Genomic DNA, 54678 nt, shown 5'->3' on the forward strand with positions numbered 1-54678 from the left:
CCCATGTGCGGGTGGGCCTGGAGGATTCCCTGTGGATCGGACCCGGCCAGCTGGCCGCATCCAACGCGGAGCAGGTCACCCGCATCCGCACCATCCTGGAGGCGCTGAACTTTGACATTGCCACCCCTGACGAAGCCCGCGAAATGCTGCAGCTCAAGGGGCAGAACAATGTTGGCTTCTAGGACCGCCGCCGAACCGGGAGGCTTCCGGCATGGATAAGACCTACAGCTCAGCCGGTGCCGCCGTCGCCGACATCCCGGACGGCGCCTCACTGGCCGTGGGAGGTTTCGGGCTCTGCGGAATACCCGCGGTACTGATCACCGCCCTGAAAGAGCAGGGGACCGGGGATCTGGAACTTGTCTCCAACAACTGCGGCGTGGATGACTGGGGGCTCGGGCTGCTGCTTGCGGACCGCAGGGTCCGCCGCGTCGTCGCCTCCTATGTCGGCGAGAACCGGGAATTCGCCCGCCAGTACCTCGCCGGCGAACTGGAAGTGGAACTGACGCCGCAGGGCACCCTCGCCGAGCGCCTCCGTGCCGGTGGTTCGGGCATTCCCGCGTTTTACACCGCCACCGGGGTCGGCACGCAGATCGCCGACGGCGGGCTGCCGTGGAAGTACGACGCCGACGGCACCGTGGCAGTAGCCTCGCCGCCCAAACCCACGGCGGAGTTCACCGTAGACGGCAAGGCGGGACAATACGTCCTGGAAGAGGCGCTGGTCACCGACTACGCCCTGGTCCGGGCCGCAAAGGCGGACCGCCATGGAAACCTGGTTTTCCACAGTGCGGCCCGGAACTTCAACCCGCTCTGCGCCATGGCAGGCAAGATCACCATTGCCGAGGTGGAAGAACTCGTAGAACCCGGGGAACTGGATCCGGACGACATTCATTTGCCCGGCGTCTACGTTCACCGCGTGGTGGTCCTTTCCCCGGAGCAGCGGGATGCCAAGCGGATTGAAAAGCGCACTACGAGCACCGAAACGGAGCAGCAGTAATGGCAGCAGATAAGGGCTGGACCCGTAACGAAATGGCCGCCAGGGCGGCTCGGGAACTCGAGGACGGCAGCTACGTCAACCTCGGAATCGGCCTGCCGACCCTGGTACCCAATTACGTGCCCGACGACGTCGAGATCACTCTGCAGTCCGAGAACGGACTCCTTGGCCTGGGTCCCTATCCCCGGGATGCGGACGTTGATCCGGACCTGATCAACGCCGGCAAGGAAACCGTGACCCTGCGGCGGGGAGCCTCCACTTTCGACTCGGCACTGAGCTTCGGGATGATCCGCAGCGGGAAAATCGACGCCGCCATCCTCGGCGCCATGCAGGTTTCCGCCGGAGGAGACCTGGCCAACTGGGCCATTCCCGGCAAAATGATCAAGGGAATGGGCGGTGCCATGGACCTGGTCCACGGGGCCCGGAAAATCATTGTCCTGATGGAGCACAGCGCCAAGGACGGAAGCCCGAAGATCCTCCGGGAATGCACCCTGCCCTATACCGGGCGCGGGGTGGTTAACCGGATCATTACCGATCTGGCGGTTTTGGACGTTGTTCCCGGCGAGGGCCTGGTGCTGCGCGAACTTGCCCCCGGCATCACCGTGGAGGATGTCCGCGCCGCCACTGACGCCGAGTTCGCCGTCGACGTCCACCTGACCCGAACGGGCGAGTTGACCCCGTGAACATTCCGGTAGCCAGAGCAGTCCTTACCGGAAGTGGGTTGCCACCTTGGCCGCGGTCACGGATTCAACCAGCCGTTCTGCGAGCTCGCGGAGTTTGATGTTCTGGTTGCTGGACGCCCGCCGGAGGATGCCAAAGGCCTCCTCCTGGCTGCAGCGGTTCTGTCCGGCAACGATACCGACGGCAACATCGATGGCGGTGCGGGATTCCATGGCCTTGCGCAGATCATCGCTGACGTCCTTGTGGTTCGCGATCTGAACGGCAACCTGCAGTGTCACGGACGCTTCCGTTGCATAGTCCTCAACGGCACGCACGAAATCATCGGTGAAGATGTCGGTGCTCTTGCCGTAGAGGTTCAGGGCCGCGCCGCCGTCGTCGCCAATGAGCAGAGGCACGGCGAGCATGGAATAGCAGCCAAGGCCATGGATGGCCTCGAAATACTCGATCCAGCGGGAGCCGGTGCGGGTGTCCGCCACCAGTGTCAGCTCTCCGCTCTCCGCCGCGTAGAGGCACGGGCCGTCGCCGTACCCGTACTGCAGTTCATCGAGCTTATTGGCCTCAGTGCTGCTGCTGGCCACGGTCTGGGCGCGTTTGTCCCGCTTCAGGGTGATGCTGGAGAGCAGTTGGTCCGGGTCGCTGAAAAGTTCAGCGGCCTGCGCGGCGAAGGCTTCAAGAAAGAGCTCCATGCCCGGGTTGTCCAGAATGAGTTGCTGCAGCTGTGCCGCAACTGAGGTGCCACGAGTAAGGGCTGTCATTGCAACAGCTTACCCAAAAGGGCATCCGTGCCCGGGGGGGGCCTGCCGCGCGCACCGAAAACGTTCCCGTCCCCCGAGGCGGTCCCGGAGGGTCCTTCCCCGTCACCCGCAGAGGCCAAACTGTGATCTGGACAACAGCCAGATAGTTGGACATCCTACTAGTGACAGGTGGGGCGGTTGTTTCGAAGAATCGTCCTCCGGCGGGTGGCCGGGCGCCGGCTGATAAACCGACGCCGCCCTCCTGGAACGGCTTTACTGATCAGCGAGAGGAACACCGCACCATGCACACACGACCCCCGAGGTCTGACAGTTCCACCGCCGCCGGGCCCGTGCAGGGGACGCCGTCCAACACCGTCAGCGGCCTGCTGCGACGCACTATCTCCCGCAACGGACCGGCGACCGCGCTCCTGTTTGAGGACCGGCGCTGGACCTACGCGGAACTCGGCGCCGCTGTTCACCGGGTCGCGCGCCGTCTGGCAGCCGCCGGGCTTCCCTCGGGCGCCCGTGTTGCCGCCTACGGTGCGAATTCCGATGCCTATCTGATCCTCTTTTTGGCCTGCGCCGAGGCGGGGCTGGTCCATGTGCCGGTCAACTTCGCCCTGAAGGGGGACGAGCTCAGCTATCTCCTGGAGGACTCCGGGGCGAGCCTGGTGGTAGCCGACGACGCGCTGCTGCCGCTCGTTGAGGGGATTCGGGCTGCCGGCCGGGCCCCGGCGATTGAGCAGGTGTGGCCGATCTTCCCCGGCACCGGCGGCAGCGGTCTTTCGGTGTTGGAGACAGCGCTGGATCCGGAGGCCGACACTGCGCCGGTTGAGGTGGCCGTGGCGGGGGATGACCTGGTGCAGCTGCTCTACACGTCCGGCACCACCTCGGCGCCCAAGGGGGCGATGATGACGCATGCGGCCCTGGTGGCCGAGTATGTCTCCTCGATCATTGCCCTGGATCTCACGGCGGAGGACCGCCCGCTCATCGCAATGCCGCTCTACCACTCCGCCGCAATGCACGTGTTCGCCCTTCCGTACCTTTCGCTGGGGGCGGCCGTCCGGTTGATCGCGCGCCCCGACGTCGGGCAGATCCTGCGCCTGGTGGAAGAGGAGCACATCGGCTCGCTGTTCCTCGCCCCGACCGTGTGGGTGCCGCTGAGCAACCACCCGGAGCTGGAGACCCGCGATTTGTCCTCCCTGACCAAGGCGCAGTACGGAGCCTCGATCATGCCCGTCACCGTGCTGCAGCGGCTGCGCTCCCGCTACCCGAAAATCGGTTTCTACAACTGTTTTGGGCAGTCCGAACTCGGCCCGCTGTGCACGGTGCTGCGTCCCGAAGAGCACGATGCCCGCCCTGCCTCGTGCGGCCGGCCGGTGTACTTCGTGGAGGCGCGCGTGGTCACTGCGGACGGGCGGGTAGCCGAGCCCGGGGAGCCGGGCGAGATTCAGTACCGCTCGCCGCAGCTGCTGGCCGGATACTGGAACAAGCCCGAAGCCACGGACGAGGCCTTCACCGACGGCTGGTTCCGCTCCGGAGACCAGGTCACACGCGACACGCAGGGCTACATCCAGGTGGTGGACCGGATCAAGGACGTCATCAACACCGGCGGGGTGCTCGTCGCCCCGCGCGAAGTCGAGGACTGCATTTACGAGTTGCCGGAGGTGGCCGAGGTTGCCGTCGTCGGGCTGCCGGACGACCGGTGGGTGGAGGCCATCACCGCCGTGGTGGTCCTCAAGGAAGGCGCCTCGCTGACGGCGGAGACCGTGCGGGCGCACGTCCGGAAACGGATCGCTGACTACAAGGTTCCCAAGCGCGTGGACTTCGTTGCCGAACTGCCCCGCAACCAATCCGGCAAACTGCTCAAACGGGAGCTGCGTGCCGAACGCGCGGACCGGACTGAGGGGATTCAGGCATGAGTGCGCAGCCCTCCACCGGCTACGAGCTGGCCGAAGCCCTCGGCACTGACTACCTCGGCGCGCTGGCGGACGTCCCGGCTGCAGACCGTGCCCATTGGGACCGGGCGCGTCAATACGCCGCCGAGCTGCTGCCCCGCATCAACGAGCACTGGGACCGGGCGGAGTATCCGCTGGATCTGGTCCGCCGCATGGGCGAGCTCGATCTCCTCACCGACGGTCTTCAGATCCCCGGCCACGAAACCATGTCCCCGCTGGCTGCGGGACTGGTCACCATGGAAATCTCCCGCGCCGACGGGTCGATGGGCGCGGCCGCAGCAGTTCAGGGCGGCCTGGTCCTGCGCAGCCTTGCCCTGTTCGGCAGCCTGGAGCAGCAGGACCGGTATTTGGGGCCGCTGGCCTCCGGAGAGCTTCTGGGCGGATTCGCCCTGACCGAGCCGGACCACGGCTCGGATGCGGTTTCGCTGGAGACCACGGCCCGGCCGGACGGAGACGGCTGGATCCTCACCGGACACAAGAAGTGGATCGGCAACGGTGCGTCCGGCGGCATCACCATTGTGTGGGCGCGGGACGAGGCCGACGGGCAGGTCAAGGGATTCCTCGTAGAGCAGTCCGCCCCGGGCTACTCGGCCCGGGTTATCGGCGGCAAGGGCGCCCTGCGGGCGATCCACCAGGCGGAGATCGCCCTGGACGGCGTGAGAGTGGGGCCGGAAGCCATCCTCCCCTGGGCCGGCTCCTTCAAGGACGTGTCGCGGGCACTGGTCCAGACGCGGGTGAGCGTCGGGTGGTCTGCCCTGGGGCATGCGACGGCGATGTTCGAGGCCGCCCTGTCCTACGCCAAGCAGCGGATCCAGTTCGGCAAACCCCTTGCCGCCCATCAGATGGTGCAGGAACGGCTGGCACAGATGCTGGCCGAGCTGACCAACATGCAGCTGCAGTGCCGGGCCGTGACCGAGCTTCAGGCAGCGGACCGGATGCGTCCCGCGCAGGCCTCAATGCTGAAGTACCACAACACCCGTGCCGCCCGGCGGATCGCTTCCGGGGCCCGGGACATGCTGGGCGGAAACGGCATCCTGCTGGAAAACCACGTGATCCGGCACCTGACCGATGTGGAGGCGCTGCATACCTACGAGGGAACGGAATCCGTCCAGGCGCTGATCCTCGGCCGCGACCTCACCGGCATCAGCGCCTTTGCCTGACCCGCCGGAAGTCCCCGCGGCTTTCCGTCAGCCTGCCGTCCTGAGGGACAGGAGCATGGTCTTCACGGCCTGGTATTCCGGCGTCGCCATGTAGGCCGCGTAGGCTTCCTGGCTGCCCGCGAGACCGGGGTCCACGCCGGGCAGGCTCTCCGTGCCGTCGATCCACCGGGAGAAGGCCGCTCCCGTGGCCGCATCCGTATCGATGCCGCGCAGCCATCCGTGGTCGCTGCCTACCCGGAGGTTGTTGATGCTCATGACCGCTCCGGTCACCCCGGTATTGGGGTTGTAGATGAGCTGGTAGTTGAACGCGTTGACGGAGTCCGCGAAGACCAGCGGCAGCTGCTCCGCCGGCAGTTCGAGGTAGTCCAGTTCGGTGGGCTGCGAAGGGGAGAACATGGCTGCGTCATGCACACCGGGATACCCGGTGGTGAGGGTCGCCATGGTCCGGCCCGTGCCGTCAACAACACTCACCACCTCTGCAGGGCTGCCCGCCGCGGGAGCAGGCCCGTCAACCACGGTCCAGTCCGCAGGATGCTCAAACGAGAGTATGCCGTCCGCTGTTGTGTACGTCGTTGTTGTTGCGGTCGGTTCCGGCGTGGCGGTGGGTGACGGCTCTTCCGTGGGCTGCGTCGGAGAGGCAGTGGCGGCCGGGCTGGACGACGGCGACGAGGCGGACTGGCTCGACGAAGCCGACGGAGCGGACGCTGACTCAGCGGAGCCGCACCCGCTAAGCACCAGAGCTCCGGCCAGAATGGCAACGGACTGCGCGGACCTGTACCTATGCATGAATTTCCCCCATTTTTTGCGGCCTGAGCGGTGGACCGCGGACCGATACCGAGGTTGGGCATTGGTGCCTGCCCAACAGATGAAGGATGTCACAATTCTCCGGTTTTCACGGGCTTGCCGTCCGGCCGGGCCGGGCCTGACACCCTCCGGATAACAAACCCCACTGCGATACTTGACCCTGACACAGTGGCAGACGGGAGAACTGAAGCATGTTATCCATTGGAGCGTTCGCGCAGATCGGCCAGGTGACCCACCGCATGCTGCGGCATTGGGACACTGCCGGGCTGCTTGTTCCCGCCCACGTGGATGAGTTCAGCGGTTACCGCTCCTACGATCCCGCCCAGCTGGAACGGCTGCACCGGATTGTGGCCCTCCGCCAGCTGGGGTTCGGCCTGGAGGACATTGACTCCATCCTCGACGCCGGTTTGGACGCCGGCAGGATCGCGGACATGCTCCGCATCCGTCGGGCCGAGGTGGAACGCGAGCAGCGGACGGCAACCGCACGGCTTATCGACGTCGAGCGCAGGCTCCACCTCATTGAAAAGGAACATGCCATGTCAGCGATCGAAATCATCTCCAAATCCCTGCCGGCCATCCGCCTGGCCGCCCGCTCCGCCGTCGTTGCCGAACAGCCGGAAGTTGCCGGCGTCGTTGGTCCGCTTTTTGACGCCGTGGGGGAGGTCCTGGCAGCCGCGGGCGCTTCCCTGGAAACTCCTATTGCTCAGTACGAGATGGGCGAGGACGGCATGCGCATAGTTGCCGGGTACGCCATCAGTGCGACGGCGCCGGGCGGGGTGGACGCGGTGGACCTGCCCGCGGTGCCGGCCGCAATCTGCGGGGTGCACCTGGGGGCCATGGACCGGATCGGTGACAGCTGGCAGGCACTGCACGCCGAAATCATCGCCCGCGGTTTTGCGCCGTCCGGCCCGTGCCGTGAGGTGTACGTGCGCGCCGTGTCCGATGACCAGGCGGACTGGGTGACCGAGCTGCAGCAGCCGGTGGAACGGGCGTAAGGGACCGCGGACCGGTGCCTCGTCGCCGATCCGTGGAATTCCGGTCCGGCTTAAAGGGTGGATAAGCACCGGTTTTCGAACAAAAAGGGTGCAGTGCGTTGGCAGCGCTGCACCCTTTCTAATACCTGCAGAAGAATCAGAACTACTGGGAGCAGTATGGGCAAATACCCTATTGCGCTCCCTTGCTCCCGCGTAATGTCGGTCCGTCTAGCAGTAAGTCACCCGGGAATCTGTCACCACAGCCGGGCCGGCGGATCAGCGGACGGGCCAAGCCTCCCGCCATCGGCGTTGAGTCCATTCCCCGCCAGGCCTGCATTCGGGCATGCCTGCTTGGCGGGTATGCCTTCCGGAAATGCACCCTCGTCGGTAGGAGCGCCCCGCCATGAAACGAACCCGTCACTTACTAGGTTTCCTCGCTGTATTCGTGCTCGCTTTAGCGGGAATAGCTGCTCCCGCGCAGGCCGTTTATGCTCCGGCGCAAACCTCGCCCACGTTGGGGGCAGCGGTAAGGTCACTATCTGCCACCACCCGCAGGGCCAGCCGCCCGAGGTCTACAACTACCAGAACGTGAGTACTTCCTCGGTTTTCGGCGGCAATGGCCATGACAGCCACCAGGGGGACATTGTTCCGCCGTTTGACGACTACCCCGGAAGCGCCACCTGGCGGGAGGACCCGGCCCGGGCTGCACAGTTCCTGGCCAACGGATGCTCGGACACGCCTCCCACCACCTCACCCGCCCCCACCCCGTGCCCCACCACTGATACGCCGACACCGTCGCCGACCACGGACACGCCGACGCCGTCGCCCACGACGGACACGCCGACGCCGTCGCCCACGACGGACACGCCGACGCCGTCGCCCACAACGGACACCCCGACTACCGGTGCGCCGACACCGTCGCCCACCACGGGCTCGCCGACCACCGGCACTCCGACCACGGGTCCCACTACCGGCACCGCCACAGCAGGCGGCGGAGGGGGCGGTGGCGCAGGGGGCGGCGGAGGCGCCGCAAACTGCACTTGCCCCGATATCGCAGCAGCCGTATCAGCGGCCGCCGCGGCCGGTCAGCCAGTTGCTACGATCGGCCCGGACGGATCGGTGGTTGATCCGGTCAGTGGGAACACGGTCCGCCCCTGCCCCCAGACGCTGGCGGACACCGGCATCGAGTCCAGCGGGCTCCCCGCCGGGATGACAATCCTCGGCATCGGAACCTTGGTGGCCGGTGTGGCGGTCCTTGCGCTGACCCTGCTGCCGCGCGGCCGGCACGGCTAGGTTCTTCCGCTGTCCGGAGCCCGGACTCCGCACAGACCCTCCCGCCGGCGGCCTGCTGCTTGTAATCTCGAAAGGCCGACGGCGGTGCAGGGGAACACCCGCCACCACTCGGGGCAACCGCGAAGTCCCGTATGCCCCATGCCCAGGGAGATCACATGGAAGTGGAACCGCGCCATCCGAGCATCAAGGGCCCGGCCGACATGTTCACCGGCGATGTCTGGTTCGAGGTCATTGCCGCTCCGAAGCCGGTCCCTTCACGGATGCGGGTGAACGCCGTGCATTTCGCCCCCGGCGCCCGCACCGCGTGGCACTCCCACGCCGTGGGGCAGACCCTGCACATTACCGAAGGGTATGGGATGGTCCAGTCCCAGGGAGGCCTCATTGTCCATGTGCGGCCCGGCGACACTGTGTACACCCCGCCGGGGGAGTGGCACTGGCACGGGGCCGCCCCGAACAGCCTTATGACGCACCTGGCCATGTGGGAGGCGCCGCCGGTGGGCCAGGAGTCCGAGTGGGGGGACCTGGTCACCGACGCGGAGTACGGTGCCCTGTGATCCGGCGTGACACGCCTGCCCTGCAGCAAACCGCCACCGAAAGGACAACCCGATGGAAAGTGTGACCCTGAACAACGGCGTCGAAATGCCGGTCCTCGGCTTCGGCGTGTACCAGGTTCCGCCGGAGGAGACCGAAGAGGCCGTGACCAACGCCCTGGCAGCGGGATACCGCTCGCTGGATACCGCGGCGGCGTATCGGAACGAGGATGCCGTAGGGCAGGCCGTGCAGAAGAGCGGCATTGCCCGCAGCGAGCTGTTCATCACCACCAAACTCTGGATCCAGGACAACGGGGAGGCAACCACCACCCGGGCCTTCGAGACCTCGCTGCAGAACCTGGGCACGGAGTACGTGGATCTGTACCTCATCCACCAGCCCTTCGGGGACGTTTACGGCGAGTGGCGGGTCATGGAGCAGCTCCTCAGTGACGGCGCCGCGCGGTCCATCGGGGTCTCGAACTTCACCCCGGACCGGCTCGTGGATCTGATCCTGCACCATGACGTGGTTCCGGCGGTGAACCAGATCGAGACGAACCCGTTCTACCAGCGGGCGGTCGAGAACCAGCTGATGACCGAGCGCGGCGTCCGGCACGAATCGTGGGCGCCGTTCGCCGAAGGGAAGAATAACCTCTTCTCCGATCCGACGCTGTCTGCCATTGGCGGCGTGCACGGCAAATCAGTGGCCCAGGTGGTGCTGCGATGGCTGATCCAGCGCGGAATTGTGGTGATCCCAAAATCGGTCCGCCCGGACCGCATGGCGGAGAACTTCGATGTGTTCGATTTTGAACTTAGCCCGCAGGAAATGGCTTCCATTGCGGACCTCGACACGGGAACCTCGCAGTTCTTTGACCACCGCGACCCGGAGGCCGCGGCCCGGCTGAGCGGCATGAGGCTGGACTAAAGGAACCCGAAGTTCGGTTACTCTTCCTCCGGCGGTTTGTGCAGGTCCCTGACAAGGTACAGCCAGGGAAAGGCCCGGCAGCCCACCTGCCACCCGTCCGTCTCGTAGTGGGAGGAGGGGCGTGGCCACAGCACCCGGCGGTGTTCCCACTGGGTATCGGTGCGCAGCATCCGGTGCCGCAGGATATCCGCGCCCACGGTGCGCCAGCCGAGCCGGCCGGCCAGCTCCAGTTCCGCCATTTCGTTGAAGGCGGTGACCGGGCCGAGCCACCGCTCCCGGAGACCCGGCTCCTCGGGGTCCGGCCGGCTGCCGAAGCGTTGTTGTACCGCCTGCCGGGTCATGCCCAACTCCCGACCCAGGGCCGCCCAGCTGATCCCGGCGCTGCGGGCCGCCGTGACCGTTCTCCGCTGCAGCTCCTGGCTGGCCTGCTCCGCCGCGGAGGCCCTGCGGACCAGGGCGAGGTGGTCCGCCTCGGTGAGTTTGCCGGCGTCGTCATAGTCCCCGAGAATCAGGGCGCCGATCCGTTCCTGCAGGTCCACCTGCGCAGGACCGGTCACGGTCGCTCACCGCCGCGCGGCAGCCAGCCGGTGGTGCCGTTGCCGTCCCGGCTGGGCAGCCAGTCGGCGGGCTCGCCGCCCTTGCTTCCCTGCCGGGCATACCGGACGGCTACGAACACGCTTCCGACCAGCAGCGTGAACCCGGCGCCCTGGCACGTTCCCTTGAAGAATCCGTGCAAATCCAGCACAAGCCACAGGGCGATCAGGCCCGCACCCACAGCGAACATGATGGCTGAGAGAACGACGAAGGTGGTGCGGAGAGTTTTCATGTGTCAATAGAATCTTGACATCGTCTCCGTGTCAACAGTTTGTTGACATTGTTTGAAAGGCGGGACAGAGGAACATCCCGGGGCTAAGGTGAGGCCGACGGATCGCTGGCTGGCAGGCAGAAGGAGTCGACATGGAGCGCTCGGTGTTGTCCCTGTGGTCATCGGGGTCGGTTCTGTCCATTGGCTCGAAGAACTCCGTGCTGTCCGTCGGGAGTGTGGGGTCGGCCTGCTCCGTCGGGTCGATCGGGTCCTTCGGTTCCGTGCTGTCCATCGGCTCCGCCCTCTGCATCGGGGCAGTGATGTCCTGGCGGTCCGTCGGCGCGATCATGTCTTCGCGGTCCAATGCGGCAGTCATGGCCGCCGGCAGGTCCTAACTAGCTGCCGCGCCACCGGTTCCGCGGTGCCCCGCGGTGCTGTGGTCCCGCAGCGTCAGCCGGCGGGCATCAATCAGGCACACCGTAAACCGCGGGTTCGGGCGTAAGGACGGCTTCGGAAACGGGCGCCGGCTGCGGGTAGTCCGCGGCGAGCGGCAGGGCAACGAGCAGAGCTGCTGAGAACAGGACGGAGGCACCCAGCGCCCCGGTCCGCTGCCGTCCCGAGGTCGGCTGTTCGGCGGGCGACCGGCCGCCGTCGTCCGCAGATGCGCGAAGGAACACGGCCAACAGTGCAGGCAGCCAGCCCCAGCTCACGCCCCAGTACGCGCCGGTCAGGAGGGCGGGGGCAAGCATGTCGAAGGTCCACTGCACCTGGGCGAAAGGCAGCATGGCGAGGATGCCGCCCACGGCCAGTACCGCGGATCCGGCCACCGCTGCCAGGACCATGCTCATCCAGCTGGCCAGGAATAGTGTGCCGCGCGGCTGCCTGCCCGTCTTGGCGCCCGGCAGGAGGGCCAGGGCCAATGCCGCCACCGGCAGGGCCGAGAGTCCGGCCACCAGGACCAGGCCCGGACCATCCAGCATCGAACGGATGCGGACCGGCATGGTGTCGGGAGAGACCACCGCGGCCAGGCCCATCGGGATCCCGCTGTTGCCGGAGGCCAGCAGCGCCGCATACCCCCAGCCTGAAATCAGCCAGAGCAAAGCCACGGAGGCGGGTAGAAGAAGCGGTTTCAAGATTCTGTTCCCCATCGGCCGAGCCTACCGCATGCCTTTCGGGCGCCCCTGGGCCGGTGCTACGGGGCCGGGGCCGGACCCAGCCGGGAACGCAATTCCGCGCACAGTTCGGCCAGCGCCTGCGGGGCGCTGCGGAACAGGCGCGGGAAGCCCAGGTATCCGTGCGGCATTCCAACGTACGTGGTGATGCGGACCGGCACGCCGGCAGCGCGGAGGGCCCGGGCGTAGTTGAGTCCGTCATCGCGGAGCGGATCGTGTTCCGCCACCTGGATCAGGGCCGGGGGCAGCCCGCTGTGGTCCAGGGCCAGCAGCGGCGAGGCGTAGGGGTGGGCGTAATCCTCTTTGTGGGGAAGATAAAGGCTGCGGTAACGCTCCATATCGCGCTTGGTAAGCAACGGTGCATTGGCCTCTTCCTCCATCGAGGCACTGCTCAAGGTCAGGTCCGTGGAGGGATACAACAACGCCTGGAAGGCGATGGCGGGCCCGGAGCGGTCCCGGGACATCAGCGTCAGCACGGCGGCGAGGTTGCCGCCGGCACTGTCACCGACCACCGCCAGCCGGGCCCCGTCGGCGTTCCACTCGGCGGCGCGTCCGGCCACGTCCGCCAGTGCCGCATAACAGTCCTCGGCCGCGGCGGGCCACGGGTGCGTCGGCGCCAGCCGGTAGGCGAGGGACACGACGACGGCGTTCGCGTCCCGGGCAATGGTGCTGGCGATCCCGTCATAGACGTTCAGGGTTCCGAAGGTCCAGCCGCCACCGTGGATGAACACCACCAGGGGCAGGGGTCCCTCAGCCTCCTGCGGACGATAGATCCGGGCGGGAATACGTCCGTCTGCTCCGTCGGCAGTGCCTTCCCGGACGTCGACGTCGGGAGCCAGGCCGCTCATCCACCAGTCGGTCAGCGGATTATGGCTGATGGTGATTTTCTGCTCGGCGAGAATCCGCTTCCTGCTTTTATTGGCCACCGAGAAGTTCTTCAGTACTTTGCCGAGCAGACGTACCCGCAGATCGAGCTTTGCCATGTGATGCCCTTTTTCGTCGAGATTCCAGCCTAAAGGGCCGCATACGGCTGGGCCGGGGAGTTTTCCGAAAGAGGAGACCTTCGGGTACAAAAAGCTCTTTGGCCGGGTACGTTGACGGGTCCGCGGTACGCACCTATTCCGCCGCCGTCGCAAAGGCGTTGCCCGGCCCCCGCGCAGCGGGCAGAATCGAAACGACGCCGGGCGGGCCGGCGGCGGACGGAGCGACGATGGACGCGGGCACAGCAGCAGGCACCCCGGCGGCGGTGGGTTTTGAAGCTCCGGGCGCACACACCGCGGACCGCCACGATGTGATCCGGGTGCAGGGCGCCCGGGTGAACAACCTGCAGGACATCAGCCTCGAGATCCCCAAACGCCGGCTGACGGTATTCACCGGGGTATCCGGCTCCGGGAAAAGCTCGCTGGTGTTCGGCACCATCGCCGCCGAGTCCCAGCGCCTGATCAACGAAACCTACAGTGCGTTTGTGCAGGGCTTTATGCCCTCCCTGGCCCGGCCCGACGTGGACCTGCTGGAGGGGCTGACCACCGCGATCATCGTGGACCAGGAGCGGATGGGCTCCAACCCGCGCTCCACCGTGGGCACCGCCACCGATGCCAACGCCATGCTGCGGATCCTGTTCAGCCGGCTGGGACAGCCGCAGATCGGCCCGCCCAATGCCTACTCGTTCAATGTGCCCTCCGTGCGGGGCTCCGGCGCCATCACGGTGGAGCGCGGCGAGGGAAAAACCCGGGCGGAGAAGGCCGTTTACAACAGGCTGGGCGGCATGTGCCCGCGCTGCGAAGGCACCGGGGCCGTCACGGACTTTGACCTCACGGCCCTGTACGACGACGCGAAGTCCCTGTCCGAAGGCGCCATCACCATTCCCGGCTACAGCATGGACGGTTGGTTCGGCCGGATTTTCGCCGGCTCCGGGTTCTTTAAGATGGACAAGCCGATCGCCAAGTTCACAAAGCGCGAGCTGCATGACCTGCTCTACCGGGAACCCACCAAGATCAAGGTGGAGGGCATCAACCTCACCTATGAAGGCCTGATCCCCAAAATCTCCAAGTCCATGCTGTCCAAGGATCCCGAATCCATGCAGCCGCACATCCGCGCCTTCGTGGACCGGGCCATCACCTTCAGCACCTGCCCGGACTGCGACGGCACCCGGCTGGCCCCGGAAGCACGGTCCTCGAAGATCAACGGGAAAAACATTGCCGACGTCTGCGCGCTGCAGATCAGCGACCTGGCCGCCTGGGTTCGCGGCCTGCAGGATCCGTCCGTGGCGCCGCTGCTGGCCGGACTGCAGCACCTGCTCGACGCCTTCGCGGAGATCGGGCTGGGATACCTCTCCCTGGACCGGCCCTCGGGCACCCTCTCCGGCGGCGAATCGCAGCGGACCAAGATGATCCGGCACCTCGGTTCCTCCCTGACCGACGTCACCTACGTCTTCGACGAACCCACCATCGGCCTGCACCCGCATGACATTGCCCGGATGAACCGGCTGCTGCTGCAGCTGCGCGACAAGGGCAACACCGTGCTGGTGGTGGAGCACAAACCCGAGACCATCGCGATCGCGGACCATGTGGTGGACCTGGGTCCGGGCGCCGGCAGCGGGGGCGGCACCGTGACCTTCGAGGGGCCGCTGGACGGGCTGCGGGACAGCGGCACCCTGACCGGCCGGCACTTGGGGGACCGGGCGCGGCTCAAGGAGTCGGTGCGCACGCCGTCGTCGTTCTTTGAGGTCCGCGGTGCGGACACCAACAACCTGCGCGACGTCGACGTCGACATTCCGTTGGGGGTGCTGGCGGTCCTCACGGGGGTGGCCGGGTCGGGGAAGAGTTCGCTGATCTCCGGGTCCGTGTCGGGGCGGGAGGATGTCCTGACGGTGGACCAGGGCGCCATTCGCGGGTCCCGGCGGAGCAACCCAGCCACCTACACGGGTCTGCTGGAGCCCATCCGGAAGGCCTTCGCCAAGGCCAACGGGGTGAAGCCGGCCCTGTTTTCCTCCAACTCCGAGGGAGCCTGCCCGTCCTGCAACGGCGCCGGGGTGATCTACACCGAGCTGGGCGTGATGGCCACGGTGGAATCCGTGTGTGAGGACTGCGAAGGCCGCCGCTTCCAGGCCTCGGTGCTGGAATACCGGCTGGGCGGCAGGAACATTGCCGAGGTGCTCGCACTGTCCGTTGCCGAGGCCGAAGTCTTTTTTGGCGGCGAGGGGGAGGCCCGCACCCCGGCGGCGCATAAGATCCTCACCCAGCTGGCCGACGTCGGGCTGGGGTACCTGCACCTGGGGCAGCCGCTGACCACCCTGTCCGGCGGTGAACGGCAGCGGCTGAAACTGGCCACGCACATGGGCGGCAAGGGTGGGATCTACGTGCTGGACGAACCGACCACCGGCCTGCACCTGGCCGACGTCGAACAGCTGCTGGCGCTGTTGGACCGGCTGGTGGATTCCGGGAAATCGGTGATTGTGATCGAGCACCACCAAGCAGTGATGGCGCATGCGGACTGGATCATCGATCTGGGCCCGGGGGCCGGGCGCGACGGGGGCACGGTGGTGTTCGAGGGGACGCCGGCGGATCTGGTGGCGGACGGGTCCACGCTGACGGGTGAGCACCTGGCGGCGTACGTGGGCGGGTAGGTTGCTGCTGCTAGGCGGGGATTTTGCTGCCGGTTTGCGAAAGCCCTGCCACTTTAAGGAAATTCTGCCCTTTTAAACTGGTCGGTTTCTCCTGAACTGGTCGATTTTTCCTAAACTGGGCGGTTTCCCGTTCGGGCGCTCAGATGCCTGGGCTGCGCGGGGCGAACATAATCACGGCCACCCCGATCAGGCAGATCAGCGATCCGGCAAGATCCCAGCGGTCGGGCCGGAAACCGTCGAAGACCATGCCCCACGCCAGGGATCCGGCCACAAACACCCCGCCGTAGGCCGCCAGGATCCGCCCGAAGCTGGCATCCGGCTGCAGCGTGGCCACAAAACCGTAGGCGCCGAGGGCCATCACGCCCAGGCCGGCCCACCACCAGGCCCGGTCCTCGCGGACGGCCTGCCAGATCAGCCAGGCGCCGCCGATCTCGGCCGCCGCGGCCAGCACAAACAGCAGCACGGTCTTAGCAATGGTCATGGCCTTTATCCTGCCGTAAACGCTCCGCCGACGCCGATGCCGGGCCGACCGGCGCCGGGACCCCGACGCCGACGCCGACGCCGGACGCCGGACCACCGAGGTCGGGCCGCCGACGCCGGGCCGACCGGCGCGACGACTCCGACACCGGACCCCGGGTTCCCACCCAAGGGCGGCCACTGGCCCGGTCGGTGTGCAGGCAGTTCCCGGCAAATTGTCAGACCCCGGAGGCATGATCTGCTGCATGGGGGACAGAGTGCGAATTTACGGAGACATTGGGCGGGTCGGCACCCGAAGCGGGGCAGCGGGGGCGAAAGGCCGCGAAGGCCTTCCCCCGCAGTTGGGGCCGGGGCAGGTGTACGCCATGAAATCGGGCTGGGTGTTCCACACCGGGCCCTGCCAGATTGTCCGGCGGACCTGGGACTTCAACCCGGAGGGATTGCTGGTTATCGACGCCGAGGGTGCCGACGGGCGACGGCAGTGCGGCTCCTGCGCGGCCGCACCCAAGGACTGACCGCAGTCCCCGCCGCAACGGTCCTCCGCATCCGAAACCGCGGCAAGGGGAAGTGCCCCGGCCGGGTTCACAGAGACCGCACCGGCGTTCCGGTCAGGAAGGCAGCGATGTCCTCCACCACCTGCGGGAAAAACGTCCGGTAGTTCCGCTCCGTGACGTAGCCCAGGTGCGGCGTCGCCAGCACGTTGGGCAGGTCCCGGAACGCGGAAGCTGCGGGCAGCGGCTCTTCCTCGAACACGTCCAGTCCTGCCCCGGCAAGGCGTCCGCTCTGCAGGGCGTCGAGGAGGGCCGGTTGGTCAACGATCCCGGCGCGGGAGGTGTTGACCAGGTGAGCGGTGGGCTTCATCAGTGCGAGGTCGCCGGCGCCGATGAGACCCCGGGTGCGCTCGCTGAGCACCGAATGGACGGTGACGACGTCGGCCGCGGCCAGCAGCTCCTCTTTCGAGCCCGCGAGCCGGGCCCCGGCGTCGGCCGCCCGTTCCTGCGTAAGGTTGCTGCTCCAGGCGAGTACGTCCATGCCGAAGGCCGCACCCACCCGCGCCACCTGCGAGCCGATCTTCCCCAGCCCCAGTACCCCGAGGACGGCACCGTGCAGGTCCGTGCCGATGCTGGACTGCCACGGTCCCCGGTCCCGCAGCGCGTTCGCCTCCGGCACCAGGTGCCGTGCCAGCCCCAGGATCAGCGCCCAGGTCAGCTCCGCCGGCGGCTGCGGATTGCTTCCGGTTCCGCAGACGGCCACCCCGAGCTCCCTTGCCGCGGCCAGATCGATCGAGGCGTTGCGCATACCGGTGGTGACCAGCAGCTTCAGCCGCGGCAGCCGTGCCAGCAGGGTTGCGGAAAAAGGTGTGCGCTCGCGCATCAGCACAACGGCGTCGAATCCGGCCAGCCGTGCGGCAAGGGCATCCTCGCTGTCCAGATGATCCGGGAACACGGTCAGCTCCACCGCGTCCCCCAGCTGTGTCCAGTCGGCAAACCTGGTGGCTGCCTGCTGATAGTCGTCGAGCACTGCACATTTCAGGGTCATTGGCGGTGTCCTTCTCTCATCTGCTCCAGCCCGGGGATCGGCCGCAGCAGATTGTAAATGTTGTGACCCCCATCATGTCTCCCGTAGAGTAATGACACCGCGCGCGCTCGGCTGGCGAACTTCTGTTCACACTGCGAACACCCTAATTCCGGGCAGCGGCACCAATGGCAGCACAACGAAGTGAGGACACCTGTGCAGTTCCACCATCACGGCTACGTATCCGGAGACCCGCGCATTCAGCCGGCAGCAGGGGTCGGCGTCGACCGCCCGGCCGAACTGCCCGAGAAGGTGGACGTGTTGATTGTCGGCACCGGCCCGGCCGGCATGCTTACCGCCGCGCAGCTGTCCCAGTTCCCGGACATCACCACCCGGATTGTGGAGCGCCGGGACAGCCGGCTGGCCATCGGCCAGGCGGACGGCATCCAGGCCCGCAGCGTGGAGACGTTCCAGGCCTTCGGGTTTGCGGAGGAAATCACGGCGGAGGCCTACCGCATCAGCGAGATGTGTTTCTGGCGCCCGGACCCCGAGGATCCCTCACGCATTGTCCGTTCCGGCCGCGCCCTGGATGATCCGCACGGGATCAGCGAATTCCCGCACCTGATTGTCAACCAGGCCCGCGTGCTGGACTACTTCGCCCGGGTCATGGCCAACGCACCCACCCGCATGGCGCCGGACTACGGCTTCGAGTTCCGCGGCCTGGAGGTCGACGACGCCGCCGAGTACCCGGTCACCGTCACGCTCCTGCACACCGCGGGCCCGAAGGAGGGGACCGAACGCACGGTGAAGGCCAAGTACGTGGTGGGCGCCGACGGCGCGCGCAGCCAGGTCCGGCAGTCCATCGGCTCCACCCTCAAGGGCGACAAGGCCAACCACGCCTGGGGCGTCATGGACATCCTCGCCAACACCGACTTCCCGGACATCCGCACCAAATGCGCCATCCAGTCCTCCAACGGCGGCAGCATCCTGCTCATCCCGCGCGAAGGCGGGCACCTGTTCCGCATGTATGTGGATCTGGGCGTGGTCCCGGAGGATGACAACGGCGCGGTCCGCAAGACCACCATCGACCAGATCATCGCCACGGCCAACGGCATCCTGGCCCCCTACACGCTGGACGTGCGCAACGTGGCCTGGCACAGCGTGTACGAGGTGGGCCACCGCCTCACTGACCGGTTCGACGACGTGCTGCCGGAGGACCTGGGCACCCGCACCCCGCGCGTCTTCATCACCGGCGATGCCTGCCACACGCACAGCGCCAAGGCCGGCCAGGGCATGAATGTGTCCATGCAGGACGGTTTCAACATCGGCTGGAAGCTCGGCCATGTGCTGGACGGCCGCAGCCCCGAGGCCCTGCTCTCCACCTATTCGGCCGAACGCCAGGTGGTGGCCAAGAACCTCATCGATTTCGATAAGGAATGGTCCACCCTCATGGCGAAGAAGCCGGAGGAGTTCGAGAACCCCTCCGATCTGGAGGACTTCTACGTCCGCACCGCCGAATTCCCGGCGGGCTTCATGACGCAGTACACGCCTTCGATGCTCATTGCAGAACAGACGCACCAGGACCTGGCCTCCGGTTTCCCGATCGGCAAACGCTTCAAATCCGCTACCGTCCAGCGGGTCTGCGACACCAACCGGGTGCACCTGGGCCATCAGGCAACGGCGGACGGCCGCTGGCGGATCTATGTGTTCGCGGACGCCCCCGCTGCCGGTGCTCCCTCGGCCGTCACGGTGCTGGCCGAATGGCTGGACAATGCCCCCGACTCGCCGCTGGCCGCCATGCCGGCCGGCTCGGACCGCGACGCCTGGTTTGATGTGAAGGTCATTTACCAGCAGGAACACGCCGATCTTGATCTGAACCGGGTTCCCGCGGTGTTCAAGCCTCAGGTCGGCCCGTTCCAGCTCAATGACCTGTCCAAGGTCTACGGCCTGGACCCGGCGTCGGACATCTTTGCTGAACGCGGCATTTCCCGCGACGGTGCGGTAGTGGTGGTCCGCCCGGACCAGTACGTGGCCAACGTGCTGCCGCTGACCGCCACGGCCGAGCTGGCGGACTTCTTTGCCCCGCTGCTGCCGGCCCGGCAGGCCCAGCACTAAGCCTCCGCGGCAGGGTACAGAACAGCAACGACGACGGCGGCACCTTGGGTGCCGCCGTCGTCGTCCTGCGTTAACCGGCGCCCGGGCCGGAACTGGCAGACTTGCCGGTATGGATACCGCCGAAAATGACTATGACGCTGCCGCGCAGCTCTGGGATGCGTACGCCGCAGCCTTCCCCGAACGGGCCGCGGCTGCCGGGGAGTACAGCGTGGAAGCGTTCGGCGATTCCCCGCAGCAGGCCGACGAACTGCTGGCCCTGGTGCTGGACGGCACCAAGCGAGCCACCAGCTCGCATGTTGCGGAGTACGTGGACGAGGGCGAGCCGCTGCCCCGGATCGGCGTCCACTGGATTGTGTGCGACGGCGCCGGAGTGCCGAAGGCGGTCCTGCGAACCACCGAACTGCGGATAGGGACCTTCGCCGACGTGGACGAGGCCTTTGCCTTCGACGAGGGTGAGGGTGACCGGACCCTGGCCTACTGGCAGCGCGAACACCGGAAGTTCTGGGAGCGGACGGCTGCGGTGCGCGGCGGCACCTGGTCCGAAGCCGACGAGCTGGTGTTTGAACGCTTCGAAGTGGTCTGGCCTGCCCGGGACAGGTCCGGGGTTCCCTGGGCGTAGACCCGGCGCTGCCCGTTACCAGGGCAGGGGGCCGTCCTCGTCGCTGAAGGTGCCAGTGGGTCCGCCGACTGGAATGGTGGCCATCCGGACGGCAGCCCGTGCTCCCTGCTCGGGGGTACGGGTACCGCGGAAGCCGTTCAAATCCGTGGCGACAAAACCGGGACAGACCGCATTGACCAGGATCCCTTCCGGCGCCAGGCCCTTGGCGTACTGCAGTGTCAGGGAAGTCAGGGCGGTCTTGGACGGGGCGTAGCCCGCGGCGATCGGATTGGTATTGGCCGGATCGGACACCGCGGCCAGGGATCCGGCCACGCTGGAGACGTTGACGATCCGCGGTGCCTCAGAGAGGCGCAGCAGCGGCAGGAAGGCCGCGGTCACGGAAATGACGCCGAAAAAGTTGGTCTCGAAGACGGCGCGGACCTCGTCCACGTCGGCCGAGCCCGGCTGCTGGGCGGCGAAACTGACTCCCGGCGTGGCCACAATTCCGGCGTTGTTGACCAAGGCGTCCAGTCGGCCGAAACGGGTTTTGACCTCATCCGCAGCGGCCGCCACCGAGGCCGGATCGGTGACGTCCAGGACCACGGCGACGGCGTGACCGCCTTCGGCGCGCAGTTCGGCCGCGGCCCGCTCACCGGCGTCGGCGTTCCGGGCGGCCACCACCACGGTGTGGCCGAGGGTGGCCAGCTGACCGGCGATCTGGCGTCCGATGCCCTTGTTGGCACCGGTCACGAGGGCAATCATGCTGTCATTCAAGGGAACTCCTAGGAAGAAACGGTCTTTCCGGATTCGGAACCACTTCCACTCTGCCCGGCGGATTTTGAACGCGGAATAACGCCAAGTCCGCTTTTCTTGTCCTAAAGTACAGGAATGGGAAATGACCGGTTGTCCGAAGTCCTCGACTTCATCAGCGTCCAGAGCATGATCTCCGGCGGTACCGCGGTGCGCGGGCCCTGGGAATCCCGGGCCCGGTTGGATGAAGACCTGAAGTTCTTTGCCGTGGTGCAGGGAAGCATGCGGTTGACCACCGACGGACTTGAGGTGCCGATGGCGCTGGCGGCCGGCGACGTCGTGCTTCTGAACGGGCGCACGGAGCTCCTGCTGGAGGGCGGCAGCGGTGACGGCCTGCCGACCCGCCTGGATCCTCCGGCCAGCGGCACCTTTGTGCGCGCCGGAGACGGCGACGCCGGCACCGAGGACGTCGTGATGGGCGGCCGGGTCACGGTCAACGCCGCCGGGCGGGAACTCCTGCTGCAGGCCCTGCCGCCGGTGGCGCACATCCGCGCCGGGACCGAAGCCGCTCCCCAGCTGCACTCCCTGATCGAGCAGTTGTTCAGGGAGCTGTCCGGGCAGCGCATGGGTTGGGAGTTCGCCGTGCGGCAATACGCGCAGTTGCTGCTGGTGGAGGTACTCCGGGCCTTTGTGGCGGATGAAGACCTGCCCCGGGGCTGGCTGAAATTGCTCGCCGATGACCGTCTGCGCCCGGCGCTGGCGCTGATCCACGCGCAGCCGTCCCGGCCCTGGAGCCTGCAGGACCTGGCGCGCGCCTGCGCGATGTCCCGCACAGCATTCACGGAACGCTTCCGGGAGGTGGCTGGAACACCCCCGCGCGCCTACCTGAACAACTGGCGGATGCTGGTGGCGCAGCGGGAACTGCGGTCCGGGGATACCCGGATCCGTTCACTCGCCGTCGACTTGGGCTACTCCTCCGAGAGTGCCTTCAGCACGGCGTTCAAGCGGAGCATTGGGGAGTCGCCGTTGCATTACCGGACGCGCATGCGGGCGGCGGAGCAGGCGATTTAGGTCGCGCTGCTGACGCAATGACGACGGCAGCAGTCCTCCGTCCCACGGCCCGGCGTTGTCACGCATATGCGCGGGCCGGACGCACACGCCGGTGCATGCGCGCGTAGATCCTGGCCCGGTCCCCGGACAGGGCCAGGATGAGCAGGATGTCGAAGGAATAGCCGAAAAGGCTGGTGCCCAGCGGAACGGCGGGTTCGGCGAAGAATGAGACAACCTGCAGGGCAATGGCGATGACGCTCAGGGACATGGCCGCGACACGGGCAGGGTTGCTGCCGCGCAGGATCAGCACGGCGAGGACCGCTTCCACGCCCGCGAAGACGGCCAGGGAAACGCTGGCCGGCGCGTAGACGCTGCCCAGATCCGCGAGCCCGCGGTTCTGTCCGCCCAACAGCTGTGTCACCCATGGTGCGTTGGCAACCCCGGCCAGGAACGGGGCCGCGACCGTCAGCGCCGCCGCGCCGCGCAGGAACACCAGCACCGCCCCAAATACCACTGGCGCCGGCCGGTGCAGGGGGAGGCGGGAGAGCGTGGAAATGCCGGTCCGGTTAATGGCCGCCAGCTCTTCCTGCTTCCCGGCGGACTCGGACAGGCGGGTCAGGTCAACCACCGGCAGGTCCCCGTCGGTGACTATCGAATCCCCGCCGCCGTTGCGTGAGTGGTAACCCGTGGAGAAGTTCTTGATTACCTCTACGGAGACATCTTGGGAGGACTCCCGCAGCGACGAGACGAGGTAGTCCCGTTCGGCGTCGATGTCCTTGCCCACCCGGTGGGTCACCTGCAGGGTGAACAGGGACAGGCCCACCGCGCGGTCGAAGGACGCGGCGGCCAGCCAGTCGGCGGAAATGCCGCCGGGCAGCATCCAGCCCTCCGGGCACCGCCAGAAGCGGACGTGGTGGCGCTGCCGCGGGTTCCCGTCCACCTCCTGCTCGTAGGCAAAGTCCTGCTGCCGGCCGAACAGCAGCAGGGGGCTGACCGGGGCATGGGCGTAGCTGCGGTGCAGCAGGGTGGAGGACACAATGCGCCAGCTGCTTGCCACGCTGACCGGATCCGCCAGCTTCCAGCCCGCCCGGTCCAGGGCGCCGCGCAGCTGTTCCTCGTTGCCCAGGAAAGCCGCGTTCACGGCATCGCCGAAGAGGCCGGCGCTTGTGCGGGTACGGCCCATAAAGTAATCCGGGATAAAAATCTGCGTCAGGATCCGGTCCACCCGGGGCAGCACCAGATACGCCAGGGCGGCCCAAAAGACCACCACGAACCAGACCTGCCCCAACTCCAGGCCTTCCGCGAACAGCAGGATGATAAGCCAGAGCGAGGCAAGACCGCCGACGGTAAAGAAAGCCCAGTCAATGGCCGTTGCCGTTGCCCCGTGGCGGACGTCGGTAGCGGCGGCCGCGGAGGAACCCGCGCCGCCGTTGCCCGCAGCGCCCGGCTGTGTCATAAATCCACGCTGACCCGTGCGGCGCCGAAGGTCAATGCACCGGGTGCCCCTTGGTTATGGCCGGGTGTTGATGAGGTACCGCCGCAGCCGCCCGCCGTCGTCGTTCCCCGCCAGCGTGCCGCCGGCGCGCTCGATGGTCCGCGCGGACGCGGAATTGTTCCGCCCGCAGATCAGCACTACCTGATTCAGCCCCTGCCGGCGGGCCTCGGCCAGCATGGCCCGCAGCGCCTCCGCCGCGTGCCCCTGCCGCCGGGCGGAGGGGCGGATGCCGTAACCGATGTGCCCCGTGCGCTGCACCGCCTCGCCGTCGCCGTGCCGCAGGGCAATGCCGCCCAGCACCTGCCCGTCGTCTACGATCCACCGGTAGGTGCAGCCGGCATCCGAGGCCAGCCGCCTTAGCCAGGCCGCGAAGCCTGCGGCGGTCTCGACGTCGTCGCCGGGGCGCAGCCCGAACCCGTCCTCGTGGACGCCCGGTCCCCACTCGGCGTGCGCCTTGCGCCAGGCGGCTTCCAAGGAGGCAGTGGGGGCGATCAGCTTCGGCATGACCCCACTGTAATTGCGGCCTGCCGCGCGGTGTCGTCCGAACGGCTGGTGTTGCCTTCTCGATTTCCCCGTCCACCGAAACGCCGAAGTTGCTCCCGAAATCCGGACGTGCGACCGTGGAGAGGAGGCCGCGACACGGTCTCCCGGACGAGGGGTGCCGTACCCGGTGTGCGACAAGACGGCCCGTGGGAGATTGCCATGTCATGGATTGTTCTGGTGCTGTCCGGCGTCCTGGAAGCGGTGTGGGCCACGGCCCTGGACAGGTCGCAGGGGTTCAGCCGGTTCTGGCCGTCGGCCATCTTCGTCACCGCGCTCATCGCGAGCATGGCCGGACTGGCGTACGCGATGCGCGAGCTGCCGCTGGGCACCTCGTATGCCGTCTGGGTGGGCATCGGCGCCACCCTGACCGTGGTGTACGGCATGGCCACGGGCGCGGAATCCGTCTCCCTCCTGAAAATCCTGTTCCTGGCCATGATCGTGGGCGGCGTGATCGGACTGAAAACACTCCACTAGGCCGCTTCCTTGACAGCACGGTAAACCGGGTGGCATGGTGGTCTGGCTCACACGCTGGAAACGTTTACAACACTCAAAGGGGAGCGTTGGTCCGGGTCACCATCACGCAGGTCGCCGCGCATGCAGGTGTGTCCGTGGCATCTGCTTCGCGGGCGCTTAACGGACGGGTGGCGAGCGCCAAGACGGTCGCGAAGGTGCAGCACGCCGCCCAGGAACTGGGCTACGTCGCTGATGCGGCCGCGCAGTCGCTGAAACGGGGCCGCACCAACCAGCTCGCCTACGCCGTCGCGGACATCGGGAATCCGGTCCACGTCGAGATGATGACCGAGATCGAACGTGTCGTCTCCGCCTCCGGCTACCGGCTGGTCATGTCCTCCATGGGCACGTCCTCCTCGTCGGTGGACGTGGTCCGCGAGCTCGGCCGTGGATACGTCGACGGCATGATCCTCTCGCCGCAGCGCGTCACGGATGAACTGCTCGAGGTACTCGCAAAAACGCCGGTGCCTGTTGTCGTGCTCGGACGTCTGCCCGCCGGCGCCGGGCTGGACACCGTCCCTGCGGACTCTTTCACGGCCATGCACCTCGTCGTCGAACATCTCGTCGCCGAAGGCCGCGCGGACATTGCCTTCGTCAACGGGCCTGCCGACACCACCCCGGGGGCCTTCGGCCACGACGGCTTCGCAGCGGCGGCGGCGGCGGCGCATCCGGCACTCACCGTCCGCAGCCTGGAGGCGGAGAACTTCACGATTACGGCGGGCTATGCCGCTGCGCGCCGTGTCCTGCATGAGGACCGCCGCCCCGACGCCATCGTTGCCGCAAATGACCTGATCGGCATTGGCGCCCTTCGGGCCGCCGAAGACCTTGGCCTGGCCATTCCCGAAGACCTCACCGTCACCGGCGTCGACAACACGGAACTCGCGGACGTCATCCGGCCGGGCCTCACCAGCGTGGACCTCGGCGCCCGCGAACGCGGCCGGTTGGCGGCGGAGCTGCTGCTCGCCCGCATCACGGAACCCGAGCGTGCGGTGCACACGGCCGCGGTCCCGCCCGCACTGGTTGTCCGCGGATCATCCCGCGCGCACACCTCGAACCCTGCCCACGCCTTCGATCACAACAACGGGAGAGCCGGATGAGTACCGCCACGAAAACCAGGCGCGAGGCAAAGGAGGATCCACGCCCCGTGAAACGGGCCGGCCACCGCGTCCGTGCCCAACGGCGGGAAGCCATTGTGCTGGTGATTCCGGCGCTCCTTCCCATCCTCATCTTCTCCGTCATCCCACTCGTGAGCGGCGTGGCCCTTGGCTTCACCGACGCCACGCTGGCCCGGAACGCCGAGATCAATTTCATTGGTCTGGGGAACTTCATCGAACTTTTCGGAGACCACCGCTTCTGGGGGTCGTTCGGCATCGGCATCGTATGGGCAGGCGCCGTCGCCCTGCTGACCCTCATCGCCGCGATGGGACTGGCGCTGCTGCTGAACAGCGATCTCCGCCTGAAGGGGCTGACCCGTGTGCTGGCACTGATTCCCTGGGCCATGCCTCCGGTGGTCATCGCCATCGTCTGGCGGATGATCTACAACCCCAATTCGGGTCCCCTCAACGGCGTGCTCGAATCCTTCGGCATCCCCGGCGTCAACTGGCTCGGTGACTTTTCGACGGCGCTGCCCGCCGTTATCGTGGTGGGCGTCTGGGCCGGCATCCCGCAGACCACCGTGCTGCTGCTGGCGGGCATGCAGTCCATCTCCGCGGAGCAGCATGAGGCTGCGGCCGTGGACGGTGCAGGAGCGTTCCGCCGGTTCTGGCACATCACCCTGCCGGGCCTTCGCCCCATCATCTTTGCCGTGACCGCCCTGGACTTCATCTGGCAGTTCAATTCCTTCGGCCTCATTTACGTCCTGACCGAAGGCGGCCCCGGCGGCCGCACCATGATCCCTCCGCTGTTCACCTACCTGGAGGCGTTCCGCAACCGGGAGATCGGTTACGCATCGGCAATGGGCGACGTCCTCGTGATTGCGATCCTGCTGATCCTGTCGCTGTACCTGGTCAACCAATTCCGCCAGACGAAGGAAGCACGGTCATGAACTTCAGGCGCCCCTGGTACGCAACAGTGCTGATGTACATCGCCCTCGCAGGGTTCCTCGTTTTCCTGGGGTTCCCGCTGTTGTGGCTGCTGTCCGCGTCCTTCAAATCCTCGGGAGAGCTGAACTCCCTGGCCGTCAACCTGGTGCCCGCCGAGTGGGATTTCAGCAACTACCGTTCAGCGCTGGAACGGCAGAACCTCCTGCCCGCGGCCCGCAACTCGCTCCTGGTCTCGCTCACAACGATGGTGATCACCGTGCTGCTGTCGATGCCGATGGCCTACGCCCTCGCCCGCCTCAAGGGCCGGCTGCGCGCCGCCGGGACCGTCTGGATCCTCACCAGCCAGGTCTTCCCTTCGATCCTCATCATCATCCCGCTTTTCCTGGTGCTTCGCTCGATCAACCTCAATGACACCCTGTTCGGGCTGATCCTCGTGTACGTCACCTTCACCCTGCCGTTCACACTGTGGATGCTGCAGGGCTACGTTGCCGCGATACCGTCCGAACTCGAGGAAGCCGGCGAGATGGACGGAGCCTCGCGCCTGACCATCCTGCGCAGGATCGTTCTTCCGCTGCTCGCACCGGGGCTCGTTGCGACGGCCATGTTCACGTTCGTTTCGGCGTGGAACGAGTTCTTCCTCGCCCTCGTCCTGCTGCAGAGCCCGGAACTGTACACGCTTCCCATCGCATTGCGCTCGTTCCTGGGAGCGGAAGGGCAGACCCAGCTCGGACCGCTGGCAGCCGGGGCGATCCTGGCGACCATTCCGTCACTCATCATCTTCACCATCCTGCAGAAAAAGCTGACCGGCGGCATGCTCGCCGGTGCGGTCAAAGGCTGACCCCGCCCACCGGAAAACCATTCAACCCAGCAGCACAGAGAAAGCGAGCATCATGAAGAGAATCCGAGGTTTTGGCGCCGTCGCAGTTGCGGGCGCGGTAGCCCTTGCCCTAACCGGTTGCCAGCAGGGCAGTTCAAGCGGCGGATCCGAGAGCGGGGAGGGCGACGCCGTCACCCTCCAGTTCCAGTCACTGTCCGACCAGCCGGCGACCCAGGAAGCCGTGAAGACGATCGTCGACAAATGGAATGCGGACAACGACGACGTCCAGGTCGAGATTGTCCAGGCCGGCTGGGACGGGACGTATGACAAGCTCATCACCCAGTTCGCCGGCGGAACCGCGCCGGACATCATCCACTATGAAGCGAGTTCCATCGCCTCCTTCGCCTCCGACGGCTACCTTGCCGATCTGACCGATTACATCGACGCCGACCTGAAGTCGGATATCTCCGAGGGCGTCTGGGACTCCGTCACGCGGGACGGGGAAATCATCGCGTACCCGTCCACGCTGCAGTCCTACATGGTCTTCGCCAACGCGGACCTGCTCGAGGCTGCGGGTGTGGAGGTACCCAGCGGTGACACCATGACCTGGGAGGAGCTGCAGGAGATTGCCAAGGCAACCACCACGGGAGGCAACTACGGTCTCGGCTGGGGCCTGGCCTCGCCGACGGCGACGATGATGAGCCTCGCGCTCGGCTATGACGGCGGGTTCTTCGACGGCGAAGGCACCGAGGCGTCGATCGAGGTGGGCGACGCCGAGCTCGCCGTGCCCGAGCTGATCCACGAGATGGCCTACACCGACAAATCGATCGAACCCACCTCCCTGACACAGTCCGGATCGGACGTGCTGGCATCCTTCTACGGCGGCAAGGTGGCAATGACCGTGCAGGGCTCCTACCAGGCCGCCAATATCGCAAAAGATGCTCCGGAAGGCTTCAATTGGGTGGCGCTGCCCCCGTTGGAGGGCTCAGCAGGCGCAATTCAGGCCGCCAATCCGCAGACTTATTCCGTGAACATCGATTCGGAGCATGTGGAGGAGTCGGCCGAGTTCCTCAACTTCTTTATGAACGGTGAGAACCTCGCGTCGATCGCCTACGCGGACGCGCTCATCCCTTCGTCCGACTCGGCCCGCGCCGAGGTGGAAACCATGGCGGCGGACGAGCCGGCCTGGACCCAGGTGCTGGCCTCCGGCAACGGACTCGAAGGACCGCCGTTCCTCAAGGTGGAGAAGTACGCGGAGTGGAAGGACACCGTCGCCACCCCCGCTTACCAGCAGTATCTGGCCGACCAGATCACCAGCGAAGAGCTGTCGGCACAGCTCTCCGACGGCTGGACGGACATCAACGGCTGATGGCCTGCGCGGGGGCGGCCATCCGGTCCGCCCCCGCCCCGTCGTCGCTCTTCGGGCCAACCAAGGAGCAGGAATGAACCTATTGCGGGATCGAGTGGCCGGGGTGCTGGCGGGTGCCGCCGTCGGAGATGCACTGGGTGGCGCGACGGAGGGCTGGTCCCCTGAACAGATAGAGGAGCGGCACGGCGGCTGGGTCGAGGGCATTGTGGGCCCCTTCCTCGCCGACTGGAAAACAGCACGGCCCATCGCGCCGTACCACAAGGGCGACGGGCACATCACGGATGACACCCTCATGACCCACGCGCTTGTGGAGGTCTACGCCAGGCGCCGGCGCCACCTGGACGCCTACGACGTCGCTGCGGACCTGGTGCCGCTCATGATCGGCGAGCGGCGGTGGGTACCGGAACTCGAAGACTCCGCACTGATCCTGCAGCGGGTCTTCCTCGCAGAGAAGTGGATCGTCGCGAAGCTGCACTACGGCCACGCCGATCCGCGCGAGGCCGGCGTGGGAAACATCGTCAACTGCGGCGCCACTATGTATATGGCCCCGGTGGGGCTCGTGCACATCGGCGATCCGCGTGGCGCCTATGCGGAGGCCATCGACCTCGCCGGAGCGCACCAGTCCTCCTACGGCCGCGAGGCAGCAGGCGTGTTCGCGGCGGCGGTGGCAGCATCCGCCGCGCCGGGCGCAACCGTCGCCGATATACGGAACGCCGTCCTGGATGTTGCCCACGACGGCACCGCCGCAGCCATCCGCGCCGTCTTCGGCGCCGTCGATGCCTTTCTCAACGACGGCGGATCGGAGGACCCGCGCGACGTTGCCCGGACCGTGCGCGCCGCCGTCGCCCCGTTCGACACCGTGGGCGAAAACTACCGGTCCCCGGCGATGGATGCCCGCCTGCCGTCACGCACCAAATCGATCGAGGAGCTGCCCGCCGCCCTCGGCTTTGTGGTCGCCCGCGGCGGGAACCTGCGAGCCTCGGTGCTCGACGCCGTCAACTACGGCCGCGACGCCGACTCCATCGCGGCGATGGCCGGTGCCGTCTGCGGGGGCCTGGGCGGCGTCGACGCCGTGCCGCCCGACTGGGTTGCGGAGGTGATGGCTGCCAGCCGGCTGGACCTCGACGCCGTCGTGGATTCGATGGCGGAGGTGGTGCGCGAAGTGGCCGGGGCGGACGCGGACCGGGCAGCGCGGCGGGCCGAGGAGCTGTCCGCATTGCTCAGCAGGGAGGCCGCACCGTGCGACTGACCTGGGCACAGCCGGAGGACCTGGTCGCCGGTGAGCTCACGGCGCTCCGCGAGCAGGGCGCCGCGGAGAGCGGCATCGCGCCGATCGAACAGCGGTGGGCGGACGCCGGCGGATCAACGCGGCCCGCGCCGTCGGGGGCAGGCGAGGCCCCCGCCCCTCCGGCACTGCGCGCACTTGCCCGCACCCTGCTGGATGAACTGCAGGCCCTGCAGGTACCAAGCGCAGCGGAACCGGACGAGTGGAACGACATTGCCGCCCTGCTCCCTCCGGCCCGGCCGACCCCGGGGACCGCTGTGGCCTTCGAACGGGTGCACGGCGCCTGGCTGGGCCGCTCCGCCGGATGCCTGCTGGGGAAACCCGTGGAGAAAATCCCCCGCGAAGGCATAGAACAAATTGCCCGGGCCACCGGGAACTGGCCCATCTCCACCTATTTCACTGCGGCGGGGCTCACCCGGGACCTCGCCGAACGCTGGCCCTGGAACCGCCGCTCCGCCCCGACCTCGCTGACCGAGAACATTGAGGGGATGCCCGAGGACGATGACCTGAACTTCGCCATCCTCGGGCTCGGGCTGCTGGAGGCCCACGGCGGGAACCTGACCACCGAACACATTGCGGGAGCCTGGCTCGCCGCCCTGCCGGCGGGCCGGATCTTCACGGCCGAACGCGCCGCCTACCGGAACCTCCTCGACGCCCGCGAAATCCCGAACACCGCACGGCACCACAACCCGTACCGCGAATGGATCGGAGCGCTCATCCGCGCCGACGTCCACGGCTGGGTGCATCCGGGAGATGCACGTGCCGCCGCCGCCTCAGCCTGGACCGATGCCCGGCTCAGCCACACCCGCAACGGTATCTACGGGGAAATGTGGGCCGCCGCCCTGTGCTCCGCCTCCCTCACCGAGACCACCGCCGACGCCGTGCTGGACGCCGGTGACACCGTCCTGCCGCCGGCCTCCCGCCTCGCCGCCGCGGTGCGCCTCGGCCGGACCACCGGCCGCTCCCTCGCCCGCGGCCGGCTGACCGAGGCCCGCTCCCTCGATCTCCTTCACCGGGAGTTCGACGGCATGCACTGGGTCCACACCCTCAACAACGCCGCCCTCATCGCCTGTGCGCTTCAGGCCTACGGTGAGGATTTTGATGCCGCCGTCGCGCTGGCCGTGGCGGGCGGATGGGACACCGATTCCGTCGGCGCAACCGTGGGGTCCGTCGTCGGCGGGCTCCTGGGCGCCGGGGCGATCGATGAGGCATGGACCGCTCCGCTGCAGGACCGCATCGCGACCTCGCTTCCCGGCGGGGCCTCCCGCTCCATCCGGGATCTAGCTGAACGGACCCTCCGATTATCCCGGGGGACCGTCCCGGGCGTCATCGAAAGGATGAAGGTATGAGTGGTGGCTTCGACCCCCTACGGCCGCGCGAATACGACCTGCCCACCCGGGTACCCCTCGAGACTGACCTGGCAGCCGGGGATGCTGCGCTCACCCTCGACGACGCGAAGATCTTCGCGGCCCCGTCCAACTCCCGTGACCTGGCCCGCTGGCGGGAGCAGCTCACCGCCTGGCGGAACGGCGCGAGGGAACGCTTCGTTGGCCCCAGCCGGTACGACGACGGCGCGTCTGCCTGGGCGAGCCGGTGCTTCGCCGTGGCGCAGGTCTGGCTGTGGGACGAACTCTTTTTCGACTTCCAGTCGCAGCGGTTTACTCCGGGGCGCTTCCTCGCCGACGCCCGCGAACGGTTCGGCGGGTTGGACGGCGTTGTGCTGTGGCACGCCTATCCGGTCATCGGCATCGATGACCGGAACCAGTGGGACTTCTACAACGTGCCGGGACTTCCCGAAGCCGCCGAGGCGCTGCACGCCTCGGGAGTGGCCGTGTTCCTGGCCTACATGCCGTGGGACACGGGAACCCGCCGCGGCGGTGATGACGCCAGCGAGCTCGCGGCGGCGGTGCGCCGCATCGGCGCGGACAGCGTTTTCCTGGACACGCTGAGGAAAGCCGACCGGGCGCTCGTCGAGGTCCTGGATGCTGCCCGTCCCGGCATCGGCCTCGAGGGCGAGTCGAAGCTCACCACCGGGCGGATCGCCGACCACACGCTGTCCTGGGCGCAGTGGTTCGCGGACTCCGAGACCCCCGGCGTTCTCCGTGCACGGTGGTTTGAGCGCCGGCACATGCAGCACCACATCCGCCGCTGGCACCGGAACCACGCCGTGGAACTGCGCTCGGCCTGGCTCAACGGTGTCGGCATTGTGGTGTGGGAGGTCGTTTTCGGTGCGTGGGTGGGCTGGAATGACCGGGATGCCGCCACCCTGCGCCGGATGCTGCCCGTCCAACGCGGTTTCCACCGCTGGCTGGTGGAGGGGGAGTGGACGCCGCTAACTGTAACGGCGGATCCGCTCGTCGGATCGACCTTTGAGCTCAACGGTGTCACGCTGCTGCTCCTGGCCAACACTTCGGACGAGGACGCCAAGTATCCCCTGGCCGGCAGCGGCTGGGCGGCGCTGCATGACGGCGACACTGCCGACGTGGTCACCGTGCCCGCGAACGGGATAGCCGCTGCCGTGCAGGTCAGTGCCGGCGCCGCCGTCCCCCCGCAGATCGACGCCGTCCGGGCCATGCTCTCCGGGAAAACGGCCGAGCATGATGCTTCCTTCCGGCACCGCCCCGCACAGCGCCTGCCCGCACCCCGCTGGAACGGTCCGGTGGCCCCGGCCTCGGCGTCCATGGTTACGGTTTCGGCCGGCACCTACACCCTGACCCTGCGGTACCGGATGCGGGAAACCGGCATGTATGACGGGGCGCCCTACGTCGACGAGTGGAAACCGCTCTCGCCCCGGCTCCACGACCAGCGCACGCTGGAGCGGACCGTGACGGTTCCGGTTCCGGTGCAGGTCGCGGCGGCCGAGGTAAGCGAGGCGGAGTACGCCCGGTTTCTCGACACTCTCGGCGAGCCCACACAGGCCCGCGACCCCGACCGTCCGGCCACCCGGGTCACCTTCGCCCGGGCCAGGGACTATGCGGCCTGGGCCGGCGGCCGCCTTCCATCCGAGGACGAGTGGCAGCTCGCCGCCGCCCTGCCCGGCTTCGTCCGCAGAACCCCGGAGGTGTGGAACTGGACCGAGTCCGAGCACTCCGACGGCCGTACCCGCTTCGTCATGCTCAAAGGCGGCAGCGCACACCGCAGCGAGGGATCCAACTGGTATTTCGACGGCGGGGTGCAGCCGCCGGAGTTCAGTGCCAAGCTGCTGCTGCCCGGACTCGGTCTGGACGCGTCCACGTCGATCGGTTTCCGGATCTGCAGGGATCAGGCCCCGGATTGGAACGCCGGCGAAGGGGTTCCCGGATGAATCCGCTCACCGGACTGCGCGTAGTGGACGCCTCCACCCTTTTCGCCGGCCCGCTGGCAGCCATGCATCTGGGTGACATGGGAGCCGACGTGGTCAAGGTGGAGCATCCGCACCGCCCGGACCCGGCACGCAGCCACGGGCCGAGCAAGGACGGGCAGAACCTCTGGTGGAAAACGCTCGGGCGCAACAAGCGCACCGTCGCGATTGACCTGCACACCGACGGCGGACGGGACGCGTTTCTGCGTCTGGCGCGGACCGCGGACGTGGTGATTGAGAACTTCCGCCCCGGCACGCTCGAACGCTGGGGGCTGGACTACGCCGCCTTGTCCGCCAGCAACCCCGGACTGATCCTTGCCCGCGTCACGGGATTCGGGCAGATCGGCCCGTATCACCGGCGGCCGGGATTCGGCACGCTGGCCGAGGCGATGAGCGGCTTCGCCTCCTCCACCGGCGAACCGGATGGCCCGCCGACACTTCCGCCGTTCGGGCTGGCCGACGGCGTTGCGTCCCTCGCCACCGCCTACGCGGTCATGGTCGCCCTGCACGCCCGGGAGAGGGACGGCAAAGGCCAGGAGGTCGACGTCGCGATCATCGAGCCGATCCTTGCAATGCTCGGTCCGCAGATCACGCGGTGGGACCAATTGGGAACCGTGCAGCCGCGCACGGGAAACCGCTCGGACAACAACGCACCGCGCAACGCCTACCGCACCGGCGACGGGTCCTGGGTGGCGGTCTCCGCGAGTGCACAGTCCATCGCCGAGCGCGTGGTCACCCTGGCCGGCCGGCCGGAACTCGCGGACGAGCCCTGGTTCGCCAGCGGCGCGGCCCGCGCCGAGCACGCCGACCTCCTGGACGACGTCGTCGGCTCCTGGATCGCCCGGCACTCCCGGGAGGAGGTCATCGCCGCCTTCGAGGCAGCGGACGCCGCCGTGGCACCCATTTACGATCCGTCCGACATTGTGGCCGACCCCCAGTTCAACGCGCTGGGAACCATCCACCGGATCAAGGACGCCGAGCTGGGCGACATGGCCATGCAGGGGCCGCTGTTCCGGATGTCCCGGGATGAGGCCCGGATCGCGTTTACCGGAAGGGCGCACGGAGCGGACACGGAGGAGGTACTCACTGAACTGGGCTACTCGGCGACCGAACTCGCGGCGCTCCGCGGGAACGGAAGCATCGGATGAGCCGGCCGGTCATCGTGGCACTCTACGCACCGGCGGACCGTCCGGAGCGGTTCGACAAGGCCCTGCGCGCGGGGGCGGACGCGGTCATCGTGGACCTTGAGGACGCCGTGGCTGCCTCGCACAAAGCATCCGCCCGGGCGGCACTGGCTGACTTTGCCGCGTGCTGGGAGGCCTGCGGTGCAGGTGCTCCCGCCGTCCAGGTGCGGCTGAACGCCGCCGGATCCGCTGAGCATCAGGCCGACCTCGCCGCGGTTGCCGGGCTGCCCTCGGTCTTCGGGGTCCGGCTGCCGAAGACCTCCTCGGCCGGGGACATTGCCGCACTCCGGGCTGCGCTGCCGGGGCGGGAGGTGCACGCCCTGCTCGAATCGGCCCTGGCGGTTGAGCGGGCCTTCGAGATCGCCTGCTCCGGGGTCTCCACCCTCGCGTCCGGCGAAGCGGACCTGCGCGCCGAACTCGGGGTTCCCGCCGGTCCGGCCGGAGAAGCGGGCCTGGCCTGGTCCCGCAGCCGCATCGTGAATGCGGCCGCTGCTGCCGGGCTGCCCGCTCCGCTGATGGCCGTCTACGCCGACGTTGCGGATCTTGGCGGACTGGAAGCCAGTTGCCGCACCGGCCGCGGCCTGGGCTTCGGCGGCCGGACTGCCGTGCATCCGCGCCAGCTGGAGGTCATCCGCCGCGTGTTTACCCCGGACGCCGCGGAGGTGGCGCGTGCACGGCGCATTATCGACGGCGTGCGAACCGCGGCGGCAGACGGAACCGGAGCCTTTGTGCTGGCGGACGGAACCTTCATTGACGTGGCGATGGTGCGGGCCGCCAAGCGGGTCATCGCCCTGGCCGGCCCGGAGCGGAGGATGGACCGCTGACGGGGGCGGGGAAGTCCTTCCCCGCAAACGGCATCCCCGCCCATTAGATTAGGGGCATGACTGCTGCGGGAGCTGTGCTGGAGATATCCCAACTGCTGGTGGGGTACGCCGGTGCGCCCGTGTGCGGCGCCATCACCGCCCGTGCCGACGCCGGGGAAATCCTCGGCGTGGTGGGTTTCAACGGGGCCGGTAAATCCACCGCCGCCCGCACCATCGCCGGAAAGCAGCAGATGCTGGACGGCGAAGTGCGCCTGCACGGCCTGCCGGTCAACGAGGACGCCATCCCGTTCCGCCGCGAGGTGGCCGCCCTCTTTGACGAGGACGCTTTCTTCCCGTCCCTGTCACTGCGCGAACACCTGCAGCTGGTGGCCCGCGGCCATTCGGTCCCGGACCCGGATGCCGCCGTCGACGCGGAACTGGACTTTTTCGGCCTGCAGGACCGCGCCGGCGCCGTTCCGGATTCCATCTCGTCCGGCCAGCGCCGCCGGCTGCTGCTCGCCTCGGCATTCATCCGCCCCTCCTCGCTGCTCATCCTCGACGAACCCGAGCAGCGCCTGGACCCGGTGATGCGCGAACGGGTGGGGTTACGCATCCGGAAGTACGCCGACGACGGCGGCACGGTACTGCTGGTGACGCACGATCCCGCCCTGCTCCTGGCGACGGCGGGACGCTGCCTGCTGATCGATGACGAGGTCCGGGAGATTGACCCGGCCCGCGCCGCCGCTGAAATTGCCGGGAAATAGCGCATGGCCAGCACCACCGCCGCACCGGCCCGGTTCAACCCCGCCCGCTACACCCATGCGGCATCGCGGAGCCACCGCCGCGGCAGCACCCGGATCCGGGACGTGTTGCTGGATGCCTACGCCACGCTGCTGGGGGTGGCGACCGTCCTGGCGCTGGCCGGGGGACTGGTCCTGGCCCTGCGGGACCAGGTGGCGCTTGCCCTGGGCACCGGTGCCGGTGCCCGGTGGTCGGTGGTTTCGGCGGAATGGGCCGGCCTGCCCGACGGCGCCGCGGTCACCGTCCTGCTGTTCGCAGCCCTGGCTGCAGTGCTGACCGGGGCGCGGAAGCTGGGCCCCGTGGCCGTGCCCTCGGCCGAGGGGTACTGGTGGCTGAGCCTGCCGGTGGACCGGCGCCCGTTCCTCGCCGGACGGCTGCTGCGCCGGATGGCCCTGGTCTGGGCGGCCGGTGCGGTGCTGTATCTGCCGGTCGGGGTGATTACCGATCTGCAGGCCACCTTCCCCGGCCAGCTCGCCGGCGCCGCCGTCTTCGGGCTGGCTGCGGTCTGTGCGCTGTTGCTGGCGGGGCTGCGCCAGTCGGCCGGAGCAGGCGGGGCATACGGGGCATACGGGGCATTCGGCTCTTCCGGAGCGGCCCGTGCACTCGGCACGGCCGGGGCGCTGCTGCTGCTGGCCCTGCTGAGTTTCCTTCCCCGGCAGGCCGCTGCCGGCGCGGTCTGGCCGGCCGCCGTGGTGCTGGCCGCCGTCGTCGGACTGGCGCTGTGGGTCTACACCCGGATGGAGGCCATCCCGGGGCGCGAACTGATCCGCGGCGGCGGGGTCTCCGGGCATGCCGGCGCAGCGCTGTACCTGATGGATACCAACGAGCTCGGGCGGGCGTTCGCCGGTACCCCGCGCACCGGAACCACATCCCGTGCCCGCCGCTGGTACGCGAGGGGAACCCGCACCCCCTTCAGTGCGCTGCTCAGGGCGGATGCCACCGCGTTCCTGCGCACCCCCGGGCTCTGGGGCCGTCCCGTGCTGCTGCTCCTGCTGTGTGTTGCCGTTCTGGTTGCCGCAGGCTCGCAGCCGGCGCTGATGCAGCTGGCCGTCATCCTGCTCACCATCTGTGCTGCCGTCCCGGCTTTGGGGGCGCTGGCCCGCCAGACCGCCATCACTCCCGGCCTGGATGCATTGCTGCCGCTGTCCCCGTCACTGGTGCGGCTGAGCCGGACGGCGCTGCCCGCCGCCGCCCTCGTCCTGTGGACCGCGCTGTTCTGCACCGTCCTCGTTCTGCTGGGGGCGGGCAGTCCGGCGCTGATCGGGCTGGGAGCGCTCGCCGGTCCGGGGTTCGGTGCGGCGGCGGTGCGCGGCGCCTACCGTCCGCTGCCGGATTGGACAGCTCCGCCTGCGGAAACCGTGTTCGGTCCGGTGCCGACGGCGCAGACCGGGTCCCTGGCCCGGGGCCTGGACACCATTTTGCTGGCCGCCGTGCCGTTGCTGCTGGGCCTGTTCCTGGGCTACGTTCCGGGAGCACTGCTGCTGGCCCAGGCGGCTTTCTCCGCCGGCTGCGTCCTGATGGTGATGTATTCGAATCCCAAGTAACGGGCATTGAAAGCCTTGCCGGAAATCCAAAGGAATGTGTCGTCGTCGTTATTCTTCTTTTGCTGGAGGGATCCGCGGTTTCCGTCGGCGAATATGTATCCGGCGTTCCGATTTCCTTCTATCGGAACTGCATGGCAGGATTCGGTCACGTAAGCAGACTTCATTCCCGAAACAAAGGCACACGACCGTTATGAGCACTGCCGCACCTACTTATATGCCTCCAGCCAAGGCCACGCAGAAGAAATTTGTCGTGACGTGGCTGCTCGCGCTCTTCCTGGGCGGGCTCGGTGTCGACAGGTTCTATTTGGGAAAGATCGGGACCGGCGTCCTGAAGCTCCTGACGGGAGGCGGGTTCGGGATCTGGTCACTGGTGGATCTGATCATCACCTTGACCGGTAACCAGAAGGACAAAGAAGGCCGTCCGCTCGAGGGTTACAAAGAGAGCAAGAAGATGGCGTGGATCGTCACGGCTGTCGTCTGGGTTCTCAGTGTGATCCTTTCGTTGATCATGATGTTCACCGTGACGGCGACAATTAAGACTGCCATTGAGGAAAGCAACGAATCCTCCGGCGCCGGTACTGTATCGACCCCGGCTCCGGACTACTCCGCGCCGACCCAGGCCGCCCCCGCTGCTCCCGCCGCGCCTGCCGCACCGAGGAATGATGACAAATTGCAGGCTTTGAACAGTGCCCAGTTCTTCAGCGACAGCCAGCACATGAGCAAGGCAGGCATCTACGAGCAGCTCAGCGGGGAATACGGCCAGTACACCCCGGAGGCGGGGCAGTACGCCATCGACAACGTCACCGCCGACTTCAAAACCAACGCACTGGAATACGCAAAGGTGCTCAACGAGGAAATGGACATGCCGAAGGAGGAGCTCCGGGAGTACCTCGCCAGCACTGACGAATACGGGGTAATGTTCACCCCCGAGGAAGCCGACTACGCGATCGAGAACCTGAAGTAGCCGCCGTAGCCGGACTCTCGCCGGCGTCCTACACGACGCCGGCGGGTGCCTGCCGGTGCCGGGTCTGCCTGCCGACTCCCCGGAACCCGCCCAAAGCCAGGTAGATGCCCAGCGACGCTTCCCAGATGATCTCTGGAAGGGTGGCCAGCGCCGAGGGAAGCGAGGATTGGCTGTACGCGCCGAACAGCACCGCAATTCCTGACAATGACATCAGCGGACCTCCGATCAGGCCGAACAGGGCCAGCGGCCGCGGCACCAGATGCGAGCGGTAGAACAGGAACCCCAGCAGCAGCCCGTTGCCGATGCCCACCACAAATCCCGGACCAAGCAGGAAGGTCCAGTCATGCACCGCGACCAGTGCCTGGGCCACGCCGACGTACTGGTCCGCGCTGCCGCCGGCTTCGACAGCCCGCCGCAGGGTCACGACTGTGAGCACGCTGAGAATTCCGACGGCAATCAGCGCGCACTCCATGATCCGGGCGGCCACGTACCCTATCGCGGCGGTCCCGCTGTGGTGTTTCAGGACCGGATACAGCACGACGGCGGTGCCGATGTTCGCGACAATCAGCACCAGTTCACAGACCACGCCCAGCAGGGCACGGGTGTCCGGGCCGGGTCCGGTGACATAGTCCGGGGCGGTCAGCAGCGGCGCGTACAGCGCAGCCCCGGCGATCGCCGAAATGAACGTGAGGAGAAAGAGGATCCCGGCGGTCCGGGCGGTCCGGTTGGAGGCTTCCATGACGTGCTCCTGTTCGGCCGGAGGTGTACTACGTACACCACATGCCCTGAAGCTAGGTGTATGCCGTACACTTTGTCAAGCATCGAATCCTCAGGGAGGTTGGTTCGTGATGAAGGAACCGGTGGATCGGCAGCAGCTGCCCTCCCCACGCCGTGCCCGGCTGCACCGGGAAGCCGTACTCCGCGCCGGCGTCGGGCTGGCCGACCGGCTTGGCCTGGACGGTTTGACCATGCGTGTCCTTTCCCAGGATCTGGGCGTGGTCCCCATGGCGCTGTATAAGCATGTGGCCAACAAGCAGGAACTGCTCGAGGGCATGGTGGACCTCGTCTGGAGCGAGGTCACGGAGCCGGACGCCGAACACGGCTGGAAGCAGGCGCTGCGGAACCGTTCCGTCTCCCTGCGGGACGCGCTCACCCGGCACCGGTGGGCCGTGGGGCGGATGGAGGCATCCGGCCGTCCGGGGCCGGAGAACCTGCGCCAGCACAACGCGATGATGGGCTGCCTGCGGGAGAGCGGCTTCTCGTTCCGCGCCACCGTGCACGTGACGAGTCTGCTGGACGCCTATGTGTACGGCTTCGTCCTGCAGCAGAAGACGCTCTCCTTCGAGACGCCGGAGGAATCGGCCGCGGCAGCTGCCGCTACCCGGAACGCGGAACCGGAGGAAACCGCGGCCCGGTATCCGTACCTGCTTGAAGTGGTGGGCGAGCTGGCGAAGGAAGGCTACGACTACGACGCCGAGTTCGCCGTCGGGCTGGATGTCCTGCTGGACGGCGTGGAGCTTCTGCGCGGCACCTGGCGCGAGGGTTAACCGCTGCGCGCAGCCCGACCCGGATCCCTGCCAGGCTCCACAACCGGCGGCGGCACGCCTCCGTTCCCGCCGGTCAGCGGATGCTCTCGTACGCCTCAAGCGCGTGCCGGCGGGACTCCTTCAAATCCACGAGCGGCTCGGGATAGCCGGGAGTCAGTGCGTCCGGCACCCAGCGGGAGACATACTCACCGTCAGGATCAAAGCGCTTGGCCTGTGTCTCTGGATTGAAGATCCGGAAAAACGGTGCTGCGTCCGCGCCGGAGCCGGCAACCCACTGCCAGTTGGCGGGATTGCTCGCGGGATCTGCGTCCACCAGGGTCTCCCAGAACCATTCCTCACCCACCCGCCAGTGGATGCCCAGGTTCTTGATCAGGAAGCTTGCGGCGACCATCCGTACCCGGTTGTGCATCCAGCCAATGCTCCAGAGCTGCCGCTGGCCGGCGTCGACCAGTGGGATCCCTGTCAGTCCGGCCTTCCACGCATCGAGGGCGCGGAGGTCATCCGGCCGGGATTCCGACGGTGCCCGCGCATCCTTCCTGCGCAGGATCGCCGGGGTCTGCGGCCCGGAGCCCGCCGGATGTTCCCAGGGGAACGCGTCGAAGGCAGGCCGCAGGTTCCTGGTGGCCAGATCCGGGTTGTGAAAGAGCTGGTGCCAGCAGAACTCACGCCAGCCGATTTCGGCGCCGAAAACGTCCGGACCCGGCCCGTTTCCGCGGACGCGGGACAATGCGTGCCAGACCTGGAACGGACTCACATGCCCCCATCGCAGGTAGGGGGAGAGCTGGCTGGTGCCGGGCTTCGCCGGGCGGTCGCGACCATCGTCGTAATGCTGCACCGGGCCGGCCAGGAAGCTGCGAAGGGTGGACAGGCCGGCTTCCTCGCCCGGGGTCCAGGTCCGCGCCAACCCTGCGGACCAGTCCGGATGCAGCGGCAGCAGGTTCCAGTCCTCCAGGTCCTCCCCGGCGGGGATGCCGTCCGGCGGTGCGGCGGCCTTGTCCGGTGCCGCAAGGGGCGCCCGGAAATCCATGGCGGAGACTGTGCGCCAGAAGGGAGTGAAGACCCGGTACGGTCCGCCGCCGCCCGTACGTACAGCCCAGGGTTCGTGCAGCAGCGACGCCTGGAAGCTCTCTGCCTGCACCTCCGCGCCCGCCGCCCACTCCTTGACCGCGGTGTCCACGTTCCGCTCCGGTCCGCCGTAGCGCCGGTTCCAGAAGATCCGCTCCGCGCCCGTTTCCTGCGCGAACGCAGGAACGACGTCGCCCGCCCGCCCCCGCAGCAGCACCAGTGGAATACCCAGGGCCTCAAGGTCTTCCCGCAGGGTCTTCAATGCGTGGTGCAGCCACCACTTCGCGGCGGCACCCAGCGCTCGGATACCCGGTGATTCCTCATCCAGAACATACAGGGCTGCCGCGTTGCCCTCGGAGGCTGCGGCCAGGAGGGCAGGATTGTCCGCTGTGCGCAGATCGTCGCGGAGCCAGGCGATGGAGACCACGGACAGGTCCTTTCCTTGGGTAACCCGACCCTACCCGTGGCCCGGGGCGGACGGCTCCTTCCGCACGGAATTGTGGTTGCGGCCGCGGTGGAAGCTGCACCCGCCGTGACCGTCAGGTTGTCCGCTTCTTCACTGCCGTCCGCTCGTCCCGGCGGCCCGAATGACAGACGGCGAGCGGGGTTAGGCCGCCGGAGGCGCTCAACTCCGGCAGCCCTTTAACTACCGGCGGAACCGGTGTTAGCTGGAGGAACGAATGGAAACGATGTGCGGCCGCCCCTGTGCGGGAAGGAGATCGTCATGACGGAGAAGCTCCACAAATTCGCGGACCTCTATCGGGGACAGGGGCCTTGGTGTGCCGCCTATGTTGATGCCGCCGCGGGCGTGGAAGGCGTGGCCGAAGTCCGCGCCGCCGATGTCCGGGCGGCGCTGGCGGAGCAGGGAGCCCCGGCGCAGGACCAACAGGCCATGGAGACTGCGGTGGATCCTGCCTACGGTCTGCCCGCCCCGATCTCACGCTTTGTCCTGGTCCGGCAGGGGGAGGTGGAGCTGAACGAACTGCTGCCCGGCCCGCTGGTGGCCCCGAAGAACATTTCCGTTGACGTGGTTCCGGATCTGCTGCCGCTGCTCAAGCACCGCCCCGAGGAGTTCCCGTACATCGTTGTGGAAGCTACGAGGGAGGACGCCGAGATCCGGCTGAGATATGTCGGCCGCCCCGGCTTAGCCGCGGAGGCGGACCTTGCGGGATCCAGTGAAGACATCAGCAAGCTCCCGGGCGGTGAGGGCTGGGCGCAGGATAAGCAACAGCGCAGGACCGAGGACACCTGGCGCCGCAACGCCGACGACGTGGCCCAACAGATTGACCGGATTGCGGCCAGCAGCGGTGCCCGGCTGATTGTGCTGGCCGGCGATGTCCGCGCCCGCGGGCTGGTGCTGGAGCAGCTGGCCGAGGCCCACAAGCCGCTGGTCAGCATGCTTGATGCCGAGTTCCGCCCCGAAGACTCCCATCAGCAGATTTTCGAGGACCAGGTGCAGGAACGCGTTGCCCTGCAGTGGGCAGCCGAACAGGACCAGATCATGGACCGTCTTGCCCTGCAGGAAGGCCAGGCCAATCCCGAATCGGTGACCGGTGTGGGCGCTGTGGTCAACGCGCTGCAACAGGCGCAGGTGGAGGTGCTGATCCTCAATGATTCGGCGCTCGCGGACCGGCAGCTGCTGGCGCTGGGCGCCGAGCCGTGGCTTGCCACCGCGGAGGAACAGGCTCTCGGTGCGGAAGTGCTGGGACATGTTTCCGTCCCGTCGGCGATGCTGCGCGCGGCGTCATTGACGGACGCCAGCCTGCTTCTGGTGCCCGACGGCGTCCTGCCCGACGGCGTCGACGTCGCTGCCCTGCTCCGCTGGCCTGTTGGCCCCGAAGCTCCCGGGGCCAACGCGACCTAGAGCCGACGCGACCTAGAGCAACGGCGTCACTTCCCGCTGAACACCGGAAACGAGCCGTACCTCCCGTAGTCGCTCACCGTGAGCCGGCGCAGCGCCTCCATATCGGCGTCGGAAATGACGAAGTCGACCTGCGCATTACTGCGCATATGCTCCGGATTCGCGGTCTTCGGCAGCGGCACCGTGCCCAGCTGCAGGGCATAGCGGATGCACAGCTGCGGAACGGTGACGCCGTAGCGCTCCGCCATTGCGGTCACGTCCGGGTTCTTCAGCATTACCCCGTGGGCGATGGGGGAGTACGCCTCGATGAGGATGCCCTGCCCGGCGCAGTACGCGAGGAGGTCGCCGGGGGTATTGCCGACGTGCAGCAGGACCTGGTTGACCTGGGGTGCCACGGTGCAGACCGCGAGGATGTTCTCCAGATCCGGCTGTTGGAAGTTGGAGACACCGATGGAACGCAGTTTGCCCGCCGTCTGCGCCTCCTCGAGGGCGCGCCAGGCTTCCCGGTTTCCCTCCGCGTAGGTGCCGCCGCGCCAGTCATTCCACGGCTGGGGACTGTGGATCAGCATCAGATCCAGATAATCCAGTCCCGTCGCGGTCAGCGAGCCGTCGATCGCTGTCACCGCAGTGGAATAGTCCTTGATCTCGGCGGCGAGCTTGCTGGACACATACAACTCTCCGCGGGGGACGCCGCTGCTCCGCACCCCTTCGCCGACGCCGCGCTCGTTGCCGTAGGCCTGCGCGGTGTCGATGTTGCGGTAGCCCAACGCAATGGCGTCCCGGACCGTCTGGGCCGCGGCGCCGTCGTCGATAAACCACGTACCCAGGCCAAGCTTCGGAATCGGCTGCCCGTTGGCCAGCGGATAGGTTTCATTCAGGATCATCGGTCCTGCTCCTTACGGATTGGCGAGCTTTTTAACGATGCATGACCCGCGCCGAACCTGTAACCGCCGCAGCCGTTACGACGACGGGTGGGAACCGCCCAGCAGGCGGTCAAAGGCCTGAGCCGGAGAAGCCAGCTCGGCTCCGTGCGCAAACAGGATGCGTGCGGCGCCGAGGGCGGCAATACGTTCCAGGGATTCCTCGGCGCGGGCGGCATCTGCGGTGAACATTTCGGGTGGACGGCACACCTCGCCGTGGTCCGAAGACGCGGTGTCCCCAAGGAACAGGGTCCCCGTCGGCTCGTGGAACAGGCATACGTGGCCCGCGGTGTGGCCGGGGGTGGAGAGGATCCCGAGGTCCTGGATGAAAGTTCCTTCTCCGATCGGGGTGATCCGGCGGGGCGCCTGAATGTCGGGCACATCGGGGCCGCCCGCATAGATTGCCGCCAGCGGAGCCCGCTCGGCGACGGCGAACAGGGATCCGACGTGGTCCTGATGCAGGTGGGTCAGGATAATATCCCGGACGTCGTCGAAGGTTCCCCCGAGCGCCTGGACCGCGGCGGCAATGCCCGCCTCGGCGTCGGGCATTCCCGTGTCAATGATGACAATGCCGGCGGGCTGGGCCACGGCGAAGCAGCGGACGTCCAGTGCCAGCGGTTCCGGACCCGCTACGCCGGCCGGAATCACCACTTCCTGGACCGCTTCTTCGACTCCGAGGGGCGCCTCTGCGCTGCCGGCTGATTCACTCATGGCCATCCTCCTTGTGCCGGGACGCGGCCCTTCCAGGGTATTCCGGCAGCACGGGCTTCGACCCCGCCGAACGCAAAGTCTCCCCCGTCACTGACAGATTTTCAGCGACACGGTGGATCCGGGCTTCCCTGCACGGTCCACGGCCGGGGACCCGCTGCCAGGGGCCGTTGCCCCTTGGCACGCCGTCAGAAACGGTACTCGATATGCGGACGCGGGCAACGGGTACCTACCCGAATCCAGTTTCATTCTTTCGCGGAGGCGACAAAAATTTCGGTTTTGTTGCCACCCTATGGGGACCGGTAAACGCAGACATGCTCACGACAATCATTTTTTGGGGATGATTCACATGACTCAGGTGCAGACCGTCCACGGAGGACCAACCGGCCGACCAAGCCAACAACCCGGCGAGACCATGCTGTGGTCCATGCTGACCATCGCCGCTGATCAGGAGTCCATGCGACAGGACGTCGGAGACAGCATAGTCCGCCATATTGTTGTCCCGTTGAGCGCGCAGGCGCGGACCTGGGGAGGGTACAGGTTCGGCTTTTCACGGAATCCGGAAGCTGACCAACCTGCCGTGCATCTGCACCTGCGTGCCACTAACCACGTCGTCGAACGCGTATGGAGGTTTGCACGCGAGCTGGCCGAGGAGAGCGCTGCCCAGCTCGGGACGCTGCAGTTCTCGGGGTCGACGGACATCGTCTATCCATCCCGGCAGGGCGATCCCGTGCCGCAGCTCATGGAAGTGACTCTCGCTCGGTTCGGCGGACCGGAAGGCCTGAAACTCGCGGCTGACATTGCCGAGTTGTCCGCGGATCTGTCCATGTGGGCGGTTAACCGCTTTCCCCGCCTCAATACGCGCTCAACTCTGGCTGCACTGCTTCTCTTCGATACTGGCCATGCGATGATGCGGGGCCCCCGGTCCGCCGGCTGGCCTGACCGCCGGGCCACCAGCTGGGATTATTACTGGAACGCCCACCTGCAGGCCTGCACAAATTCGGTCAGCCCGCGAGCGGAGCATGCCCGCAGGGCGATGATGGCGCAGATGGCGCCCCGGATTATGCCTGCACACCGGGTCATGGCCGCCCTGGCCTCCGAGCCTTCGGTGGCTCTCTGGCGCAAGCGCTGGTCACAGGCCGTGGATTTGTATCTGTACCGGGCCTACAAACAACGCGTGAGCCGCCCTGCGCAGCAACTGACTATGGCGTCCAGCGGGCTATTGATGAACCGTCTGGGCATCACACCCCGCGAGGAGGCAGCCCTGGGCTTCTTCGCACGCGCCTGGAGCAGGGATTTGGAAGCGCAGTACACCGGGGAATCGTCGCGGCCGGCATAGATGAGAGAGTTCCGCCGGTCATGGTGCTCGAGGTGATGCTAACCGGTGAAATCCCCGGCCAGATGCCGGTTCCGCGTCTCGATCAACCTTTGGAGATAGCGCGCCAACACCAGGTTTTCGACCAGCCGCCCGAGCATCCCGAACGGCGCGTCGAACTCGATCCGGTCAACCATCGTGGTGCCCTCCGCACCCCCGCTGAACTCATGAATGTGCCGGAACCGCCGGAAGGGTCCAGCGACCTGCTCGTCGACGAAATAGGACGGTGCAACCATCTCGGTGATCCGGCTCGTCATCCGCAGCGGAACGCCGAAGTGCCAGGCCCGCCAGGTGACTTCCTCTCCCAGGGTAAGAAGACCTGACGTCACTTCGCCTACCGCCTCTTCACGGGACCGGGCCATCGAGTCCTTGTGGGTATCAACGCTTCGGGCACGGTCAAACAGCTCCTGCGGGGACAGGGCCGTCCGCGTGGTGCACTCGAAGTAAACGGTCATGGACCGAGTATGGCAGTGCCTCCCTGCCCTGCCGGTGCGCTCAGGGAACGCGGCGCCTGGGCAATTTCCGGATACGCGTGCATATGGTCCACGTTTCCCACATCGCGACCGCTGATTACTCCACCCATACTTGCTATTCGAACGCCGGAAACACGTACTTGCACCAAAACGGCCGATTTCCCGCGAACAGGGGGGACAAACATTGCCGTTCCGAGGACACTCGGTTGTCAGCAGTAAAAGTACTTACGGCCGGTACACACCTTGGGGATGAAATGAGTCGCATGACGGAAGCACGCATTGTCAGCGGAGGATCGGCAGCCAGCCCTGTCCAGCACCAACCCAGCAAAACCGCTCTCTGGGCGATGCTCGCGATAGCGCCCGAACCGGACCGCGAGGATGCGGGCGATGAGATAGTCCGCCATATTGTCACCCCGCTTAGTGGCCAGGCGAAGAACTGGGGCGCGTACCGGTTCGGCTTTTCACGGGGAGCGGAATCGGAAAATTCCGCCATAAACCTGCACCTGCGGGCCACCGACGACGTCGTGCAGCGAGTATGGGCATTTGCCCATGCGCTGGGGGATGAAAACATTGCCAAACTGGGCACCTTGAAGTTCACCCACTCGCCGAACATCGTTTATCCGCCGCGGCCGGGCGAACCGGTCCCTGAGCTCGTAGAAGCTTCATTTGCGCGGTTCGGCGGCCCGGAGGGCCTGAAACTGGTGGATGAGGTTTCCGAACTGTCCGCGGATCTGGCCATGTGGGCAGTCAACCGTTTCCCCGCCGTCAATATGCGCTCAATGCTGGCCACCCTGCTTCTTTTCGACACAGGCCATGCCCTGATGCGGGGACCGAGGTCCTCCCTTTGGCATGACCGCAGAAGCACTAGCTGGGACTTTTACTGGACCACTCATCTGCACGGTTGTGCAGCGTCTTTCGGCCCAGGGGCAGAGCAGGCACGAAACACCATGGCGGACCGTTTGGCACCCCGGATTGTACCCACACACCGGGTCATGGCCGCCGTCGCCTCCGAACCTTCAGTGGATATCTGGCGCAGGCGCTGGACACATGCCATTGATCTGTATCTGTACCGGGCAGACAAACAGCGCATCAGTCGCGGTGCACGGCAGTTGGCGATGGGTGTAGGCCGGATGTTACTGAACCGGATAGGTATCTCCCTGAAGGAGGAGGCAGTCCTTGGCATCTATGCGCATGCTTGGAGTCAGGATATTGAAGCGCAGCTTACCGGCGAGGCGCACTCTCCGCAGCAGTCAAAGCCGGGCAGGAAATGACTGCTTAGACCGCAGACCCGCAACCAGATAAATCGCAGGCACCTTCCCCCAGCAATGGATCTTTCCCCAGCAAAATGATTAGGCGGCGAACATGTCACGACACGTACAGGTACACCTCATTGACGACATCACCGGCGAGGAGGCCCAGGAAACCATCACCTTTGGCCTTGACGGCAATACATACGAAATTGATCTCGCCGAGGAGAACGCCCGCCAGCTGCGTGAACACCTCAGCCCCTACCTGGATAAGGGACGCAAGGTGGGCGGCCGGGCAAGGCCACGGGCACAACAGCGGCCCTCAACCTCGAACCGGGAAGAGACCCACCGCATCCGAGAGTGGGCCGAAGCGAACGGGTATTCGACCAGCAGCCGGGGCCGGATCAGCAAGGCCGTCCTCGAGGCCTACCAGGCGGCGAACTCCTAGGCATCGGATTCAGGCGGAAGCGGGAACCGTGGCGGTTCCCGCTTCCGTTGCTTAATCAGCGGTACTGATGTTGCCGCCGGGGTGCAGGAATGAAACGGTAGGGAGCGGCATCGAAAAAAGGTGCGGCCTAAGGACGGGCTCCATGGAACTTGATGATCTGCTGGCGGCGCTGAATGCGCGAGAGACGATTCCCGCGGGTTCCTCCCTGCATAAAGCGATGCACAACGCCAGCCAGGCTGCCCTGCGGATTACCGGTGAGCTAAATTCCGGCTACCACGATCCGGCGCAGGTGCGGGAGCTGCTGTCCCGGCTGATCGGCAAACCGGTGGATGAAACCGTGGCGTTGTTCCCGCCGTTCTCCGCTGATTTCGGCAGGAACATCACGCTGGGCAAACGGGTTTTCATCAACTCCGGCTGCCGGTTCCAGGATCAGGGCGGCATCAGCATCGGCGATGGCTGCCTGATCGGCCACAACGCCGTACTGGCAACCCTGAACCATGATGTGGCGCCCGGCCGCCGGGCCGACCTGCACCCGGCGCCCATCACGATCGGCCGGAACGTGTGGCTCGGATCCAACGTCACCGTGCTTCCGGGGATCAGCATCGGTGACGATTCCGTGGTGGCGGCCGGAGCCGTGGTGACCCGGGACATTCCGCCGCGGTCCCTGGCTGTCGGAGCGCCCGCCAAGGTGATCCGTTCCCTGGAGGGATGAGCGGCACCTTATGGGGGAAATGCCAGGCACATGTCTTAGAAGGTTCCGTCATAGGTTTCGCGGATGGCCAGGGCAGTAAAGCGCCAGCCATCAACAATTTCAGGCAGGTGGAGTACTGCATGACCCATACCCTCAGCATTGGCCCGTGCGATTTCCGCTTCCATATATTCGCTCATCTGCTCCGCGTAACGGATCAGGCCCCGTATCTGATCTGCCTTGAGGCGGGGCGGCTCCGGCGGCACTGGGAATGAGGTCATACGCAGTTTTACACTGAACAACCTAGAAAAGCGCGACGCCGCCGACCGCTGACGGGTGCGCCTGAGCGGCAATACAGAAGGTGCAGGGCGGCCGACGACGGCGGTGCGGGTCCTCTTCGAATGCTCGAAACCGAACCCCGCGATCGTGAAGGACGGCCCGGTGGGTGGTGAGACCCTGAACCGGCGCACCCTTCTCCCGGGTGCACGGTCAGTGAGTGAGCCCATTCCTCCTCGCTACAGGCCCGGGCGGCAGCTTAGAAGACGCGTTCGGCCACGTTCACGCGGGTGGCCGACGCCAGTGCGGACCGGACCTTCTCCGTGGAGGTTGTGCCGGGAGCCGAGCTCATCAGCTGGTCATCGGGTGTGCTGGGATCCGCGAGGTAGAGGCGGGTGTAGCCCGCGGATTCCGGCTCGAACCGCCAGCTTTCGGCGACGGTACCGGCGTCCACGGCGTCGTACCCCAACGCATCAAGGAGTGACGCCGCCTCAGCCTTGGCCGCGCCGTCATCGGAGGCGATGGGCAGTGCGGAGCGGTCCGCGGCGCCGCCGGGGCGGGCGAGAAGCGGAAGGTGGTGGGCGAGGATGTTATTGAACGCCTTGACGTACTGCGCCCCGGGAAGCCAGCTCTGCACCAGCTCGCTGGTGGTGACGGCGCTGTTATCGAGGGCGGTGATGCGCCCGTCCCTGGACGGGTAGTAATTGCTGGTGTCCAGGACGATTTTGCCGGCCAGCAGTCCGTCCGGAAGATCGGAAACCGCCTTGAGCGGAATGGACAGCACGACGGCGTCACCGGCCTTCGCGGCGTCTTCCACCGTTCCGGCCGTGGCCAACGGCCCGAGCTCGGCAACCAGGTCCGAGAGGGTTTCCGGTCCCCGCGAGTTGGCGATAACGACGTTCATGCCCGCGGCAACCGCCAGCCGGGCGACGGCCGATCCGATGTTTCCGCTTCCGATGATTCCCAATGTTGGCATTGCATGTTCCTTAGATAGTGTTCGGCTGGAGTGACCGCGGTGTCCTGCGTCTGTCCCTAGGGGAGGAAACCTCCCCGGCTGTACAGGAATTCCCCAGGCGTCGAGGCCCCTGCGGGTGCTTCCGTCCGATGGAAGTGCTAGGCGAACCGTGCCCCGGCGGACATTGCGAGGTTTCGGGCTCCGGTGAAATGCTCGGCCGTGCCGACACGGTTCAGCAGCCGCGCCGCGCGGACCATGAGGTTTCCCCGCCGACGCCGGCCGGCGTCGTAGCGTTGTAGGCCGGCGGCAACGTCGGGAGCCGAGGTGAGTGCGTCGACCAGGGCAACCGCGTCCAAAAGTGCTTCGCAGGCGCCGCGGCCAAGGTTCGGTGCCATACCGTGCGCAGCGTCGCCCACCAGCGCCAGGTTGTCGGAGATGTAGGACGGGAGCGGCGGAATGTCGAACAATTCCCGGTAATCTATCGGACTTCCGTCCAGTTTCCCCAGGACCCGGATGACGTCCCGATGCCACCCGCGGTAGAGGCTGCGTAGCAGGTCTGCTCCCTGGACGCGGATAGCCTCCGGGGACCCCAGCGCGGGAAGGTCCGTGGAACGGAGGCAGGCAAACCAGTTAGTGCTACCGGCATCGAGCGGCGTAATGCCGAACAGGCGGCCGCGCCCCCACGACTCGCTGACTCCGCCGGCCGGACCGGATACAACGCCGCGAAAGGCGACGGTTCCAAGCGCCCGAGGCGATATTCCGTTGCAGGCGGTGCGCAGGCGGCTGAAGATTCCGTCGGCGGCCACGACAACATCGGCAGGGGGCAGGGCCGCGGGCCCTGCGACCGGCGAATCCCATCGGATAACCCCGGCAGGAAAGTCCCCGGCCAGCGCCTCGAGCAGGACGGTGCGTGAAACCAGGCGGGCGGTCCGGCTGCCGCCCATGGCTGCGATCTGGCTGCCGTCAGGCCTCAGGATCCGTGCGCCCTGCTCAACCACCGAACCGGCGCGGACTGCGTCACCGGCGCCCAATGCGTCGAGGGCCCGCATCGCCTCGGGCCACATGGCCAGCGCCGTTCCGCTGCCGGGCAGGTTTGCGCTCCGTTCGAGCACCTGGACCGACCATCCTGCGCGGAGCAGCCCCCGCGCAACGGCGGATCCCGCGATACCCGCTCCGACGACCAAGGCTGAACCGTGCATAGCCTCTCCTCTTCAAGGGTCCGGTTCCGTCCGGCTCGGGACGTCAGTAGCTGGAGTCTACGCGGTTTGCCGTCTGCGATTGGGAGCCCGCTGTGACGCCGAAATTTCCGTAGGGCTAGACGTCCTCTGGGTGGTCATTGCCGCGGGATCTTAGGCATGGCTGATAAAGGCTAGCCCCGGCTTGTCAGCCGATGGGCTCCGCCATCTGCTCGACAACGTACTGGAGGTCCAGGGCCGCTCCCGTTACCGGGTCCGCCATTTCAAACCTTCCAGCTGCGCGCGAACTGGTCCACACCGCTCGTCATCGCGACCGTTCCGGAGATCAGCACCGTTCCCGGAGTGTTTAGGCCCCGTTCGGTCAGGATATCCAGCCAGTAATCAGGGGTCAGCAGAGCGCCCAGCGAGCTGTCCTGGATGAGGGTGTCCGGCAGGTCGCCCTGGCCTACTTAGAACAGGCGGTCGGCTGCCGATCCTGCCACAGTGCGGCTCTTGCCCCGCACAGCCGGCGGGCAATGTGAGTGTGGGGAAAGCTGAGACACGGCGGCCTGAGTGACGTCTTCACCCAGCGAGATGAGGCCCGACCTACCGCCGCCGACCGCTTCTTCGCGGGAACGCGCCATCGAGTCCTATTGCAGGCCGTTTCTGCAGTCGGCGCGTGGTGACGATGCGAAGACGGTGTGGAGTCGGGGCAGTGCGCGTCGCTGGTTCGCGAAACCCATAGTCGCTCTGCGTGCGCAGGAAAAGAGCCGCTGACATAAATGGGAAATTTCTGAGAGCCGGTATGGACATTCACATTTTGGCTACACAGTGTTGGGAACACGCTGTCGAGGTCAAGAAATCGTTTTTGGGGATGAAAAGAGCCGTGGAATGCAATCGAACATTGTTAATCGAGGAACAGCTGCCCGTCCTGTGCAGCAGCATGCCAGCACCACAGCCCTGTGGTCCGTCCTGAGCATAGAGCCGGAGCGCAGGGATGCAGGTGACGACATAATCCGCCACATTGCGGGCCCGCTGTCTTCCCAATTGCGGGTCGGAGAGGGGGGCCGGTTCCGGTTTTCACGCAACCTGGAATCCGCCCATCCGGCCGTAGTCCTGCATTTGCTTGCCACCGACGACGTCGTTAAGCGCCTATGGAAGTTTGCGCACGCGCTGGCGGACGAAAGCGCTGCCACACTGGGCCCCGTGAAGATCTCCCAGGCGCCGGACATCATTTATCCACCACGGCCGGGCGAACCGGTACCTGAGGTGGTGGAAGCGGGGCTTGCCCGGTTCGGTGGGCCAAAGGGCTTGGAACTGGCTTCCGGGATTTCCGAGGTGTCCTCGGACCTGGCCTTGTGGGCCGTCAACCGCTTTCCCAGCCTCAACACGCGCTCGATGCTGGCTGCCCTGCTTCTCTACGACGCCGGCCACGCCATGATGCGCGGACCCCGGTCCGCTGTTTGGCCCGACCGCAGAACCACTAGCTGGGACTTCTACTGGAACGCTCATCTGCACGCCTGCACAGGATCTTTTGGCGCGCAGTCGGAGCATGCGCGCAGGGCAGCGATGGCGCAGATGGCACCGCGGGTTATGCCCGCGCACAGGGTGATGGCCGCCCTTGCCGCGGAGTCGGCAGTGGATGTCTGGCGGAAGCGCTGGGCAAGGACCGTCGATGAATATTTGTACCGGGCAGACAAGCAACGCATCAGTCGCAGTGCGCAGCAGCTGGCTACGGGGGCCAGCCAGCTGGCACTGAAACAGCTGGGCTTCCCGCTCCGGGAACAGGGGGCACTCGGGATCTACGCGCGTGCTTGGAGTAAGGATATTGAAGCGAAGTATTCCGGTGAGGAGAGCTCGTCGCAGCCGTCGAAGCCGGGTAGGAAATGACGGTGTAGGCGGCACACGCCAGGGGCCACCGCTTATGCTCGGGACCACAATTTCCTAGAACTGGATCCCCCGGGAGAGGGCGCCGTCCGCCAGGACGTTCGCTCCGGTCATCCGGGAGGCGCGCGGGCTGGAGACGAACACAACGACGTCGGCCACCTCCTGCGCGCTGCCCATCCGCCCGGTGGGATTCAGCGCCATGGACGAGGCGAACATCTCCGGACTGTTCCGTTCCATGCTCTGCCAGACGCCGCCGTCGTGATAGGTGTTGCCCGGCGACACCGTGTTCGCGCGGATCCCTGTCCCGGCCAACTGGAAGGCCAGCCCTGCCATATAGGCGATCAGCGCGGACTTGACCGTTGCGTACGGGCCGGACGCGAAATCCACCTCCCGGCCGGAGACGCTGGAAATGGCCACCAGCGACGGAGACTCGCTGCGCCCAACATGCGGGACCGCCGCCTGCATCAGGCGTACGGTGCCCATCAGGTCTACCCGCAGGCACGCCTCCCACGATTCGGCACTGTCGTCGATGGCCAGGGCGCTGACGTTGCTGACCACCGCGTCCAATCCGCCGAAGCGTCCGGCGACGGCATCCACCCAGGCGGCCACGGCATCGCCGTCGCCCACGTCCAGGACGGCGCCTTCCACCTTGACCCCGGTGCCGGCCAACGCCGTTTCGGTGGCGGTGATTTCCGCCGCGTCCCGGGCACAGAAGGCCACGTTGGCCCCTTCCGCGGCGAACGCTTCCACGATGGCCCTCCCGATTCCGCGGGTTCCTCCGGTGACCAGCGCCGTCTTGCCGTTCAACTGCAGATCCATGATTCCTCCGGGGTCGGGTTGTCGGGTCTTAGGGAAGTTCTTCGCTACGCCGGCGCAGGTCGGCGTGCAGCCCGTCGTAGGCTGCGGCCTGCGGGAACAGGGCCTTGCGGGCCTTGACCACCACGGAGTAATTGGCATCCACGGCGTTGGCGATCGGGGCCTGCGCTGTCTGGGTGAGCAGTTGGTAGGCGTCCATCTGGTGCAGGCCGAAGAGCTCCCCGAACCAGCGCACCATCTCCACCTGGCCGATGCGCCAGGAATCCTCCATGGGCCGGGACGAGCCGACGGCCATCCACTCGGTATCGGTTTCGAGCCTCGGCCAGGCGGGGGCGCCGCCCTTGACCAGTTCCACCAGGATCGTGGAATGCATGGCCCCTTCCACG

The 54678-nt window shown here is 67.0% G+C and carries 58 protein-coding genes and 1 riboswitch (2 of these 59 running past the window's edge); of the genes, 35 read left to right on the forward strand and 23 right to left on the reverse strand.

All coding sequences use genetic code 11. The annotated features are described in order from the left end of the window. The 3 genes in view from kce to GD627_RS01955 are tightly spaced (at most 29 nt apart) and all read left to right on the forward strand, a layout consistent with a single transcriptional unit that may run on beyond the window. Positions 1 to 182 carry the end of a 3,5-dioxohexanoate:acetyl-CoA acetone transferase gene (kce, locus tag GD627_RS01945; RefSeq protein WP_152271133.1) on the forward strand. The gene continues 751 nt to the left of window position 1, outside the view, so only the last 182 of its 933 coding nucleotides appear in the window; the start codon falls outside the window, past its left edge; its stop codon occupies positions 180 to 182. 29 nt (positions 183 to 211) lie between these two features. After that, a complete protein-coding gene (locus tag GD627_RS01950; protein ID WP_152271134.1) occupies positions 212 to 994 on the forward strand; it encodes a CoA transferase subunit A in 783 nt (260 codons plus the stop codon). Then, entirely contained in the window at positions 994 to 1674 is a 681-nt protein-coding gene (locus GD627_RS01955) for a CoA transferase subunit B (protein WP_152271135.1), read from the forward strand. Before GD627_RS01950 ends, GD627_RS01955 begins: the two co-directional genes overlap by 1 nt. 24 nt (positions 1675 to 1698) lie before the next feature. Here the strand turns inward: GD627_RS01955 and GD627_RS01960 are convergent, their stop codons facing one another. After that, positions 1699 to 2427, reverse strand: coding sequence for a GAF and ANTAR domain-containing protein (locus tag GD627_RS01960; protein ID WP_152271136.1), 729 nt, complete (start codon positions 2425 to 2427; stop codon positions 1699 to 1701). Between the two features lie 281 nt (positions 2428 to 2708). Here GD627_RS01960 and GD627_RS01965 point away from each other — a divergent pair, with 281 nt between their 5' ends. Both GD627_RS01965 and GD627_RS01970 read left to right on the forward strand, forming a co-directional pair. After that, complete coding sequence (locus GD627_RS01965) at positions 2709 to 4328, forward strand: fatty acyl-CoA synthetase (RefSeq protein WP_152271137.1); 1620 nt, start codon at positions 2709 to 2711, stop codon at positions 4326 to 4328. Continuing rightward, positions 4325 to 5524: an acyl-CoA dehydrogenase family protein gene (locus GD627_RS01970; protein ID WP_152271138.1), complete on the forward strand. Its 1200-nt coding sequence runs from the start codon at positions 4325 to 4327 to the stop codon at positions 5522 to 5524. The genes GD627_RS01965 and GD627_RS01970 overlap by 4 nt, the downstream gene beginning before the upstream one ends. Positions 5525 to 5551: 27 nt before the next feature. On the opposite strand, the gene GD627_RS01975 is transcribed toward GD627_RS01970, so the two are convergent. Next, positions 5552 to 6310, reverse strand: coding sequence for a hypothetical protein (locus tag GD627_RS01975; protein ID WP_152271139.1), 759 nt, complete (start codon positions 6308 to 6310; stop codon positions 5552 to 5554). A 209-nt stretch (positions 6311 to 6519) separates the two neighbouring features. Between GD627_RS01975 and GD627_RS01980 the strand changes: the two genes are divergently transcribed. Then, positions 6520 to 7323: a MerR family transcriptional regulator gene (locus tag GD627_RS01980; RefSeq protein WP_152271140.1), complete on the forward strand. Its 804-nt coding sequence runs from the start codon at positions 6520 to 6522 to the stop codon at positions 7321 to 7323. A gap of 641 nt (positions 7324 to 7964) precedes the next feature. On the opposite strand, the gene GD627_RS16435 is transcribed toward GD627_RS01980, so the two are convergent. Continuing rightward, a complete protein-coding gene (locus GD627_RS16435) occupies positions 7965 to 8270 on the reverse strand; it encodes a hypothetical protein (protein WP_153297116.1) in 306 nt (101 codons plus the stop codon). 151 nt (positions 8271 to 8421) lie between these two features. Here GD627_RS16435 and GD627_RS16440 point away from each other — a divergent pair, with 151 nt between their 5' ends. The 3 genes from GD627_RS16440 (at position 8422) to GD627_RS01995 (ending at position 10047) form a co-directional block, all read left to right on the forward strand. Then, positions 8422 to 8595, forward strand: coding sequence for a hypothetical protein (locus GD627_RS16440; RefSeq protein WP_153297117.1), 174 nt, complete (start codon positions 8422 to 8424; stop codon positions 8593 to 8595). Between the two features lie 155 nt (positions 8596 to 8750). Next, a complete protein-coding gene (locus GD627_RS01990; protein ID WP_152271141.1) occupies positions 8751 to 9149 on the forward strand; it encodes a (R)-mandelonitrile lyase in 399 nt (132 codons plus the stop codon). Positions 9150 to 9201: 52 nt separating this feature from the next. Then, on the forward strand, positions 9202 to 10047 hold the full coding sequence (locus GD627_RS01995) for an aldo/keto reductase (protein ID WP_152271142.1): 846 nt from the start codon (positions 9202 to 9204) through the stop codon (positions 10045 to 10047). A gap of 17 nt (positions 10048 to 10064) precedes the next feature. Here GD627_RS01995 and GD627_RS02000 read toward each other — a convergent pair whose 3' ends face one another. Both GD627_RS02000 and GD627_RS02005 read right to left on the reverse strand, forming a co-directional pair. Beyond that, positions 10065 to 10604: a hypothetical protein gene (locus GD627_RS02000; protein WP_246165261.1), complete on the reverse strand. Its 540-nt coding sequence runs from the start codon at positions 10602 to 10604 to the stop codon at positions 10065 to 10067. Then, positions 10601 to 10873, reverse strand: coding sequence for an FXYD domain-containing ion transport regulator (locus GD627_RS02005; protein ID WP_152271143.1), 273 nt, complete (start codon positions 10871 to 10873; stop codon positions 10601 to 10603). Before GD627_RS02005 ends, GD627_RS02000 begins: the two co-directional genes overlap by 4 nt. A gap of 131 nt (positions 10874 to 11004) precedes the next feature. Here GD627_RS02005 and GD627_RS02010 point away from each other — a divergent pair, with 131 nt between their 5' ends. After that, positions 11005 to 11247 (forward strand): hypothetical protein, encoded by a 243-nt coding sequence (locus tag GD627_RS02010; protein WP_152271144.1) that lies wholly within the window; start codon positions 11005 to 11007, stop codon positions 11245 to 11247. 69 nt (positions 11248 to 11316) lie between these two features. Here GD627_RS02010 and GD627_RS02015 read toward each other — a convergent pair whose 3' ends face one another. Next, positions 11317 to 12000: a hypothetical protein gene (locus tag GD627_RS02015; RefSeq protein WP_152271145.1), complete on the reverse strand. Its 684-nt coding sequence runs from the start codon at positions 11998 to 12000 to the stop codon at positions 11317 to 11319. Between the two features lie 44 nt (positions 12001 to 12044). Further along, on the reverse strand, positions 12045 to 13007 hold the full coding sequence (locus GD627_RS02020) for an alpha/beta hydrolase (RefSeq protein WP_152271146.1): 963 nt from the start codon (positions 13005 to 13007) through the stop codon (positions 12045 to 12047). Positions 13008 to 13234: 227 nt separating this feature from the next. Between GD627_RS02020 and GD627_RS02025 the strand changes: the two genes are divergently transcribed. Further along, positions 13235 to 15649 carry an ATP-binding cassette domain-containing protein gene (locus GD627_RS02025; protein WP_152271720.1) on the forward strand — a complete coding sequence of 805 codons (2415 nt, stop codon included), beginning with the start codon at positions 13235 to 13237 and terminating at the stop codon, positions 15647 to 15649. Between the two features lie 139 nt (positions 15650 to 15788). Here the strand turns inward: GD627_RS02025 and GD627_RS02030 are convergent, their stop codons facing one another. Next, the gene (locus GD627_RS02030) at positions 15789 to 16130 is read right to left on the reverse strand and encodes a YnfA family protein (RefSeq protein ID WP_152271147.1); all 342 of its coding nucleotides are present in this window, start codon (positions 16128 to 16130) and stop codon (positions 15789 to 15791) included. A gap of 253 nt (positions 16131 to 16383) precedes the next feature. Between GD627_RS02030 and GD627_RS02035 the strand changes: the two genes are divergently transcribed. Then, positions 16384 to 16641, forward strand: a complete 258-nt coding sequence (locus GD627_RS02035) for a hypothetical protein (RefSeq protein ID WP_152271148.1) — start codon at positions 16384 to 16386, stop codon at positions 16639 to 16641. 67 nt (positions 16642 to 16708) lie between these two features. Here GD627_RS02035 and GD627_RS02040 read toward each other — a convergent pair whose 3' ends face one another. Then, on the reverse strand, positions 16709 to 17665 hold the full coding sequence (locus GD627_RS02040; protein ID WP_152271149.1) for a D-2-hydroxyacid dehydrogenase family protein: 957 nt from the start codon (positions 17663 to 17665) through the stop codon (positions 16709 to 16711). Between the two features lie 192 nt (positions 17666 to 17857). Here GD627_RS02040 and GD627_RS02045 point away from each other — a divergent pair, with 192 nt between their 5' ends. Continuing rightward, positions 17858 to 19756 carry an FAD-binding monooxygenase gene (locus tag GD627_RS02045; RefSeq protein ID WP_152271150.1) on the forward strand — a complete coding sequence of 633 codons (1899 nt, stop codon included), beginning with the start codon at positions 17858 to 17860 and terminating at the stop codon, positions 19754 to 19756. Between the two features lie 109 nt (positions 19757 to 19865). Next, the gene (locus GD627_RS02050; RefSeq protein ID WP_152271151.1) at positions 19866 to 20375 is read left to right on the forward strand and encodes an ASCH domain-containing protein; all 510 of its coding nucleotides are present in this window, start codon (positions 19866 to 19868) and stop codon (positions 20373 to 20375) included. A gap of 15 nt (positions 20376 to 20390) precedes the next feature. Here GD627_RS02050 and GD627_RS02055 read toward each other — a convergent pair whose 3' ends face one another. Further along, positions 20391 to 21128, reverse strand: coding sequence for an SDR family oxidoreductase (locus tag GD627_RS02055; protein WP_246165263.1), 738 nt, complete (start codon positions 21126 to 21128; stop codon positions 20391 to 20393). Positions 21129 to 21242: 114 nt separating this feature from the next. Here GD627_RS02055 and GD627_RS02060 point away from each other — a divergent pair, with 114 nt between their 5' ends. Next, positions 21243 to 22175: an AraC family transcriptional regulator gene (locus GD627_RS02060; RefSeq protein ID WP_152271152.1), complete on the forward strand. Its 933-nt coding sequence runs from the start codon at positions 21243 to 21245 to the stop codon at positions 22173 to 22175. A 58-nt stretch (positions 22176 to 22233) separates the two neighbouring features. Here GD627_RS02060 and GD627_RS02065 read toward each other — a convergent pair whose 3' ends face one another. Both GD627_RS02065 and GD627_RS02070 read right to left on the reverse strand, forming a co-directional pair. After that, the gene (locus GD627_RS02065; RefSeq protein WP_152271153.1) at positions 22234 to 23610 is read right to left on the reverse strand and encodes an LssY C-terminal domain-containing protein; all 1377 of its coding nucleotides are present in this window, start codon (positions 23608 to 23610) and stop codon (positions 22234 to 22236) included. 54 nt (positions 23611 to 23664) lie between these two features. Further along, positions 23665 to 24153, reverse strand: coding sequence for a GNAT family N-acetyltransferase (locus tag GD627_RS02070; protein ID WP_152271154.1), 489 nt, complete (start codon positions 24151 to 24153; stop codon positions 23665 to 23667). Between the two features lie 121 nt (positions 24154 to 24274). Then, positions 24275 to 24341: riboswitch (guanidine-III (ykkC-III) riboswitch) on the forward strand. A gap of 10 nt (positions 24342 to 24351) precedes the next feature. Between GD627_RS02070 and GD627_RS02075 the strand changes: the two genes are divergently transcribed. The 13 genes from GD627_RS02075 to GD627_RS16545 all read left to right on the forward strand — a co-directional run bounded on the left by GD627_RS02075 (position 24352) and on the right by GD627_RS16545 (position 38851). Further along, positions 24352 to 24666, forward strand: a complete 315-nt coding sequence (locus GD627_RS02075; RefSeq protein ID WP_146360231.1) for a DMT family transporter — start codon at positions 24352 to 24354, stop codon at positions 24664 to 24666. Positions 24667 to 24695: 29 nt separating this feature from the next. After that, positions 24696 to 25799, forward strand: coding sequence for a LacI family DNA-binding transcriptional regulator (locus GD627_RS02080; RefSeq protein ID WP_281349953.1), 1104 nt, complete (start codon positions 24696 to 24698; stop codon positions 25797 to 25799). Beyond that, complete coding sequence (locus GD627_RS02085) at positions 25796 to 26746, forward strand: carbohydrate ABC transporter permease (protein WP_186764162.1); 951 nt, start codon at positions 25796 to 25798, stop codon at positions 26744 to 26746. Before GD627_RS02080 ends, GD627_RS02085 begins: the two co-directional genes overlap by 4 nt. Further along, entirely contained in the window at positions 26743 to 27582 is an 840-nt protein-coding gene (locus tag GD627_RS02090) for a carbohydrate ABC transporter permease (RefSeq protein WP_146360236.1), read from the forward strand. Before GD627_RS02085 ends, GD627_RS02090 begins: the two co-directional genes overlap by 4 nt. A 52-nt stretch (positions 27583 to 27634) precedes the next feature. After that, complete coding sequence (locus tag GD627_RS02095) at positions 27635 to 28930, forward strand: ABC transporter substrate-binding protein (RefSeq protein ID WP_146360238.1); 1296 nt, start codon at positions 27635 to 27637, stop codon at positions 28928 to 28930. 73 nt (positions 28931 to 29003) lie between these two features. Further along, a complete protein-coding gene (locus tag GD627_RS02100; protein WP_152271156.1) occupies positions 29004 to 30179 on the forward strand; it encodes an ADP-ribosylglycohydrolase family protein in 1176 nt (391 codons plus the stop codon). Beyond that, positions 30170 to 31564 (forward strand): ADP-ribosylglycohydrolase family protein, encoded by a 1395-nt coding sequence (locus GD627_RS02105; RefSeq protein ID WP_152271157.1) that lies wholly within the window; start codon positions 30170 to 30172, stop codon positions 31562 to 31564. Before GD627_RS02100 ends, GD627_RS02105 begins: the two co-directional genes overlap by 10 nt. After that, complete coding sequence (locus GD627_RS02110; RefSeq protein ID WP_152271158.1) at positions 31561 to 33519, forward strand: SUMF1/EgtB/PvdO family nonheme iron enzyme; 1959 nt, start codon at positions 31561 to 31563, stop codon at positions 33517 to 33519. Before GD627_RS02105 ends, GD627_RS02110 begins: the two co-directional genes overlap by 4 nt. After that, complete coding sequence (locus tag GD627_RS02115; RefSeq protein ID WP_152271159.1) at positions 33516 to 34703, forward strand: CaiB/BaiF CoA transferase family protein; 1188 nt, start codon at positions 33516 to 33518, stop codon at positions 34701 to 34703. The genes GD627_RS02110 and GD627_RS02115 overlap by 4 nt, the downstream gene beginning before the upstream one ends. Further along, positions 34700 to 35563 (forward strand): HpcH/HpaI aldolase/citrate lyase family protein, encoded by an 864-nt coding sequence (locus tag GD627_RS02120; protein ID WP_152271160.1) that lies wholly within the window; start codon positions 34700 to 34702, stop codon positions 35561 to 35563. Before GD627_RS02115 ends, GD627_RS02120 begins: the two co-directional genes overlap by 4 nt. 56 nt (positions 35564 to 35619) lie before the next feature. Then, positions 35620 to 36306: an ABC transporter ATP-binding protein gene (locus GD627_RS02125; RefSeq protein WP_152271161.1), complete on the forward strand. Its 687-nt coding sequence runs from the start codon at positions 35620 to 35622 to the stop codon at positions 36304 to 36306. Positions 36307 to 36309: 3 nt separating this feature from the next. Beyond that, the gene (locus GD627_RS02130) at positions 36310 to 37887 is read left to right on the forward strand and encodes a DUF6297 family protein (RefSeq protein WP_152271162.1); all 1578 of its coding nucleotides are present in this window, start codon (positions 36310 to 36312) and stop codon (positions 37885 to 37887) included. A gap of 190 nt (positions 37888 to 38077) precedes the next feature. Continuing rightward, positions 38078 to 38851, forward strand: coding sequence for an Ltp family lipoprotein (locus tag GD627_RS16545; protein WP_210250437.1), 774 nt, complete (start codon positions 38078 to 38080; stop codon positions 38849 to 38851). A 28-nt stretch (positions 38852 to 38879) separates the two neighbouring features. Here GD627_RS16545 and GD627_RS02140 read toward each other — a convergent pair whose 3' ends face one another. Continuing rightward, positions 38880 to 39590, reverse strand: coding sequence for a DUF4386 domain-containing protein (locus GD627_RS02140; protein ID WP_152271163.1), 711 nt, complete (start codon positions 39588 to 39590; stop codon positions 38880 to 38882). A gap of 109 nt (positions 39591 to 39699) precedes the next feature. Between GD627_RS02140 and GD627_RS02145 the strand changes: the two genes are divergently transcribed. After that, on the forward strand, positions 39700 to 40398 hold the full coding sequence (locus GD627_RS02145; protein WP_152271722.1) for a TetR/AcrR family transcriptional regulator C-terminal domain-containing protein: 699 nt from the start codon (positions 39700 to 39702) through the stop codon (positions 40396 to 40398). Positions 40399 to 40471: 73 nt separating this feature from the next. Here GD627_RS02145 and GD627_RS02150 read toward each other — a convergent pair whose 3' ends face one another. After that, positions 40472 to 41890: a cryptochrome/photolyase family protein gene (locus GD627_RS02150; protein ID WP_152271164.1), complete on the reverse strand. Its 1419-nt coding sequence runs from the start codon at positions 41888 to 41890 to the stop codon at positions 40472 to 40474. Between the two features lie 297 nt (positions 41891 to 42187). Here GD627_RS02150 and GD627_RS02155 point away from each other — a divergent pair, with 297 nt between their 5' ends. Beyond that, entirely contained in the window at positions 42188 to 43327 is a 1140-nt protein-coding gene (locus GD627_RS02155; RefSeq protein ID WP_152271165.1) for a baeRF2 domain-containing protein, read from the forward strand. A 26-nt stretch (positions 43328 to 43353) separates the two neighbouring features. Here GD627_RS02155 and GD627_RS02160 read toward each other — a convergent pair whose 3' ends face one another. Both GD627_RS02160 and GD627_RS02165 read right to left on the reverse strand, forming a co-directional pair. Continuing rightward, the gene (locus tag GD627_RS02160; RefSeq protein WP_152271166.1) at positions 43354 to 44208 is read right to left on the reverse strand and encodes an aldo/keto reductase; all 855 of its coding nucleotides are present in this window, start codon (positions 44206 to 44208) and stop codon (positions 43354 to 43356) included. A gap of 75 nt (positions 44209 to 44283) precedes the next feature. Further along, positions 44284 to 44955, reverse strand: a complete 672-nt coding sequence (locus GD627_RS02165) for an MBL fold metallo-hydrolase (protein ID WP_194265927.1) — start codon at positions 44953 to 44955, stop codon at positions 44284 to 44286. Positions 44956 to 45301: 346 nt separating this feature from the next. On the opposite strand from GD627_RS02165, the gene GD627_RS02170 reads away from it, so the two are divergent. Next, complete coding sequence (locus tag GD627_RS02170; protein WP_194265928.1) at positions 45302 to 46291, forward strand: lantibiotic dehydratase C-terminal domain-containing protein; 990 nt, start codon at positions 45302 to 45304, stop codon at positions 46289 to 46291. Positions 46292 to 46329: 38 nt separating this feature from the next. Here the strand turns inward: GD627_RS02170 and GD627_RS02175 are convergent, their stop codons facing one another. Further along, the gene (locus GD627_RS02175; protein WP_152271169.1) at positions 46330 to 46782 is read right to left on the reverse strand and encodes an SRPBCC family protein; all 453 of its coding nucleotides are present in this window, start codon (positions 46780 to 46782) and stop codon (positions 46330 to 46332) included. 224 nt (positions 46783 to 47006) lie between these two features. Here GD627_RS02175 and GD627_RS02180 point away from each other — a divergent pair, with 224 nt between their 5' ends. From GD627_RS02180 to GD627_RS02190, 3 genes are all read left to right on the forward strand, one after another. Further along, positions 47007 to 48071: a lantibiotic dehydratase C-terminal domain-containing protein gene (locus GD627_RS02180; protein ID WP_152271170.1), complete on the forward strand. Its 1065-nt coding sequence runs from the start codon at positions 47007 to 47009 to the stop codon at positions 48069 to 48071. Positions 48072 to 48162: 91 nt separating this feature from the next. Beyond that, positions 48163 to 48495: a histone-like nucleoid-structuring protein Lsr2 gene (locus GD627_RS02185; RefSeq protein ID WP_152271171.1), complete on the forward strand. Its 333-nt coding sequence runs from the start codon at positions 48163 to 48165 to the stop codon at positions 48493 to 48495. A gap of 142 nt (positions 48496 to 48637) precedes the next feature. Continuing rightward, entirely contained in the window at positions 48638 to 49207 is a 570-nt protein-coding gene (locus tag GD627_RS02190) for a DapH/DapD/GlmU-related protein (protein ID WP_152271172.1), read from the forward strand. Between the two features lie 35 nt (positions 49208 to 49242). Here GD627_RS02190 and GD627_RS02195 read toward each other — a convergent pair whose 3' ends face one another. From GD627_RS02195 to GD627_RS16725, 4 genes are all read right to left on the reverse strand, one after another. Beyond that, complete coding sequence (locus GD627_RS02195; RefSeq protein WP_152271173.1) at positions 49243 to 49464, reverse strand: hypothetical protein; 222 nt, start codon at positions 49462 to 49464, stop codon at positions 49243 to 49245. Between the two features lie 254 nt (positions 49465 to 49718). Continuing rightward, on the reverse strand, positions 49719 to 50525 hold the full coding sequence (locus tag GD627_RS02200) for an NADPH-dependent F420 reductase (RefSeq protein WP_281349969.1): 807 nt from the start codon (positions 50523 to 50525) through the stop codon (positions 49719 to 49721). Positions 50526 to 50572: 47 nt separating this feature from the next. Beyond that, on the reverse strand, positions 50573 to 51613 hold the full coding sequence (locus GD627_RS02205) for an FAD-dependent monooxygenase (protein WP_152271175.1): 1041 nt from the start codon (positions 51611 to 51613) through the stop codon (positions 50573 to 50575). A 260-nt stretch (positions 51614 to 51873) separates the two neighbouring features. Continuing rightward, positions 51874 to 52044, reverse strand: coding sequence for a DUF2848 family protein (locus tag GD627_RS16725; RefSeq protein WP_343032380.1), 171 nt, complete (start codon positions 52042 to 52044; stop codon positions 51874 to 51876). 478 nt (positions 52045 to 52522) lie between these two features. Between GD627_RS16725 and GD627_RS02215 the strand changes: the two genes are divergently transcribed. Then, a complete protein-coding gene (locus tag GD627_RS02215; protein ID WP_194265929.1) occupies positions 52523 to 53479 on the forward strand; it encodes a hypothetical protein in 957 nt (318 codons plus the stop codon). Between the two features lie 54 nt (positions 53480 to 53533). Here the strand turns inward: GD627_RS02215 and GD627_RS02220 are convergent, their stop codons facing one another. Further along, positions 53534 to 54295, reverse strand: coding sequence for an SDR family NAD(P)-dependent oxidoreductase (locus GD627_RS02220; RefSeq protein WP_152271176.1), 762 nt, complete (start codon positions 54293 to 54295; stop codon positions 53534 to 53536). Positions 54296 to 54323: 28 nt separating this feature from the next. Further along, positions 54324 to 54678, reverse strand: partial view of an acetamidase/formamidase family protein gene (locus GD627_RS02225; protein ID WP_146360291.1) — the final stretch only. Its footprint extends 647 nt past the window's final position; only the last 355 of its 1002 coding nucleotides appear in the window; its start codon lies beyond the right edge, outside the window; the stop codon is at positions 54324 to 54326.

The organism is Arthrobacter yangruifuii (assembly GCF_009192775.1).
Lineage (GTDB): Bacteria > Actinomycetota > Actinomycetes > Actinomycetales > Micrococcaceae > Arthrobacter_B > Arthrobacter_B yangruifuii.

What these genes read in the sequence shown, in the direction of transcription:
- GD627_RS01950 (WP_152271134.1), top strand. Translation starts at nt 212, where the DNA reads ATGGATAAGACCTACAGCTCAGCCGGTGCCGCCGTCGCCGACATCCCG.
- GD627_RS01955 (WP_152271135.1), top strand. Translation starts at nt 994, where the DNA reads ATGGCAGCAGATAAGGGCTGGACCCGTAACGAAATGGCCGCCAGGGCG.
- GD627_RS01960 (WP_152271136.1), bottom strand. Translation starts at nt 2,427, where the DNA reads ATGACAGCCCTTACTCGTGGCACCTCAGTTGCGGCACAGCTGCAGCAA.
- GD627_RS01965 (WP_152271137.1), top strand. Translation starts at nt 2,709, where the DNA reads ATGCACACACGACCCCCGAGGTCTGACAGTTCCACCGCCGCCGGGCCC.
- GD627_RS01970 (WP_152271138.1), top strand. Translation starts at nt 4,325, where the DNA reads ATGAGTGCGCAGCCCTCCACCGGCTACGAGCTGGCCGAAGCCCTCGGC.
- GD627_RS01975 (WP_152271139.1), bottom strand. Translation starts at nt 6,310, where the DNA reads ATGCATAGGTACAGGTCCGCGCAGTCCGTTGCCATTCTGGCCGGAGCT.
- GD627_RS01980 (WP_152271140.1), top strand. Translation starts at nt 6,520, where the DNA reads ATGTTATCCATTGGAGCGTTCGCGCAGATCGGCCAGGTGACCCACCGC.
- GD627_RS01990 (WP_152271141.1), top strand. Translation starts at nt 8,751, where the DNA reads ATGGAAGTGGAACCGCGCCATCCGAGCATCAAGGGCCCGGCCGACATG.
- GD627_RS01995 (WP_152271142.1), top strand. Translation starts at nt 9,202, where the DNA reads ATGGAAAGTGTGACCCTGAACAACGGCGTCGAAATGCCGGTCCTCGGC.
- GD627_RS02005 (WP_152271143.1), bottom strand. Translation starts at nt 10,873, where the DNA reads ATGAAAACTCTCCGCACCACCTTCGTCGTTCTCTCAGCCATCATGTTC.
- GD627_RS02010 (WP_152271144.1), top strand. Translation starts at nt 11,005, where the DNA reads ATGGAGCGCTCGGTGTTGTCCCTGTGGTCATCGGGGTCGGTTCTGTCC.
- GD627_RS02015 (WP_152271145.1), bottom strand. Translation starts at nt 12,000, where the DNA reads ATGGGGAACAGAATCTTGAAACCGCTTCTTCTACCCGCCTCCGTGGCT.
- GD627_RS02020 (WP_152271146.1), bottom strand. Translation starts at nt 13,007, where the DNA reads ATGGCAAAGCTCGATCTGCGGGTACGTCTGCTCGGCAAAGTACTGAAG.
- GD627_RS02025 (WP_152271720.1), top strand. Translation starts at nt 13,235, where the DNA reads ATGGACGCGGGCACAGCAGCAGGCACCCCGGCGGCGGTGGGTTTTGAA.
- GD627_RS02030 (WP_152271147.1), bottom strand. Translation starts at nt 16,130, where the DNA reads ATGACCATTGCTAAGACCGTGCTGCTGTTTGTGCTGGCCGCGGCGGCC.
- GD627_RS02040 (WP_152271149.1), bottom strand. Translation starts at nt 17,665, where the DNA reads ATGACCCTGAAATGTGCAGTGCTCGACGACTATCAGCAGGCAGCCACC.
- GD627_RS02050 (WP_152271151.1), top strand. Translation starts at nt 19,866, where the DNA reads ATGGATACCGCCGAAAATGACTATGACGCTGCCGCGCAGCTCTGGGAT.
- GD627_RS02060 (WP_152271152.1), top strand. Translation starts at nt 21,243, where the DNA reads ATGGGAAATGACCGGTTGTCCGAAGTCCTCGACTTCATCAGCGTCCAG.
- GD627_RS02065 (WP_152271153.1), bottom strand. Translation starts at nt 23,610, where the DNA reads ATGACACAGCCGGGCGCTGCGGGCAACGGCGGCGCGGGTTCCTCCGCG.
- GD627_RS02070 (WP_152271154.1), bottom strand. Translation starts at nt 24,153, where the DNA reads ATGCCGAAGCTGATCGCCCCCACTGCCTCCTTGGAAGCCGCCTGGCGC.
- GD627_RS02075 (WP_146360231.1), top strand. Translation starts at nt 24,352, where the DNA reads ATGTCATGGATTGTTCTGGTGCTGTCCGGCGTCCTGGAAGCGGTGTGG.
- GD627_RS02085 (WP_186764162.1), top strand. Translation starts at nt 25,796, where the DNA reads ATGAGTACCGCCACGAAAACCAGGCGCGAGGCAAAGGAGGATCCACGC.
- GD627_RS02090 (WP_146360236.1), top strand. Translation starts at nt 26,743, where the DNA reads ATGAACTTCAGGCGCCCCTGGTACGCAACAGTGCTGATGTACATCGCC.
- GD627_RS02095 (WP_146360238.1), top strand. Translation starts at nt 27,635, where the DNA reads ATGAAGAGAATCCGAGGTTTTGGCGCCGTCGCAGTTGCGGGCGCGGTA.
- GD627_RS02100 (WP_152271156.1), top strand. Translation starts at nt 29,004, where the DNA reads ATGAACCTATTGCGGGATCGAGTGGCCGGGGTGCTGGCGGGTGCCGCC.
- GD627_RS02110 (WP_152271158.1), top strand. Translation starts at nt 31,561, where the DNA reads ATGAGTGGTGGCTTCGACCCCCTACGGCCGCGCGAATACGACCTGCCC.
- GD627_RS02115 (WP_152271159.1), top strand. Translation starts at nt 33,516, where the DNA reads ATGAATCCGCTCACCGGACTGCGCGTAGTGGACGCCTCCACCCTTTTC.
- GD627_RS02120 (WP_152271160.1), top strand. Translation starts at nt 34,700, where the DNA reads ATGAGCCGGCCGGTCATCGTGGCACTCTACGCACCGGCGGACCGTCCG.
- GD627_RS02125 (WP_152271161.1), top strand. Translation starts at nt 35,620, where the DNA reads ATGACTGCTGCGGGAGCTGTGCTGGAGATATCCCAACTGCTGGTGGGG.
- GD627_RS02130 (WP_152271162.1), top strand. Translation starts at nt 36,310, where the DNA reads ATGGCCAGCACCACCGCCGCACCGGCCCGGTTCAACCCCGCCCGCTAC.
- GD627_RS16545 (WP_210250437.1), top strand. Translation starts at nt 38,078, where the DNA reads ATGAGCACTGCCGCACCTACTTATATGCCTCCAGCCAAGGCCACGCAG.
- GD627_RS02140 (WP_152271163.1), bottom strand. Translation starts at nt 39,590, where the DNA reads ATGGAAGCCTCCAACCGGACCGCCCGGACCGCCGGGATCCTCTTTCTC.
- GD627_RS02145 (WP_152271722.1), top strand. Translation starts at nt 39,700, where the DNA reads ATGAAGGAACCGGTGGATCGGCAGCAGCTGCCCTCCCCACGCCGTGCC.
- GD627_RS02155 (WP_152271165.1), top strand. Translation starts at nt 42,188, where the DNA reads ATGACGGAGAAGCTCCACAAATTCGCGGACCTCTATCGGGGACAGGGG.
- GD627_RS02160 (WP_152271166.1), bottom strand. Translation starts at nt 44,208, where the DNA reads ATGATCCTGAATGAAACCTATCCGCTGGCCAACGGGCAGCCGATTCCG.
- GD627_RS02165 (WP_194265927.1), bottom strand. Translation starts at nt 44,955, where the DNA reads ATGAGTGAATCAGCCGGCAGCGCAGAGGCGCCCCTCGGAGTCGAAGAA.
- GD627_RS02170 (WP_194265928.1), top strand. Translation starts at nt 45,302, where the DNA reads ATGACTCAGGTGCAGACCGTCCACGGAGGACCAACCGGCCGACCAAGC.
- GD627_RS02175 (WP_152271169.1), bottom strand. Translation starts at nt 46,782, where the DNA reads ATGACCGTTTACTTCGAGTGCACCACGCGGACGGCCCTGTCCCCGCAG.
- GD627_RS02185 (WP_152271171.1), top strand. Translation starts at nt 48,163, where the DNA reads ATGTCACGACACGTACAGGTACACCTCATTGACGACATCACCGGCGAG.
- GD627_RS02190 (WP_152271172.1), top strand. Translation starts at nt 48,638, where the DNA reads ATGGAACTTGATGATCTGCTGGCGGCGCTGAATGCGCGAGAGACGATT.
- GD627_RS02195 (WP_152271173.1), bottom strand. Translation starts at nt 49,464, where the DNA reads ATGACCTCATTCCCAGTGCCGCCGGAGCCGCCCCGCCTCAAGGCAGAT.
- GD627_RS02205 (WP_152271175.1), bottom strand. Translation starts at nt 51,613, where the DNA reads ATGCACGGTTCAGCCTTGGTCGTCGGAGCGGGTATCGCGGGATCCGCC.
- GD627_RS02220 (WP_152271176.1), bottom strand. Translation starts at nt 54,295, where the DNA reads ATGGATCTGCAGTTGAACGGCAAGACGGCGCTGGTCACCGGAGGAACC.